The organism is Exiguobacterium sp. HSB13 (genome assembly GCF_056764755.1).
This window is the reverse complement of sequence record NZ_JBUZOM010000004.1, coordinates 1-57,671: the sequence shown is the minus strand read 5'-3', so window position 1 is coordinate 57,671 and position 57,671 is coordinate 1. Positions and strand designations below refer to the sequence as shown.

General features: G+C 49.2%; 51 protein-coding genes, 1 rRNA gene and 2 riboswitches (1 of these 54 running past the window's edge). Of the genes, 6 read left to right on the top strand and 46 right to left on the bottom strand.

Features of this window, described 5'->3' with window-relative positions:
• A protein-coding gene (locus ACZGCQ_RS15115; protein WP_023467130.1) for a hypothetical protein crosses the window boundary here: on the top strand, positions 1–128 show its 3' portion. Its footprint begins 58 nt before the window's first position; the window shows 128 of its 186 coding nt (coding positions 59–186); its start codon lies beyond the left edge, outside the window; the stop codon is at positions 126–128.
• 144 nt (positions 129–272) lie between these two features.
• Here the strand turns inward: ACZGCQ_RS15115 and ACZGCQ_RS15110 are convergent, their stop codons facing one another.
• The gene (locus tag ACZGCQ_RS15110) at positions 273–1,856 is read right to left on the bottom strand and encodes an ABC transporter permease/substrate-binding protein (protein WP_029340779.1); all 1,584 of its coding nucleotides are present in this window, start codon (positions 1,854–1,856) and stop codon (positions 273–275) included.
• Positions 1,853–2,980 carry an ABC transporter ATP-binding protein gene (locus tag ACZGCQ_RS15105; RefSeq protein ID WP_029340778.1) on the bottom strand — a complete coding sequence of 376 codons (1,128 nt, stop codon included), beginning with the start codon at positions 2,978–2,980 and terminating at the stop codon, positions 1,853–1,855. The genes ACZGCQ_RS15110 and ACZGCQ_RS15105 overlap by 4 nt, the downstream gene beginning before the upstream one ends.
• A gap of 193 nt (positions 2,981–3,173) precedes the next feature.
• Here ACZGCQ_RS15105 and ACZGCQ_RS15100 point away from each other — a divergent pair, with 193 nt between their 5' ends.
• Positions 3,174–4,169 (top strand): LysM peptidoglycan-binding domain-containing protein, encoded by a 996-nt coding sequence (locus tag ACZGCQ_RS15100; protein WP_481266749.1) that lies wholly within the window; start codon positions 3,174–3,176, stop codon positions 4,167–4,169.
• 123 nt (positions 4,170–4,292) lie between these two features.
• On the opposite strand, the gene lysA is transcribed toward ACZGCQ_RS15100, so the two are convergent.
• The 12 genes from lysA to ACZGCQ_RS15040 form a co-directional block, all read right to left on the bottom strand.
• A complete protein-coding gene (gene lysA, locus ACZGCQ_RS15095; RefSeq protein ID WP_481266748.1) occupies positions 4,293–5,609 on the bottom strand; it encodes a diaminopimelate decarboxylase in 1,317 nt (438 codons plus the stop codon).
• 13 nt (positions 5,610–5,622) lie between these two features.
• Positions 5,623–6,681 carry an alanine racemase gene (alr, locus tag ACZGCQ_RS15090; RefSeq protein WP_481266747.1) on the bottom strand — a complete coding sequence of 353 codons (1,059 nt, stop codon included), beginning with the start codon at positions 6,679–6,681 and terminating at the stop codon, positions 5,623–5,625.
• On the bottom strand, positions 6,678–7,610 hold the full coding sequence (locus tag ACZGCQ_RS15085) for a branched-chain amino acid transaminase (RefSeq protein ID WP_029340775.1): 933 nt from the start codon (positions 7,608–7,610) through the stop codon (positions 6,678–6,680). Before ACZGCQ_RS15085 ends, alr begins: the two co-directional genes overlap by 4 nt.
• 25 nt (positions 7,611–7,635) lie before the next feature.
• Complete coding sequence (gene dapD / locus ACZGCQ_RS15080) at positions 7,636–8,343, bottom strand: 2,3,4,5-tetrahydropyridine-2,6-dicarboxylate N-acetyltransferase (RefSeq protein WP_029340774.1); 708 nt, start codon at positions 8,341–8,343, stop codon at positions 7,636–7,638.
• On the bottom strand, positions 8,330–9,076 hold the full coding sequence (gene dapB, locus ACZGCQ_RS15075; RefSeq protein ID WP_481266746.1) for a 4-hydroxy-tetrahydrodipicolinate reductase: 747 nt from the start codon (positions 9,074–9,076) through the stop codon (positions 8,330–8,332). The genes dapD and dapB overlap by 14 nt, the downstream gene beginning before the upstream one ends.
• Positions 9,073–9,954: a 4-hydroxy-tetrahydrodipicolinate synthase gene (gene dapA / locus ACZGCQ_RS15070; RefSeq protein ID WP_214729136.1), complete on the bottom strand. Its 882-nt coding sequence runs from the start codon at positions 9,952–9,954 to the stop codon at positions 9,073–9,075. The genes dapB and dapA overlap by 4 nt, the downstream gene beginning before the upstream one ends.
• An 18-nt stretch (positions 9,955–9,972) precedes the next feature.
• Positions 9,973–10,965, bottom strand: coding sequence for an aspartate-semialdehyde dehydrogenase (locus ACZGCQ_RS15065; protein WP_481266745.1), 993 nt, complete (start codon positions 10,963–10,965; stop codon positions 9,973–9,975).
• 13 nt (positions 10,966–10,978) lie between these two features.
• Entirely contained in the window at positions 10,979–12,178 is a 1,200-nt protein-coding gene (locus ACZGCQ_RS15060; RefSeq protein WP_023467116.1) for an aspartate kinase, read from the bottom strand.
• Positions 12,179–12,290: 112 nt separating this feature from the next.
• A riboswitch (Lysine riboswitch) is annotated at positions 12,291–12,468 on the bottom strand.
• 70 nt (positions 12,469–12,538) lie between these two features.
• Positions 12,539–13,909, bottom strand: coding sequence for an argininosuccinate lyase (argH, locus tag ACZGCQ_RS15055; protein WP_481266744.1), 1,371 nt, complete (start codon positions 13,907–13,909; stop codon positions 12,539–12,541).
• Complete coding sequence (locus ACZGCQ_RS15050) at positions 13,906–15,111, bottom strand: argininosuccinate synthase (RefSeq protein ID WP_481266743.1); 1,206 nt, start codon at positions 15,109–15,111, stop codon at positions 13,906–13,908. Before ACZGCQ_RS15050 ends, argH begins: the two co-directional genes overlap by 4 nt.
• Before the next feature lie 118 nt (positions 15,112–15,229).
• A complete protein-coding gene (locus ACZGCQ_RS15045) occupies positions 15,230–15,658 on the bottom strand; it encodes a GNAT family N-acetyltransferase (protein WP_047394996.1) in 429 nt (142 codons plus the stop codon).
• Positions 15,655–16,803: an alanyl-tRNA editing protein gene (locus tag ACZGCQ_RS15040; protein ID WP_481266742.1), complete on the bottom strand. Its 1,149-nt coding sequence runs from the start codon at positions 16,801–16,803 to the stop codon at positions 15,655–15,657. The genes ACZGCQ_RS15045 and ACZGCQ_RS15040 overlap by 4 nt, the downstream gene beginning before the upstream one ends.
• Positions 16,804–16,931: 128 nt before the next feature.
• Between ACZGCQ_RS15040 and phnF the strand changes: the two genes are divergently transcribed.
• Positions 16,932–17,666, top strand: a complete 735-nt coding sequence (phnF, locus tag ACZGCQ_RS15035) for a phosphonate metabolism transcriptional regulator PhnF (protein WP_029340766.1) — start codon at positions 16,932–16,934, stop codon at positions 17,664–17,666.
• 56 nt (positions 17,667–17,722) lie between these two features.
• Here the strand turns inward: phnF and ACZGCQ_RS15030 are convergent, their stop codons facing one another.
• The 5 genes from ACZGCQ_RS15030 to ACZGCQ_RS15010 all read right to left on the bottom strand — a co-directional run bounded on the left by ACZGCQ_RS15030 (position 17,723) and on the right by ACZGCQ_RS15010 (position 25,145).
• Positions 17,723–18,835 carry an LCP family protein gene (locus ACZGCQ_RS15030; RefSeq protein WP_262415785.1) on the bottom strand — a complete coding sequence of 371 codons (1,113 nt, stop codon included), beginning with the start codon at positions 18,833–18,835 and terminating at the stop codon, positions 17,723–17,725.
• Between the two features lie 299 nt (positions 18,836–19,134).
• Entirely contained in the window at positions 19,135–19,896 is a 762-nt protein-coding gene (gene nagB / locus ACZGCQ_RS15025) for a glucosamine-6-phosphate deaminase (protein WP_481266741.1), read from the bottom strand.
• Positions 19,893–21,050 carry an N-acetylglucosamine-6-phosphate deacetylase gene (gene nagA / locus ACZGCQ_RS15020; RefSeq protein WP_481266740.1) on the bottom strand — a complete coding sequence of 386 codons (1,158 nt, stop codon included), beginning with the start codon at positions 21,048–21,050 and terminating at the stop codon, positions 19,893–19,895. The genes nagB and nagA overlap by 4 nt, the downstream gene beginning before the upstream one ends.
• Before the next feature lie 184 nt (positions 21,051–21,234).
• Positions 21,235–23,793 carry a bifunctional lysylphosphatidylglycerol flippase/synthetase MprF gene (gene mprF, locus ACZGCQ_RS15015; RefSeq protein ID WP_481266739.1) on the bottom strand — a complete coding sequence of 853 codons (2,559 nt, stop codon included), beginning with the start codon at positions 23,791–23,793 and terminating at the stop codon, positions 21,235–21,237.
• Positions 23,790–25,145 (bottom strand): MATE family efflux transporter, encoded by a 1,356-nt coding sequence (locus ACZGCQ_RS15010; protein WP_058265717.1) that lies wholly within the window; start codon positions 25,143–25,145, stop codon positions 23,790–23,792. Before ACZGCQ_RS15010 ends, mprF begins: the two co-directional genes overlap by 4 nt.
• A 92-nt stretch (positions 25,146–25,237) precedes the next feature.
• On the opposite strand from ACZGCQ_RS15010, the gene ACZGCQ_RS15005 reads away from it, so the two are divergent.
• Complete coding sequence (locus tag ACZGCQ_RS15005) at positions 25,238–26,026, top strand: CHAD domain-containing protein (RefSeq protein ID WP_481266738.1); 789 nt, start codon at positions 25,238–25,240, stop codon at positions 26,024–26,026.
• Here the strand turns inward: ACZGCQ_RS15005 and glsA are convergent.
• From glsA to ACZGCQ_RS14990, 3 genes are all read right to left on the bottom strand, one after another.
• A complete protein-coding gene (glsA, locus tag ACZGCQ_RS15000; RefSeq protein WP_023467099.1) occupies positions 26,017–26,949 on the bottom strand; it encodes a glutaminase A in 933 nt (310 codons plus the stop codon). The two genes, ACZGCQ_RS15005 and glsA, sit on opposite strands and share 10 nt — an antisense overlap.
• A 129-nt stretch (positions 26,950–27,078) precedes the next feature.
• Positions 27,079–29,655 carry an ATP-dependent chaperone ClpB gene (clpB, locus tag ACZGCQ_RS14995; protein WP_481266737.1) on the bottom strand — a complete coding sequence of 859 codons (2,577 nt, stop codon included), beginning with the start codon at positions 29,653–29,655 and terminating at the stop codon, positions 27,079–27,081.
• Positions 29,656–29,661: 6 nt separating this feature from the next.
• A complete protein-coding gene (locus tag ACZGCQ_RS14990) occupies positions 29,662–30,519 on the bottom strand; it encodes a DnaJ C-terminal domain-containing protein (protein ID WP_481266736.1) in 858 nt (285 codons plus the stop codon).
• Between the two features lie 195 nt (positions 30,520–30,714).
• Here ACZGCQ_RS14990 and ACZGCQ_RS14985 point away from each other — a divergent pair, with 195 nt between their 5' ends.
• Entirely contained in the window at positions 30,715–30,909 is a 195-nt protein-coding gene (locus ACZGCQ_RS14985) for a YwbE family protein (protein ID WP_023467094.1), read from the top strand.
• Between the two features lie 55 nt (positions 30,910–30,964).
• Here ACZGCQ_RS14985 and ACZGCQ_RS14980 read toward each other — a convergent pair whose 3' ends face one another.
• The 3 genes from ACZGCQ_RS14980 to ACZGCQ_RS14970 form a co-directional block, all read right to left on the bottom strand.
• The gene (locus tag ACZGCQ_RS14980) at positions 30,965–32,140 is read right to left on the bottom strand and encodes a M20 metallopeptidase family protein (RefSeq protein ID WP_481266735.1); all 1,176 of its coding nucleotides are present in this window, start codon (positions 32,138–32,140) and stop codon (positions 30,965–30,967) included.
• 13 nt (positions 32,141–32,153) lie between these two features.
• Positions 32,154–33,008 (bottom strand): MurR/RpiR family transcriptional regulator, encoded by an 855-nt coding sequence (locus ACZGCQ_RS14975; RefSeq protein ID WP_029340757.1) that lies wholly within the window; start codon positions 33,006–33,008, stop codon positions 32,154–32,156.
• A gap of 271 nt (positions 33,009–33,279) precedes the next feature.
• Positions 33,280–34,458: a CamS family sex pheromone protein gene (locus ACZGCQ_RS14970; protein ID WP_047394974.1), complete on the bottom strand. Its 1,179-nt coding sequence runs from the start codon at positions 34,456–34,458 to the stop codon at positions 33,280–33,282.
• A gap of 134 nt (positions 34,459–34,592) precedes the next feature.
• Between ACZGCQ_RS14970 and ACZGCQ_RS14965 the strand changes: the two genes are divergently transcribed.
• The gene (locus ACZGCQ_RS14965; RefSeq protein ID WP_023467085.1) at positions 34,593–35,174 is read left to right on the top strand and encodes a class D sortase; all 582 of its coding nucleotides are present in this window, start codon (positions 34,593–34,595) and stop codon (positions 35,172–35,174) included.
• Between the two features lie 72 nt (positions 35,175–35,246).
• Here ACZGCQ_RS14965 and ligA read toward each other — a convergent pair whose 3' ends face one another.
• The 21 genes from ligA to rrf all read right to left on the bottom strand — a co-directional run bounded on the left by ligA (position 35,247) and on the right by rrf (position 57,661).
• On the bottom strand, positions 35,247–37,241 hold the full coding sequence (gene ligA, locus ACZGCQ_RS14960; RefSeq protein WP_481266734.1) for an NAD-dependent DNA ligase LigA: 1,995 nt from the start codon (positions 37,239–37,241) through the stop codon (positions 35,247–35,249).
• A gap of 14 nt (positions 37,242–37,255) precedes the next feature.
• Positions 37,256–39,481 carry a DNA helicase PcrA gene (gene pcrA / locus ACZGCQ_RS14955; protein WP_035412308.1) on the bottom strand — a complete coding sequence of 742 codons (2,226 nt, stop codon included), beginning with the start codon at positions 39,479–39,481 and terminating at the stop codon, positions 37,256–37,258.
• A 45-nt stretch (positions 39,482–39,526) separates the two neighbouring features.
• Positions 39,527–40,222, bottom strand: coding sequence for a heptaprenylglyceryl phosphate synthase (gene pcrB / locus ACZGCQ_RS14950; protein ID WP_481266733.1), 696 nt, complete (start codon positions 40,220–40,222; stop codon positions 39,527–39,529).
• A 62-nt stretch (positions 40,223–40,284) separates the two neighbouring features.
• Positions 40,285–40,509: a hypothetical protein gene (locus tag ACZGCQ_RS14945; RefSeq protein ID WP_029340751.1), complete on the bottom strand. Its 225-nt coding sequence runs from the start codon at positions 40,507–40,509 to the stop codon at positions 40,285–40,287.
• A 12-nt stretch (positions 40,510–40,521) separates the two neighbouring features.
• On the bottom strand, positions 40,522–41,901 hold the full coding sequence (locus ACZGCQ_RS14940) for a TrkH family potassium uptake protein (protein WP_029340750.1): 1,380 nt from the start codon (positions 41,899–41,901) through the stop codon (positions 40,522–40,524).
• Between the two features lie 37 nt (positions 41,902–41,938).
• Complete coding sequence (locus tag ACZGCQ_RS14935) at positions 41,939–42,253, bottom strand: YerC/YecD family TrpR-related protein (RefSeq protein WP_238238767.1); 315 nt, start codon at positions 42,251–42,253, stop codon at positions 41,939–41,941.
• 68 nt (positions 42,254–42,321) lie between these two features.
• Complete coding sequence (locus tag ACZGCQ_RS14930; protein ID WP_481266732.1) at positions 42,322–44,061, bottom strand: adenine deaminase C-terminal domain-containing protein; 1,740 nt, start codon at positions 44,059–44,061, stop codon at positions 42,322–42,324.
• A gap of 210 nt (positions 44,062–44,271) precedes the next feature.
• Positions 44,272–45,534 (bottom strand): phosphoribosylamine--glycine ligase, encoded by a 1,263-nt coding sequence (purD, locus tag ACZGCQ_RS14925; protein ID WP_481266731.1) that lies wholly within the window; start codon positions 45,532–45,534, stop codon positions 44,272–44,274.
• Between the two features lie 15 nt (positions 45,535–45,549).
• Complete coding sequence (purH, locus tag ACZGCQ_RS14920; RefSeq protein ID WP_481266730.1) at positions 45,550–47,070, bottom strand: bifunctional phosphoribosylaminoimidazolecarboxamide formyltransferase/IMP cyclohydrolase; 1,521 nt, start codon at positions 47,068–47,070, stop codon at positions 45,550–45,552.
• Complete coding sequence (gene purN, locus ACZGCQ_RS14915; protein WP_087682073.1) at positions 47,067–47,642, bottom strand: phosphoribosylglycinamide formyltransferase; 576 nt, start codon at positions 47,640–47,642, stop codon at positions 47,067–47,069. Before purN ends, purH begins: the two co-directional genes overlap by 4 nt.
• A complete protein-coding gene (gene purM, locus ACZGCQ_RS14910) occupies positions 47,639–48,673 on the bottom strand; it encodes a phosphoribosylformylglycinamidine cyclo-ligase (protein ID WP_481266729.1) in 1,035 nt (344 codons plus the stop codon). The genes purN and purM overlap by 4 nt, the downstream gene beginning before the upstream one ends.
• A gap of 16 nt (positions 48,674–48,689) precedes the next feature.
• Positions 48,690–50,099, bottom strand: coding sequence for an amidophosphoribosyltransferase (gene purF, locus ACZGCQ_RS14905; protein ID WP_481266728.1), 1,410 nt, complete (start codon positions 50,097–50,099; stop codon positions 48,690–48,692).
• On the bottom strand, positions 50,075–52,294 hold the full coding sequence (gene purL / locus ACZGCQ_RS14900) for a phosphoribosylformylglycinamidine synthase subunit PurL (protein WP_481266727.1): 2,220 nt from the start codon (positions 52,292–52,294) through the stop codon (positions 50,075–50,077). The genes purF and purL overlap by 25 nt, the downstream gene beginning before the upstream one ends.
• Positions 52,275–52,958, bottom strand: a complete 684-nt coding sequence (purQ, locus tag ACZGCQ_RS14895; protein ID WP_050678983.1) for a phosphoribosylformylglycinamidine synthase subunit PurQ — start codon at positions 52,956–52,958, stop codon at positions 52,275–52,277. Before purQ ends, purL begins: the two co-directional genes overlap by 20 nt.
• A complete protein-coding gene (purS, locus tag ACZGCQ_RS14890; protein WP_023467069.1) occupies positions 52,955–53,203 on the bottom strand; it encodes a phosphoribosylformylglycinamidine synthase subunit PurS in 249 nt (82 codons plus the stop codon). Before purS ends, purQ begins: the two co-directional genes overlap by 4 nt.
• Entirely contained in the window at positions 53,200–53,907 is a 708-nt protein-coding gene (gene purC, locus ACZGCQ_RS14885) for a phosphoribosylaminoimidazolesuccinocarboxamide synthase (protein WP_481266726.1), read from the bottom strand. Before purC ends, purS begins: the two co-directional genes overlap by 4 nt.
• A gap of 59 nt (positions 53,908–53,966) precedes the next feature.
• Complete coding sequence (purB, locus tag ACZGCQ_RS14880) at positions 53,967–55,262, bottom strand: adenylosuccinate lyase (protein WP_029340741.1); 1,296 nt, start codon at positions 55,260–55,262, stop codon at positions 53,967–53,969.
• Complete coding sequence (purK, locus tag ACZGCQ_RS14875) at positions 55,259–56,362, bottom strand: 5-(carboxyamino)imidazole ribonucleotide synthase (RefSeq protein ID WP_481266725.1); 1,104 nt, start codon at positions 56,360–56,362, stop codon at positions 55,259–55,261. The genes purB and purK overlap by 4 nt, the downstream gene beginning before the upstream one ends.
• A complete protein-coding gene (gene purE / locus ACZGCQ_RS14870) occupies positions 56,359–56,850 on the bottom strand; it encodes a 5-(carboxyamino)imidazole ribonucleotide mutase (protein ID WP_481266724.1) in 492 nt (163 codons plus the stop codon). The genes purK and purE overlap by 4 nt, the downstream gene beginning before the upstream one ends.
• Positions 56,851–56,939: 89 nt before the next feature.
• Positions 56,940–57,041, bottom strand: a riboswitch (purine riboswitch).
• Positions 57,042–57,248: 207 nt separating this feature from the next.
• Positions 57,249–57,446 carry an NETI motif-containing protein gene (locus ACZGCQ_RS14865; RefSeq protein ID WP_029340738.1) on the bottom strand — a complete coding sequence of 66 codons (198 nt, stop codon included), beginning with the start codon at positions 57,444–57,446 and terminating at the stop codon, positions 57,249–57,251.
• A 99-nt stretch (positions 57,447–57,545) separates the two neighbouring features.
• Positions 57,546–57,661, bottom strand: a 5S ribosomal RNA gene (rrf, locus tag ACZGCQ_RS14860).
• Positions 57,662–57,671: the final 10 nt, after the last annotated feature.

Genomic DNA, 57,671 nt, shown 5'->3' with positions numbered 1-57,671 from the left:
CAAGTTACGGTTTGCCGACGTTACCCGAATCGGAAACGGATTGGTTGACAGTCGAGATTCAAACACGTATCGTTAAGGATGCCGAGCACCGCCTTGGAACATTAAACCGAGAGGAAGAACGTGTATGATTCAGCAACGCACTGTTCGCGCTTGGCTCGCTAGTCGCATCAAAAAATAATTTAATCACTTGATTACGTATTTTCCAAAACGATATAGCGCGTCAGCGCGCATAAAAAAGAGCCGAAGCGGATTCCCGCCTCGGCTCTACCTGTTTATTTGGAGATCAATCCTTCTTCAATCAAGAAATCACGCGCGACTTTTTCAGGACGCTGTTTCTCAACATCTGCTTTGTAGTTCAATTCTTGCATCTTTTCATCCGTGATTTTATCCTTCAATGTGTTGAGGACTTTTTTCAGTTCTGGATGTTCTTCGAGTGTTTCTTGACGAACAAGCGGTACTGCATAGTATGGTGGGAAGAATTTCTTATCGTCCTCTAGTACCGTCAAATCGAATTTTTGTAACAAACCGTCTGTCGAGAAGCTGTCGATGACGTTCGTCCGACCATTTGTCAGCGCTGTATAACGGAGTCCTCCATCGACGGGTTGTACATCTTGGAATTTCATGTCCGGATACTTTTTCTTCAAACCAAGATAACCATCTTCCCGGTTTGCGAATTCGATTGTTGATCCGAGAATCAAACGATCACTGACTTTTGACATATCGGATACCGTCTTCAAGTCATATTTTTCGATATCTTCTTTCGTCATGGCAAGCGCATACGTATTGTTGAAACCGATTGGATCAAGGACATCGACTTGACTTTTCTCAGGAATCATCTTCCCGACTTTGGCATAAACTGTTTCTGGATCCGTCTCGACGTCTTGCTTGAGCACGTCGATCAACAAAGTACCTGTGTACTCGACATACGCGTCGATTTCCCCTTTTTCAAGCGCCCCGTAAGCGACTTTCGTTCCACCGAGGTTCAATTGACGTTCGACTTCTAAATCTGTCTTATCTTCGATTAAATCCGCTAACATATTTCCGAGAATCAATTGTTCCGTAAAGTTCTTCGATCCGATGACGATCTTATCTTCCTTGAGGAAAGAGTAAGCGACCGTTCCACCGATTAATAAGAAGACGATACTTGCGATTGCAATCTTACGTCCGGCTGGCATCGCCTTACGACGCTTCCGCGCCTTATTCTTGATTCGACCATCTGCAAGTGGAATCCCGTTCGGCGCTACCGAATATTCAATCCGACTAACGACGAAGTCGATGACAAGGGCTAAAATCCCGGCTGGAATTGCTCCGGCGAGAATCTGGTTATTATCAACCGTTTGAATACCCGAGAAGACGAGGTAACCAAGACCGCCGGCACCGATGAACGCTGAAATCGTCATTAAACCAACGGCTGTAACAGCAGAAATCCGAATTCCTGCCATCATGATTGGTAAGGCAAGTGGAATCTGAACCTTACTGAGGATTTGCCGATCTGTTAAACCAATTCCTTTGGCTGCTTCGAGCGTATCCCCTGGAATACTCGACAGACCTGTGTAGGTATTTTTAACGATTGGCAAGAGTGAATAGAGTACGACCATGATGATCGCTGGAGTCGATCCGATACCAATGAACGGAATCAAGAAACCGAGTAAAGCAAGACTCGGAACGGCTTGAACGACACTTGTCAGCGCAAGGACCGGCTTCGCGAATTTTTGATAACGGGTGATCAGAATCCCGATTGGAATCCCGAGAACGACAGCGATGACGACGGCAAAGACTGTCAACTGCAAGTGCTCAAGTAACAAGTCACCAATCTGATCGGTATTATTTTTTACATAATCAAAGAATCCGTTCATTGGACTTCCTCCTCATGAATGAATTGCTCACTCAAGACGGAAAGTAAGCTACTACGTGTGATCAATCCTCTGAGTTTTCCAGTTGCATCCGTTACTGGTAGATAACCAGTCTCTTCCTGATTCATGACTTCAAGGACATCGAGCAATGAATCATGTTCATTAACGGCGATGATTTCGCCCTCCATCACTTCTTCGATCCGTTGACTCTTATCCGGGATCGTCTGGATGTTCTTCAACTTAATCAGCCCTTGTAAGACGCGATCACGATCGGTAATCAACAGACTGTCGACTTTGCGTCCACGCATGATTTCAATTCCCTGCAGCAACGTCCGTTTGCCACTGATTGAAACCGGGTCCTCAATCATGATATCTTCTGCCTTAATAAATTCTGGACTACTCCAGATTTTATTTTTTCCGATGAACGATTCGACATATTCATCTTTTGGGTGACGCAAGATTTCTTCTGGAGTATCGAACTGAACGATTTCCCCATCACGCATGATACATATCCGATCCGCTAACTTGATCGCTTCATCCATATCATGGGTGACGAAAACAATCGTCTTTTTCACTTCTTCTTGCAAGTTAAAGAGCTCTTCCTGTAGATCGTTACGAGTAACGGGATCAAGTGCACTGAACGGCTCATCCATCAAGATGACATCAGGATCATTCATCAGAGCACGCGCGAAACCGACACGCTGTTGTTGTCCACCACTGAGTTCGCTCGGATAACGATCGATGAATTGTTTTGGATCAAGCCCGACCATCGTCAACAGTTGTTCTGTCCGTTGATCCATCTCATCGTGGTTCTTGCCCTCAAGCCCAGCAATCAATTGAATGTTTTCCCGGACCGTCATGTGAGGGAACAAGCCGGTTTGTTGGATGACATATCCCATATGACGTCTTAATTCAATCGTATCCGTCTTCATGATGTCCTTCCCATTGACTAAAATCGTTCCTGAAGAAGGTTCGATCAATCGATTGATCATCTTTAGTGACGTCGTTTTTCCACAACCACTTGGTCCGATGAAGACAACGAGTTCACCCTTTTGAATCTCGAGCGATAAGCCTTTTAAGACGACATTGTCCTTAAACTGCTTACCGACGTTTTTGAATTCGATCATTCCTTCTCACTCCTTTTTACTATTTCCATATATTATGGTTTCCCAAAAAGATTACGGTTTAAACAAATTTCCTGTAATTTAGTTTTATTTCTTTGCAGAACGGGAATTTCTTAGTTCTTTTTTTAAAATAAAGGGAATATCTTAATAAAGAGTATTGATAAAGCATATTTTTGATGAAGGAGGTCCTCTAGCGATGAACATCAAGAAACCCACCATCATGATGATCGGACTGCTTCTCCTGACTCCACTTTCGATCCCCTCACAGGTCGATGCAGCGAGCTCTACGTTTGTTACGAAAGGGACGACGACACAAAAAGTCGTCGCATTGACGTTTGATGACGGTTCAGACGGAACGAATATTGCTAAAATCTTGAGTATCTTAAAAAGTAATCAAGTGAAAGCGACTTTCTTTTTGACAGGCAGTGGCGCAACCAACCATCCCCAATCGATCAAAAACATCGCGACCGCTTCTCCGACACACCAAATCGGCAATCATTCGTATTCGCATTCGGATTTTACGACACTAACAGCGAGCCAAATGACGAGTGAGTTATCCCGGACGGAGTCGCTCATCCGGTCCTTGACTGGAAAAACGACGAAACCGATTTTCCGGGCGCCTTTTGGTGCGAGTAATAGTAACGTATTGAGTGCCGTTGGTGCGGCAGGTTATACGAAAACAATTCAATGGAATATTGACACGACGGATTGGAAAGGCATCTCTTCAACCGCCATCTTGGATCGTGTATTACCAAAAGTCGTTCCAGGGTCAATCATCCTCATGCACACTGGGGCTGGTGCGAAAGGAACACCAACCGCCTTGCCGACGATAATTTCGAAACTCAAAGCCAAAGGCTATTCGTTCGTCACGATTTCCGAACTCCTCCGCTCACCGACTCCAACGGGTACGACGTATACCGTCAAAGCCGGCGATACACTCTATTCGATTGCCCGTAAATACAACATCTCGGTCTCTGCCCTCGCGAGTGCGAATAACATCACGAATTGGAATCTGTTGAATGTCGGTCAAGTCTTGAAAATTCCAACAACGACGTATACCGTCAAAGCCGGTGATACACTTTACTCGATTGCGACACGTTATGGTGTCACCGTCACAGCATTGATGCAGGCAAATAACATTACGAATCCGAACCTCCTGCTCGTTGGACAAGTCTTAAAAATCCCAAACTGAATATGCTGATCGCAACAAAAAAACGATCCCTCCCTATTCAAGAGAAGAATCGCCATATATCACATGCATGAAACCGGCGCGATAGCGTCGGTTTTTTTGTCCTCTCGTTTGACCCCGTACCTCTTACGACTCTGAGCGGACACCGTTGATTCCAAGATCGCACTGAATTAAATCCGCATACGTTTGTCGACGGACGACTTCGCGGGATTCCCCGTCCCGGACGAAGACAAGTGCCGGACGTAAGAACTGGTTATAGTTGCTTGCCATCGAGAAGTTGTATGCCCCCGTTCCAAACACAGCAAGTGTATCGCCACTGTTCGGTTCAACCAACTGTGCTTTTTCAGCGACGAGATCCCCTGATTCACAAGCTGCTCCAACGACCGTCACTTCGGTCGTTTCGCCACTCATCCGGTTAGCGATGACCGTTTCATACACAGCGCCGTAGAGTGCCGGACGAATGTTATCCGTCATTCCGCCATCGACCGAAAGATAGGTGCGGACGCCTTCGATTTCTTTGATTGCGCCAACCGTATACAGTGTCGTGCCTGCATTCGCGACGACCCAGCGTCCTGGTTCGATCCCGATTCGTGGACGTTCGATACCAAGTCGCTCCGTTTCCGTCTCGATCACGTCCATGACGCGTGCGATCGTCCCTTCAAAATCAAGCGGTTGATCGTCCTGTGTATAGGCAATACCGAACCCACCGCCCACGTTGACTTCGCTGACTGTGAAGCCATGGTGCGCACGAATCGTTTCGACAAAGCCCATCATCGTCCGAGCCGTCTGTTCGAACAGTGATGGATCTTGAATTTGCGAACCGACATGACAATGGATGCCAAGTAACGACAGATGTTCCGATGCTAAAATCGCTTCGATCGCATCCAAGTAATCTGACGCATGTGTCGAGAAACCGAATTTCGTATCGACACCACCCGTCTGGATTTTCGCATGCGCTCCCCCGATGACTTGTGGGACGATCCGAATCAAGACATGAACCGTTCGACCAGCTCGCGCCGCGATCGCTTCGAGCTGTGCGATTTCGGCAAAGTGATCGATAACGATTCGTCCGACACCTTCCTCGACGGCATACTGAAGATCAGCCGTCGATTTATTCGAACCATGGAAGTAGATTCGTTCTGCTGGAACGCCCGATTGACGGGCGATGAAGAGCTCTCCACCCGTAACGACATCAATTCCGAGACCATGACGCACGACTTGTTCGTATACGGCACTGACCGTTAGTGCTTTAGAAGCGAAGGAAGCATACGTGTTCGGATACTTATCAAGGAAGTGTTCCCGGACGGTCGCCAATCGATCCGTCAGCTCCCGCTCTGCCATCACGTACAACGGTGTTCCGTACTGTGCTGCAAGATCGGTCGCTGCGACACCATCGATGTGCAACGTGTTGTTTTCTTCTGTCAGGTATTGACTTCCATACATAATAAGTTCCTCCTTATAGATACTGATGCGTCAAACGCCACGACCGGGCGCACATCTGCTCTGAATTGTTCGCTGCTCCTGTCCGGGTAATGTCGTCAATTTCAACGCCATCCCCGTATAACACGACCTCGTCTCCGACCTCAACCGTCCTATCGACAGCAACGAACGTATGACTCATGAATAATTTATTGATGACCGGATAAGGTTTTTCTTTAATATGAACAGGTAAAGCGGCACGCCCACGGACGACACCGTCACCATAGCCGACGGGTAAAATGGCGATTCGCATCGGTTCTGTACTCGTAAAGTTCGTACCATATCCCACATGCTCACCTGGTCCGATTTCGCGAATTTCGACGACCTCTGTCGTCATCCGGAGTGAAGGCACGAGCCAGTCCATCTTCTCGATCGGCGAATAACCGAACAAGAAAATTCCAGGGCGGACATAATTACAAAACGCGAGACGCGGATCGTGTTTGACGATCGTCGCACTGTTTTCCGAATGGATATACGTAAACGTATGGCGCTTTCGTAACACATCGGCAATGGCGACGAAACGTTCGACTTGTCCATCGTGATCCGCATCCGGTTCATCGGCAAGCGGAAAGTGTGTATATAAACCTGTTAAATCAAGCGAATCTGCTTGCGCAAGCGCAAGGACAGCTTCCGCCTCTTGAAGCGAACTGACACCAAAACGGTTCATCCCGACGTTGATCTTCAAATGTAACTCGACTCCCTGCAGCTGTTTACTGTGTAGGGCGAGCCATTCTAGCGATGAGACACCGAGTGCGATTCCGAAACGTCGTGCTGTTTCAAAATCCTCCGTCGGATTCATCACCAGTACATAACTGTCTGGAAAATTCGTTTTGATTTCAATGGCTTCATACAACTCAGCGACAGCAAAGTGATGCACATCAGATGCCATCAGCGTCTCGACCATCTCGAGCATACCTAAGTTATATGCATTGTTCTTGACCACGGCAAAAATACGTTTACATGACCGAGCGAAGACCGATGCGACATTTTGTCGCACCGCCTTCCGATCGATCGTGACGAGTGTACGCGTCGTCATTCTGCGACAGCTGGTGTCACGTACGTCAACCAATCCGCGTATTGCGGCAATTGACCTGTGACGGCTTGACGGTAAAGACCGAGCAACTCATCTGCGACGTTCCGTGTTCCGCCGTTGATTGAGATGTGATCGATTTCACCGACACTCGTGATTTCAGCAGCTGTTCCTGTTAAGAAGATCTCATCTGCGACATACAACTCATCGCGTCCGATGTGACGTTCAACAACAGGATAGCCTTGATCTTGTGCCAAACGGATGATGACTTGGCGTGTGATACCGTCGAGTACTGAACAATCAAGTGACGGTGTATGAATCGTTCCGTTTTTAAGAAGGAAGAGGTTCGCAACACTCGCTTCACTAACGTTTCCGTTCATGTCGAGCGCGATTGCTTCGTCAAATCCATCACGGATCGCTTCACCTTTTAAGAGTTGTGAGTTCATATAGTTCGCAGCCGCTTTCGCTTGCATCGGCATCATCGTCGATGAGACGCGGCGGTATGACGCGACTTTGGCACGGATGCCGGCACCTTTATCGAAGTATTCCCCAAGCTCCCAGCAAGAGATCCCGACATGAACCGTCGTATCTTTCGCCATCAATGCTTGCCATGGCGTACCGAGGAACACGAATGGACGGATATAACAAGATTCGAATCCGTTTTTCGCAACTAGATCAATCGTCGCCTGGACGAGTTCATCAACCGTATACGGAATCGTGACGTGGTAATACGCACAACTGCGGAAGAGACGTTCGATATGTTCCTTCAATTGGAAAATCGCCGGTCCGTCAGGTGTCGCGTACGCACGAATTCCTTCAAAGAATCCACTACCATAGTGAATCGCATGTGACATGACGCTCGTGTTCGCATCTTTCGGATCATGAAAGACTCCATCTAACCAAATTGCTTCTCCATACTGTGTATCCACTGCCATGTGTTTTCCTCCTCTTCGACGTCAATCAGAGTGAACGTAAATCATCCACCAATTGCGTCTTCTCTTCTGTTTTCGCATCTTTCTGTTTAATGACACGTGCAGGTGTTCCGGCAACGACGCTTCCAGCAGGTACGTCTTCTGTGACGACACTACCAGCAGCGACGACGGCATCTTTACCAACTTTGACGCCTTCGAGGATGACTGCATTCGCACCGATCAAGACACCGTCTTCAATGATGACAGGTGTTTTTGAAGGTGGTTCGAGGACACCCGCGACCACTGCACCTGCGCCGACATGAACGTTTTTCCCGATCGTCCCACGTGCACCGACGACAGCGTTCATATCAATCATTGTACCATCTCCGATTGATGCACCGATATTGATGATGGCACCCATCATGACGACCGCGTTATCACCGATGACAACATGATCACGAATCCATGAACCTGGTTCGATGCGCGCATTCAAGTGACGTGTATCAAGCATTGGTACCGCACTGTTGCGACGGTCATACTCCACGTGAACATCTGTGATGCGATCTGAATACTTTTCTAAGAAAGTAGCCGCAAGTCCTGCATCCGCGAAGAAAATCTTTGATTCATCTGATCCGAACGCTGTAGCGCCTTCGATCGTCAAGCCCGCCAAATCGCCGTTGACGTAAAGTTTTACCGGTGTTTGTTTTTTAGCATCTTTAATGAATTTAGCAATTTCGTAAGCATCAGTGAGTAACATGTGAATCCTCCTGTGTGTAGAGCGTCTCTAATGTATAGAGTCCCGCTGTTTTTTGAATGAGTGCTTCAGCTGCTTTAATCGCACCAGAAGCAAATACTTTTTTCGATAACGCCGTATGTTTGATTTCAATCAGTTCATCGACACCGGCGAATAAGACTTCGTGTTCACCGAAGATCGTTCCACCGCGCATCGCGTGCATCCCGATCTCGTTCGTCTCTCGCTTTTGCCGCGTCTGTGATCGGTCATACACCGGTGTCACGTCACGTGCCGTCTGAATCGTTTGCAATAACAACTCAGCCGTTCCGCTTGGAGCATCGACTTTTTGGTTGTGATGTTTCTCGAGCAATTCGATGTCATACGCCCCTGCTAGTGGCACAAGTGTCTTCAGCAGTTGCTGCACCATCGCGATGCCGTACGACATATTGTACGACTGGAAGATTGGAATTTCTTTCGCAGCGTCCTTGATCGATGTCAGTTCCACTTCTGAAAAACCAGTCGTTGCAATGACGAGTGGTGTTTTTGTCGCTAACCCGTATGCGAGCAGATCTGGTAGCAAACTCGGATGCGAGAAGTCGATGATCGCATCGACCGTCTCTGACATCTCCGTTAGCTCCGCATATGAAGCGATCGTATCGGATGACTTCGTCCGGTCAACAATCGCCACGACACTTTGTGGTGCGAGTTCGACGACGTATTGTCCTGTCGCCCCATAACCGTGTAACGCGAGTTTCATCGAACCACTCCTTTGTAAGCCCGCATCGTTTCGAGTAAGTGGGCGTGTCCCGCTTCCGATTGACGGACGAGCGGCAAGCGTGGCGCACCGACAGCAAAGCCGAGTTCTTCAAGCGATGCTTTGACTGGGATTGGATTGACGTCACTGAACAAAGCACCGATGACCGGTAACAAGTCTGCCTGAATCCGGCGAGCCGTGACGAGATCTTGCCCTAGTAACGCCTCAGCAAGTGCTTGTGTCTCTGCTGGGTACGGGTTAGAGAGAACTGAAATAACACCCTGTGCGCCCCATGCCATGTACGGAAGGATTTGATCATCATTTCCACAGAAGACCGCGAAGTCTTCCGGAATCGCCGCCATCAGTTCACCCATAAAGCTGACATCTCCACTCGCTTCCTTAAAGGCTTGGATGCGTGGATGACGTGCTAACGTCACTGCTGTTTCGACTGCGATCGCAACGCCTGTCCGCGACGGAACGTTATACAACATGATCGGCAACTCTGTTGCATCAGCGACCGCCGTGAAGTGTGCGACGAGACCAGCTTGTGATGTTTTATTGTAGTACGGTGTGACGAGCATCGCTGCGTCCGCACCGAGACGTTCTGCGAGTAATGTTTTCTCGATCGTCGCTGCGGTGTTATTCGAACCTGTTCCAGCAATGACGGGTACTCGTCCTGCCGTGACCTGAACGGCAGTCGTCAGGAGTTGTTCGAATTCATTATTCGTTAGTGTCGATCCTTCTCCTGTCGTCCCTCCGACGACAAGTGCCTGAATCCCTGCTGCGAGTTGTTGCTCGATTAAGCGTTCGAATACGTGTAAATCCAACTCGCCTGCTTCATTAAATGGTGTGACGAGTGCTGTACCTGCTCCTTTGAACATGAAGAACTCCTCCTTTTTTTATGAATGAATCGACTGTTCGATCGCTTGGCGTGCAACTTGCACGGCGTTTGACGCGGCACCTTTTCGGATGTTGTCAGCTACACACCAAAGATGGAACGTGTTTGCGAGACTATCATCTTGTCGAATTCGTCCGACGTAGACATCGTCCGTCCCACTCGCGTCGAGTGGCATCGGATAGCGCGTATTCGCGACATCATCGACGAGGACGACGCCGGGTGCCCCATCTAACGCTTCACGGATTGCTGTAACCGTCGTCGGTTGTGTAAACGTGACGTTGATTGCAACCGAGTGAGAGTTCGTGACCGGAACTCGGACACATGTCGCACTGACGGGTAATGCTGGAAGATTGAAGATTTTCCGTGTTTCGTCAATCATCTTCTGCTCTTCTTTCGTATAACCGTTCTCAAGGAATACATCGATATGCGGCAAGATGTTATCGTGAATCGGATGCGGGTAATTGACGGGTTCTTCTCCGCGTGTCCCACGTGCCAAATCCTCGATTCCTTTTTGACCAGAACCGGATACGGCCTGGTACGTCGTGTAGTTGATCCGTTCGAATCCGAGTGACTGGAGCGGCGCTAAAGCGACGACGGATTGAATCGTCGAACAGTTCGGATTTGCGATTAAGCGATCCGTTGCTTGAATCGCTTGCGGATTGACTTCTGGCACGACGAGTGGAATCGTCTCCTGCATCCGGAAGGCACTTGAATTATCAACGACGAGCGTTCCGTTTTCAGCTAGTAACGGGGCATATTGCTCACTGATCGTTCCGCCCGCTGCGAACAACGCGACATCGATTCCGTCTTCCGTGATGTTTGGTGTCAGTGCTTGGATCGTGATGTCTTCTCCCTTGAACTGTACCGTGTTCCCTGCTGAACGAGCAGAAGCGTAAGCGGACAGGCGGCTGACCGGGAAATCCAGTTCTGCAAGTACTTGTAACATTTTTTGACCGACGGCGCCGGTTGCTCCAATGACGGCTACATGATACATGCTGTTTTCCTCCTTATAATTCGAACGCGTTGGCAATCGCTGCAACCGTCCGTTCAATGTCTGCTTGTGCAATCGTGTACGAGATGCTGATTTCTGATGTCGTGACTTGATAGAACGGGATGTTCTCCGCTCGGAAGATTGCGAACAACTTCGAGGCAACACCCGTCGCATCCCGCATCCCGATTCCGACGACAGATAACTTCGCGTGCTGATTGTGGCGATCGACCTTGACTGTCGTGAAACGATCCATGATGTCTTTCAATGCTTCATCGAGGAACTCTTCCTCATCGAGTGGACATGAGAACGATAAGAAGATGTCACTGTCGAACGTCGTTTGACTGATCATGTCGATGTTGACGTGGCGGTTCGATAAGAGTTCGAAGATATCGGCTACTGCTGCGTTCGTTTGCGGTACGTGTTTGATTGATACCGTCAAGACGTTCTTCGTGACACTGACACTCGTGACCGCTTTTTGTTCCATTGTTTCCGTCGCTTCCATGATCCATGTTCCCCTTTTCGATTCAAGTGTTTTCCCGACGAAGATGTGTACGCCGTATTTTTTTCCTAGTTCAACACTCCGCATTTCCATGACCTTCGACCCGAGGGCGCTCATCTCCATCATCTCATCATATGAGATGTGCGGAATCGGTTGAGCAGCAGCATGGATTCGTGGATCAGCTGTATAGACACCGTCGACATCCGTGTAGATTTCACACCGTTTATCAAGGACTGCCGCAAGCGCAACAGCCGTCGTATCCGATCCACCACGTCCGAGCGTCGTGACATCACCGAGTTCGTTGACCCCTTGGAATCCGGCGACGATGACGACATCGTACGTTTCAAGTTTTTGCCGTAACAGATTTCCATCAATCTGTTTGATCTTACTTTTCGTATGCAATCCCATCGTACTGATTCCCGCTTGTGCGCCTGTTTGCGATAACGCTTTGACGCCGAGTGAGTTGAGAGCGATGCTGAGTAATGAAATCGTCTGTTCTTCTCCGATGGCAAGCAGACGATCGAGTTCTCGGCGCTCGGGGCGATCCGTGATGGCTTGCGCCTGAGCGATCAAAGAATCTGTCATCTTGCCCATCGCTGAAACGACGACGACAAGTTTTTCACCTTCGGCTGCGCGACTCTTCAAATAATTCGCAATAGACTGAATCTGTTCGACAGTCGCAACCGAGCTTCCACCAAATTTAAGTACAGTTGTCACAATCCTATCTCCTTTGTCCCGATACAGAAAAAAACGACGGGCCGGTAGGAGCGTTCCTACGGCCCGTCGTTATCACGATCGGACAAACGAAGACAAAGTCATTCGTTCTTTTACGTAAGATAGCGCTCCGAAACATCGGTTTCGGCAGTACAACGGATCTTAACCGTTGTACCAGCAAATGAGAAGAAGCATCTTCTCGTTCACTTCGGCGGACTTCCCCTTTCACATCATTCGGCATGCTTGCCTTCAAGAATGATGCTACTCATGTCATCCGCGCCTCTATCTGTCGGTTGTTAGTTACAGTTATAGCAGACATCTTTTGTTAAATCCAGTCATTTGACTGATTTTTTTCAAAATCCGTCAATTCGCAAGATGCTGTTTCGCGAGTTCAAGTTGCTCCGACACGGCAGCAAACCCTGTACCGCCGTAGCTTGTCCGGCGTGCCACTGCTTGAACCGGATCGAGGAGCGGATAGACGTCTTCCGTGATGTCAGGATGGAACATTTGATACGTCTCAAGGTTCAAATCCTTCAGGAAACAACCGTTCTGCACACAGTAAAGGACGGCTTTGCCGACGATTTCATGTGCTTCCCGGAATGGTATGCCTTTCGTCACAAGGTAGTCTGCGAGTTCCGTTGCGTTCGAGAAGTCTTGCATTGTCGCCTTCTTGAGCGCTTCGGTCTTAAACGTCGCAGATTCAATCATTCCGGTGAAGATTTGAACGGATTGGAGAACGGTATCGGCTGTATCGAAGACCCCTTCCTTATCCTCTTGCATGTCTTTATTGTAAGCGAGTGGTAATGCCTTCATCGTCGTCAAGAAGCCCATCAGGTTGCCGTAGACGCGCCCCGTTTTCCCACGAATCAATTCAGCGAAATCAGGATTTTTCTTCTGTGGCATCATGCTCGATCCTGTCGAGAAAGCATCCGACAACTCGATGAAGCTGAATTCCTGCGATGCCCAGATGATGATTTCTTCACAAAAACGCGAGAGATGCATCATGACGGTCGAAGCGATCCCGAGGTATTCGATGACAAAGTCACGGTCCGAGACAGCGTCTAGACTGTTCGGATAGACCGACTCAAAACCGAGCAACTCGGCAGACCGGAAACGATCAATCGGGAACGTCGTCCCCGCGAGCGCCCCTGCCCCGAGCGGTGATTTCCGGATCCGCTTTTGATTATCCGTCAACCGTTCGACATCGCGTTCGAACATCCAGAAATAAGCGAGCAAATGATGCGCAAGCGAGATCGGTTGTGCTCGTTGCAAATGCGTATACCCTGGCATGACCGTCTCGATATGTTGCTCCGCTTGTTCCGTGATGACCGATTGGAGCTCGCGTAATGCCGTCGTCAACGCTGCGACATGTTGCTCCATCCATAGATGTAAATCGGTTGCGACTTGGTCGTTTCGACTCCGTGCCGTATGCAGTTTTCCTGCGACCGGACCGATCTGTTCCGTCAACAAACGCTCAAGGTTCATATGAATGTCCTCGTCCGCTAACGTGTAGGAATGGTCTGCTAACGTCGTTTCCAGTTGCTTCAGTCCTTGCTCGATTTGTGTCCACTCGTCTTGAGCGAGGATCCCTTGTTCAAATAGCATCTGCGCGTGTGCGAGACTGCCTTTTAAATCAACGCTCGCTAATTTTTGATCGAACGTGATCGATGCTCCGAAGGCTTCCGCTTGAGCGGAAGCACTTTCCGTAAAACGTCCACCCCAGAGTTTGGTCATTTCGTTACACCCGCCTGACGATGTACGCTCGCATGCGTCGAAACGGCAAGTCCGTGTAATTTGATGAAGCCTTTTGCTGCTTCATGATCGAACGCGTCTTCTTTCGTGTACGTCGCAAGTTTCTCATCGTAGAGTGAGACAGCGGACTGACGACCTGTCACGGTTGCGTTTCCTTTGAACAGTTTAACGCGAACTTCTCCTGTGACGTCCTGTTGTGTTGCCGTCAAGAAAGCTTTCAAGCCTCTCGTTAATGGTGCGTGGAAGAGACCGTTGTAGATCGTTTCTGCATATTGTTTACTGAGTAGTGGTTTGAAATGCGCGACGTCCTTCGTCAACGTAATCGTCTCGAGTGCAGCGTGCGCTTTGAGTAAAACCGTTGCTCCTGGGCACTCATAGACTTCCCGCGATTTGATACCGACGAGACGGTTCTCGACGTGGTCGATCCGTCCGACCCCATGTGCACCAGCGATGATGTTCAGTTCCGTGATCAGTTTCGCCAGTGGATATGTCGTTCCGTTGATCGAGACCGGAACACCTGCTTCAAAGCCAATGATGACTTCTTCTGCCTGATCCGGAGCGTCTTCTGGCGCTACTGTCAACGCGTAAGCGTCTTGCGGTGGCTCTGTCCAAGGGTTTTCTAGGACGCCACACTCGTTACTCCGTCCCCAGAGGTTCATGTCGATTGAGTATGGGCTATCGAGGTTGATCGGAATCGGCACATTGTTTTCTTTCGCATAGGCGATTTCTTCTTCCCGTGACCATTTCCACTCCCGAACCGGTGCAATGACTTCGAGTGACGGATCAAGCGCTGCGACAGAAACCTCAAACCGGACTTGGTCGTTCCCTTTTCCGGTACATCCGTGCGCGACAGCCGTTGCACCGTGTTGATGCGCGACTTCGACGAGCTTTTCTGCGATCAACGGACGTGAAAGCGCTGAAATCAATGGATAGGCATTTTCGTAATGAGCGCCATATTGAAGTGCTGGCAAGACGAAGTCTTGTGCGAATTCTTCTTTAACATCGAGGACGATCGATTCGATCGCACCGACGAGGAGTGCTTTTTCTTTAATGACGGATAAATCTTTTCCTTCTCCGACATCCATGCATAAGGCAATGACGTCATAGTCCTTGCTCAACCATTTGATGGCTACCGATGTATCAAGTCCCCCAGAGTACGCTAAGATCAATTTTTGTTTCGACATGTATAATTCCCTCCTGGTTTTAAATTCATCTGTATGTATAAAAATTCATTATGAATTATATATATACATAGAAAACAAAAAAAAGAAACCCTTTTTGCAGGATTTCTTTCAAAATGACTTACATTTTCTTTTCCATCGTCCGGTGCGGGATGCCCGCATCGTCGAATTCATCGGAGACGATCGTATATCCAAGTCCTTGATAAAACGGGATGGCTTGAACTTGTGCACCGAGTGTCAGCAGTTGTTTCCCTTCACGCCGCGCGACTCGCTCCATCGCCTGCATCAGCTCGCCACCGTATCCTTTTCCTCGCGCTGTTGCTAGCGTCGCCACACGTTCAACTTTCATCCGTTGGTCGTCATATGGACGTGTGCGCCCTGTTGCGACCGGGCGATTCTGCTCATCGAGAACAAGCAGATGAATCGCTGTCTCATCATGTGTATCGTATTCAAGATGACGTGGTACGCCTTGCTCCTCGACGAAGACACGCTCCCGGATCATCCGGACGGCTTGATGTTGTTCTGCTGTACGTACTTGAATGACTGTCATGACTGATATTCCTCCCGTAATCGATCGACATATGCCATCGCATCATCCCGATTCGTAAATTGTGCCTGTGCCTGAACCGCACTTCCTCCGCCTCGCCCATTGAATGCTTGGACATGTGCTTTAGCGAATTTCCCGAGATGGGGTTCACCTGGACTACTCATCAGCAGCTTGTTCGTTGTCGCATTCCAAACGACGCCGACGCGCCCTGCTTCTTGAATCGCTTTAGCGAGTTGCTCGGAAACCTTGATCTCTTCCTCCAGATGTTCAAATACAAGAATGCCTTCTTGTTGTTCCAAAGCGTGAGCGAGTGTGAATGTTGCGAGTTGTCCCTGAACGTGTTCGACTTGTTTCGTTAAGCGCTTCTGCTCTTCTTGTAACGTTTGGACGGCTTCTAGGATTTGAACTGGTTTGACTGATAAAGCTTGCGCCGCTTCCCGTAAGGCTCGTCGTTCTGCCTGAACGAGTTGGTATGCCCGTTCCTTCGCGACATAGGACAGACGAATGTTTCCACGAATCCGCTCGACTCCGGTAAAGAGAATCGACTCGAGCTGTGCCGTCGAATCAAGATGCGTCCCACCACAGGCACTATAATCGAGTGTGCCGATTTGAACGACACGAATTCGTCCTTCGACTTGTGGTGTTTTTCGTAATGGTAAGCGTAGCGCTTCCACCTCGTCATATTCGGTTGCCGTAATCGGTAATCCTTGTTCAATCACCTGCCGTAATCGTCGATCCAACTGTTCTTGTTGCATAGTTGTCCATTCAGGTGTCTCGATATCAAGCGTCGAGACCTCACTTCCCGTCCGAAAACTGAGTGTCTTGATATTTGATTCATCTTGTAGGATCGCAGAGATGACATGTTGTGCCGTATGTTGCGCCGCATGATCGATCCGGACTGCGTCATCTACGATACCGGTGACATCACCTGTGAGCGGCGTCGCCAGTTGGTGCCAGACGACACCGTCTTCGATTTGAACGTCAAGGACCGGTTGGTCGTTCAATGTTCCACGATCCGCTGGCTGTCCACCGCTCTCCGGATAGAAATAACTTTTCTCTAAAGCAACCCAATAGCCGTCTACTTGTTTTGTCGTGCGAATGGATGTCTGAAAGGTTCGGACATCGGATTCTATTTGTTCGGGGCGCATGCCTCGACCACCTTTCTCTGTCAGTTTCACTCTGTATTATGCCATATTTCATCCAGAATCGTTTGTCGGCTTGCCTTTTTCCTAGTACACTAGACGAAAGACTACCGATCGCGAAGGGACGAAATGCCGTGATTCAGCATATCAATAAAAATTCACCACTCCCCATCTACTATCAAATCGAAGCTGCCTTAAAACAACAAATTGAAAGCGGTGTTCTTCAACCTGGCGATTTGATCCCGTCCGAGCGCGAATTTGCGGAAGCGCATCAAATCAGCCGAATGACGGTCCGCCAAGCCATTTCAAACTTGGTCAACGCCGGTTACTTGATTCGTCAAAAAGGACGAGGAACATTCGTCGCGAATAAAAAAATCGTCATGCAACTGTCTGGCTTGACGAGTTTCTCGGAAGAGATGGAACATCTTGGGCTAGAACCGACGAGTGCGCTTCTCTCCTATCAAATCATCGACGCGTCGATGACGATCGCAAACAAGCTTCGGATTCGCGAAGGCGCATCCGTATATGAATTGAAACGTTTACGAATCGCAGATGAGCAAGCGCTTGCTCTTGAAACGGTCTACATCCCGGAACAACTCCTACCTGGACTCGATCAAGACGTTGCGACCGCATCGCTCTATGCATTTGCAGAAGCGAGCGGATTAAATCTTGGACGTGCGAGTCAAACGTTCGAATCACGTCTTGCAACGAAGGAAGAGGCGGGCCATCTTGGTCTATCGACCGCTTCGCCTGTCTTATCTGTCGAGCAACTGACGTACCTGACAACAGAGCAACCGTTTGAATACGTCATCTCCGCTTACCGCGGCGACCGCTATACCTTCACCGTTGAAATGGAACGCCAACGCTAAAAATCCCCTTGTATCGTCGTACAGTGACGATGATACAAGGGGATTTTTAGTGTGTCTTACTGTGCAGGGACGGCTTCTGTCTCTGTCACTGGTTCTTCTGTCGTACTTTGTGCCGGGTCTGTCTCTTCCTTGATCGGTTCGACTTCTTGACCTTGCATCGCTTTTGCTAAATTACTTTTCACTTGCTCCAATTGATTCGGATCGAGATGATATTCCCATTTCCCGCTAATACCGATGTAGCCTTCTCCAGCGAGTTGGTACTCCGTCGTATTACGTAACGCTGCCGTGAAATCTGCTAAGCGTGTATAATCGTTCGGACCTAAGTTCGTTTCGACGTTATCACCGACAGCATCCAAAATATCACGGTATGCACTGAGGGAACGGAAACTTGCCGCTTCTTTGGCGACCGCTTGAATGACTTGCATCTGTTTTTGACCGCGTCCGATATCACCGAGCGGATCATCATGACGGTTCCGGACGTAAGCAAGTGCTTGCTCTCCTGTTAAATGTTGCATCCCTTTATCAACAGTGACAGTACCGGCTTTACGTTTTGAATCTTGCTCTTTGAACGCATATCGTACATCGATGTCGACGCCGTCCAATGCATCGATCAATTGAACGAATCCTTGGAAATTAACTTTAACGACATGGTCGATTTGAATACCGAGCAGGTTTTCTGTCGTTTCACGCGCTAATTTAATCCCATTATAGGAATTCGATTTATCCATCGAACCGAAGTAATGGGCATGGGTGATTTTATCTTGCTCAACACCTGTCTTACCATAAGGTACATCGTATTTCGAATAATCGATGTTCACGAGTGAATCACGCGGAATACTCGTCAACACTAATTGTTCCGTTTTTTTATTTAAGATTCCGACGATCATGACATCTGATCGTGCCGGTTCATTTCGTTCTTTACTTTTTTTCGTTTCATCCGTTCCAAGAATCAAGAACGATTCAGACGGGACATCATCATATTTAGAGCTCACCTTCGAGCCGGGAATGTTAATCTGCGTCTTTGCCAATGTTTCTTGCGTTTTAATAAAAACAGCTCCAGCATATCCAGAACCGATGATTGTGACAAGCAGGACGAGTGCAGCGATGACTTTCATGAACATCTTGCCAGCACTTGGCTGTTTCTTTCGTGCGGATCGCGTTTCCATCATGTAAACCCTCATTTTCATGTAAATTTTCCGTAAAGTTCGCTAATCTCCATTATCCGGACATTTAATGAAATGTCAATTTACGTTTCGATTAAAGAAATCGTATAGAATCGTTGCACTGAAAAAATTATGGACCCTTAGTGCGCTGTATCATGAGATTGAATGATCTTGGTATATGTCCTGTTGATGCCTTTCTATCAAAATAAAAAATCGCTTGAGACTAGGCTCAACAGAATCAAAAAAAGGAATAGAGTCAATCCAATGATTGTCTCTATCCCTTTTAATTCATCGCTCTTCCATCGTCATACTTTCATGAAATTCAGATATGCCGCTCGTCCTGTACGTTTAGCGTCATCTGACAATAAAGATGCCGCTTCTTCGTCCAAGATTACCATGACATCAGCATGACGCTTGAGTACAGTTGCTGGACAATCCGTTGTTGCGACACCTTCCATCATATCGCGAACCGCTTCTGCCTTTCGTGCACTAGAAGCAACGAGAAGGATCTTCTTCGCTTCCATGATCGTACCGATCCCCATCGTGATTGCCTTCGTCGGTACTTCTTCTAATCGATCAAAGAAACGTTGGTTCGCTTCTCGTGTCGACTCTGTCAATTCCGTTACGTGTGTCTTAGCGTCGAATGGTGTACCCGGTTCGTTGAAGGCGATGTGTCCATTTGCTCCAATTCCGAGTAATTGAATGTCGATGCCTCGATTGCGGACGAGCGCTTCATATCGTTCACTTTCGCGCACGGGATCTTCTGTGTTTCCGATTGGAACGAATGATTCCTTAAATGCGACATCTTTGAATAGATGCTCTTGCATGAACGTATGATAACTTTGTGGATGCTCTGGGCTGAGACCGACATATTCGTCGAGGTTAACCGTTGTCACATGTCGACAATCGAGCGAATCCTTCCGCCATTCTTCATAAACGCCGACCGGTGAACTTCCCGTTGCCAGTCCTACCGTCAAACCTTCCGGGTGACGCTTAATTTCCTGTTTCAAAAATTGATAGGCCACCTGTGCTAATTCTTCTCCCTTTTCTACGATCATCCATTTCATGAGGTAGACTCCTTTCCGTTCGTGATCCGGTGTCGCGTACCACGATGAATCGTTTCTTGAATAAATAATCCCTCGTCGAGCAAGACGATATCTGCATCTTTACCGACCGCGAGGCTTCCCTTTTGAGCCAATTGAAGCTCTTTGGCCGCATTGACCGATGTCATGCGGACCGCTTCTTCGAGCGAACAACCTGTATAGGCAATGATGTTTCGTAAAGCAGCGTCCATTGTCAGGACACTTCCAGCTAAGCTACCGTTTTCAAGACGTGCCGCACCGTCTCGAACGAATACAGCCTGACCACCTAACTCATATTCACCGTCTGCTAATCCTTTCGCTCGCATCGCATCCGTAATGACGATCAGTCGATCTGCGCCTTTCATTCGATAGGAAAAATCCACCATCTCCGGCGCACTGTGAATCCCATCCGGAATGATCTCCGCATAGACGTCTGGTGTCAGGAGGCAATACCCGACTGTGCCAGGTTCCCGGTGATGAAGTGCTCGCATTTGATTGTAAAGGTGGGTACCATGCGTGACGTGACCGGCTTGGTTTTGGGCATACGTCGCGTCTGTATGTCCGGCTGACGGAATCGCACCCGTCAAGCGCACCGCTTCTTCGAACGCCCGTGCTCCCGGGCGTTCCGGAGCGTATGTGACGAGCTTGATCGTGTTCCCTGCTGCTTTTTGCCATTTCAAGAACTGCTCGACATCCGGTTCGACGATATGTTCGTGAGGCTGTGCACCCGCATAATCTGGATTGATAAATGGTCCTTCAAGATGAACACCGATGATCGTCGTATCGTCTTGTGCTATGACTTCTCGAACCGTCTCAAGCGCGCGTGTGATATTTCCCCAGTCCTGAGTAATGGTCGTCGCTAAAAATGATGTCACACCTTCTTGTAACATCTGTCGGCTGAAATGACGCAGGCTATCGGCATCTCCATCCATGACATCGACATCATACCCTCCATGAATATGCACATCGATCATTCCTGGAATGAGTGATTGATGCTGCGCATCGATCGTCTCTTCTCCTGCGATTTCCTCGAATTCCGACATGGGTCCAATCGCCTCGATTGTTCGGTCAAAACGAATGAAGCCGTCTTCAATCGTCTGCTCTCCCGTGTAAATCCGGGCATTGGTGATCACTGTCATCTAGCATCTTCCTTTCTCTATCCGTTCCATGACTTGCTTCCGTATTTAGTATAACGCGATTAATTCTAGTTGTATAGACCTTTGTACATTTCATCATAAAATATAAAAGGACGATCTCACTTGTCTTTAGACAAGTGGTCGCCCTTTGTATACCCGTCGATTGCCGACTTCATGCGTCAGTCGATCATGGTAATAAAATTCGGTCTTTTTTTCGGGAAATCAGACGCGTGGCTTTTAGAATCGCCATTGGTAACGATTGACGCTTCCGGTAAGCCAGGTATCGTCCTTCCCATTTTGGATCATACTTTTCTTTATATCGTCGTAGACCGGTGAAACTATACATGTAGCGAATATTATTGAAGACATCCGCTGCCACACGCTCTTGCCAGAAGGACGTCTCGTCTTCTCCGACGGACGAAAGCGGAGCCATTCCCATGTTGAACGTGTGGTAGCCTTCATCTTTCGCATACTCGAATAGTCGGATGAACATCGCATCCATGATTCCATTCGGTCCATCTGGTCGAAAACGCATCAAGTCAATCGATAGGACCCCTTCTTGGTAAGCAGGCATGAATGTCATGAACCCGATCAATCGTCCTTCCGCTTCACGCATGATGCCGATCGGTGCCCGGTTTAAATAAGGTTCGTGGAAGTAACCGAGCGAGAAACCTTTCTCGGACTTACCCCCTAACCATTCGTCGGAGACCTCTTGTAGTTCTGCTAAAAGTGTTCCTGAAATAGGTGGCTCGACTACTTCGAACGTCATGCCCTCTCGTTCAAAGCGATTTTTAATCGACCGCAGTCCAGCTCGCTTTTTTCCTGATACGGTGAAAGATGGAATATCAACGATCGCTTCTTCTCCGAGTTTAAAGAAGTTGAAGCCAAAATCATGATAGAGAGACATGTTTTGTGCTTGAATTTGATAGATGTTCGGAATATATCCAAGATCTTCGACGCGACGTAAGAAAGACGCGATGACTTGTGAATGTTCCTTTGGATCTCCACTCGGGTCGCCAAGGACCATGATCCGATTACCGGTCTGACTGAACTGGATGAATGAACGTCCCGTTTCAGAGAAGAAGAAACGTTTATCACCTAGAAACGCGAGATGGCTCAAATAATTCCCACCCTGCTCACGCAACACCGACTCGATCTTTTCAGCATCGAATCGCTCACCAAGTACCGGTTGATTGAATGTGTTGAATAAGCGGATGAAGACGAGAACATATACGAGTGTAAAGATAGAGGCACTCGCTGCAAACATGAAAATTTCGTGTGCTGGATACACTTTTGTTCCATCTGCTGATCCGAGTGTATAGAAGGCGTATCCAAAAAAGACGAATCCTCCAATGTACAATAGACCAGCGAAGGCAACCCGGATGAACCGTGTCGTCGTAATGAGTGTTCGTTCTCGGTGAAATGCTTTTCGCGACATCAGTAGCAAGACGAGGACGATGATGACGGCAAGGAAGGAAATCAAGTTAAAACCACGAAGTGCCATTCCAATCAAAGCGAAAAAAGATGCCCCGTACATCATATATAACGACCGTTTTGTACGACGATACAGTGCTGTTGATAAGAGGACGAACAATAAGCCGCCCATCAAGAAGAAACTATTCGCGAGTAACAGCGCTTCGTGTGGTAATTTAGATTCCAAATATTCATACTGCGTCGAGACAGGTGGTAAAATCGCCAGTCCCCAAATCGTGATCCCAGCAACGAGTGTGATCAACGCGAGCGTGAAATGACGAATTTTACTGAGGAATCGCAGTTGTAAGCGCCAAATGACGCCCCCGACCTCCATCGATGGACCAACAATCGGTTTGTCTTCGATCATCTTGACGACCGGACCGCTGAACTCCCGAGCTGAGAAAATGACACCGATCAGGAACGGAATCAAGTAGTAGACAAGACGGTAGATCAATAATCCTGTCAAAACGATGCCTTCCTCGACACCGGCACGCTGCATGCCGATCAAAAACACTAAGTCAAACGAACCAAATCCACCCGGTACCATCGAGATCAAACCGGCTGTCGCAGCGATGATGAAAACACCGATGACTTTTGAGAAACTGACATCCGTTCCGAGCGCCGCCAAAATCAGATAGACGACAACGCCAGCACTGAACCATTCTGCGAGTGAGACGAGTGAATATAACGCAATCGATTTCGGATGGATGCTGCTATTGCCTCGTCGAAACGAGAACAGCAGATAGAGTGGGAAGAAGAATGCGACACCAATGATGACGGGCCACAACCATTTTTTTAAATCGAGCACTTCAAACGCCGGAAAAACGTGTAGAAGCGATAAGGCAGATAAGATGGACAATCCACTGATCAACGTCGGTGCCATCCAGCCAATCGCCTTCAACAAACGACCGCCTTCAACGAATGGTCGATAAAGAGCGGATCGGATCGCCATCCCAGCGAGACCACCGAATCCGATGATGCCGTTAAAGGAGTTCGCAATCCAGGATGCTCGGAAAATCAGTCCGATCGGTGCTTTCGCCTCCAATGAACGTAATAAGAAGAAGTCATAAAAGAACATCGTCGAGACCGCCGCAAGACCTGCGAGAATCAACAGGATGAATTGCCAAGATGGGACTTGACGAATCGCTTGAATCGACTCTTGTAGCGACAAACTACGCAATTCGTTTTGTCCTTGATAAAAAATGAATCCAATCAAGACGATCGGCAAGATGATCTTCGCAATCGTCATGATGCGTTGTTTTGAGAATTTCAAGCTGCCAGCCTCCTTGATTTACGGATTAAATGCATAAGACGAACAAGCAGTAACGTTGCTCCGACCGCAAGACCAATGATTAATCCCCACCAGTACCCATCTGGTCCGAGCGTCGTATAGCGTTCGAGATAAAAACCTAATGGTAGTCCAATGACCCAGTAGGCAGCAATCGTCAACAAGAAGGTGACATTGACATCCTTGAATCCACGTAATGCACCTTGCGTCGGTGCAGCAACAGCATCCGACAGTTGAAAGAAAATCGCTAAAATCATAAAGTGTGCGGCAGCTTCGATGACTTGAGGATCACGACTATACAAAGCGGCAAGTTCTTCATTCTTTAAGTACAACAAGATTCCGGAGAACAAAGAGACGGCAACACACATCGTCAATCCAATGACGACGTACTGGACAGCGTCCTTGATTCGTTTGGCACCGACCTCAAAACCGACTGTGATCGTCAAAGCGGACGCAGCAGATAATGGGATCATATAGACGAACGAAGCGAAGTTAATAGCCGCTTGGTAGGCACCGATGATGACATCGCCGTATGCTCCGAGCAGCAACGTGACTGCCGAGAAAATACTGACTTCAGAAAAAATCGCGAGACCGATCGGGGCACCGAGTAGAATCAATTCCTTGATTCGCTTCATATCTGGACGGTAAAAGCGCCGCAGAATTCCGAGGCGTTGAAATAATTCTCCTTTAAAGACGACAGCGATGATCGCTAGACAAAGAATCCAGTAGGTGATGGCAGTCGCAACTCCTGCGCCTACTCCACCAAGTTCCGGAAAACCGAAGCTTCCGAAGATGAATAGATAATTGAAAAGAACGTTAATGGGTAAAGAGATTAATAGTAAGACCATCGTGATGTTTGATTTGCCTAATGAATCGACGAGTGTTCGTAAGACGAAGAAAACGAACATCGGTACGATCCCAAGTGCTAACATCACGAGATAATTTCGCGCAACTTCACGCGCTTCAGCCGATAACTCCATCCGTTCGAGAATCGGATTGACAGCGATAAGTCCGATGACTACTGTCAAACCGATGATCACGACAGCGACGTACAACGCCTGCATGACGATTCGTTTGACTTCCCGCTCGCGTTTCGCTCCCATCGCTTGGGAAACGAGCGGTGCGACGGCAAGTAGAATACCGGTCAGTCCTGTGTAAACGGGTGCCCAGAGACTTGCTCCGACACCGACTCCTGCTAAATCAGCAGAGCCGTATCGACCGGCCATGACCGTATCGAAAAAACTAATTAAGTAAAACGCGACTTGCGTTACGAGGATGGGAAAGAAAATTTTCATGAATTGCTTCATCTTTCCTGAGAACGTAACTGTTTCTAACATGTTTCCACCACATTTCAGGAGGAGTCCTCCTTAATTTTAAAACCTAGCACTCTTGAACTCTTACGAAAATAATCCGAGGAGGGATTCATCTCATGAACCATCGAGATACTGAAAAGCTGACTTTCGAACTGCTTGAGATATGGTCTACCTTCAATCATTATGCCAAAGAGGCTCAAACGTTTGAAAATCCGGAAGATGTCCATCAAGCGCGGATTCGGTTACGGAAACTGATCACATTCGCCCGATTGGTCGATTTAACGGAGGAACCCGTTTATTTGATTTGGAAGCGACTGATGCATGCTTTCGGCGAAGTCCGTGACCTCGACGTACAACTGGAAGCAACCTCAAACAAAACAGAAATCGATCAGTTGTTCGCAAACCATGTCGCTCTGCAACTTCAAGGGAAACGTTCGACTTTAATCGAGACGATGCACCTCTTGATCTCAAATGAACTGGATCGATCCGTTCGTCGCTTTTTAGCCGGTCCGATGACAAAGCGCCTCAAGCGGATGTCAGAAAAAGAGCTGATTCACGCCGCCGAGAAACGCTATGAAAAAAAACGTGAACAATTTGAAAAAGTGCAACGAAAGGATGGAACGAAGCGTGTCGAACGGATGCATGAATTACGGCTTGCTACAAAAGCATACCGTTATACGGTCGAGTACCTTCGTCCCTACACGCATCAACCGAAGTCTTCTGTTGATCGCCTAAAGACAACCCAGACACGACTCGGACACATCAATGATACGTATCAGCGATTAGAAAGATGGCGCTCTTTCGAGGTTCCATCTGCTTATCAAGAAGAGCGTTTACGTCAGATCAAGCGTTTAGAGGACGAACTACGTTCTGCGCTTGATCAGATTGAAATCGCTCATGGATGACGTTGAACGAGTAATTCCAGCATCTTTGTTCCGGCAATCGAATTCCCTTTTGCGTCAAGCGATGGTCCAAAGACACCGATTCCGAGATCAGCCATATCGAAATCACTTCGACCACAAGCAACGACTGCACCGGAAACACCACTTTTTCCTGGTAACCCGACTTGGACAGAAAATTCTCCAGATGCATCGTACATGCCACACGTCGTCATGATCGCTCGAATGATTCGTGCGTTCCGACGTGAAATGACTTGGCGTCCTGATGGTGTTTTTCCAGATGTACTCAAAATTTTTCCCATCATGGCAAGTCCTTTACAGTTCGTCAAAATCGCACACTGCTTCGTGTAGACGTCGATGATCTCTTCGACATTTCCTTCGATGACACCGTGATAGCGCATGAAGTACAACAATGCACGGTTTAAATCCGTCGTTTCGAATTCTGATTCAGCAACATCTGCGTCATATTTTACCATTTCTACTTCAATATCCAATAGTTTTGCGATGAATTGACGCAATTGAAGTAATTTATCGGCAGCATCTGTTCCCGGTAACATGCTCGTCACGGCTAGTGCTCCTGCATTGATCATTGGATTAAGCGGTTTTGTTGGAATCGTCTCTTCAAGTTTTGCGATCGAATTGAACGCATCGCCCGTCGGTTCCATCCCGACTTTTGAAAAGACATAGTCTTCTCCGAATGTCTCGAGGACGAATGCGAGCGTGATGATCTTCGATACACTCTGTAGTGTAAACATCGTATCCGCATCACCTGCCGAAACGAACGTCCCGTCGGCATTACAGACGGCGATTCCGAGTTGTGTCGGATCAACCTTCGCAAGTTCTGGGATGTAACTGGCGACTTGTCCAAGCACCGTATACGGACGGCATTCTTCAATCAACTCCTCGAGTTGGGCTTGTGTAACATTCATGGCGTTCCCTCTTTCTCTTTTTTTTTCTAGCTTATCACGCATCTAACGGATACGGATATGGTTCTTCCGTAAACGCTAAAAGGAGTCGACTCGTTTCAGCCGAGTCGACTCCTTTTTCTAGCATCTGCTTCATCCGTGGACGACGAGTTCACCGTCTTCTACGTCAATCGAAATCCGAGCACCATCTTGAATCGCCCCACTGATTAAGGCACGGGCAAGTTTCGTCTCAATCGTTCGTTGCATATAACGATTGATTGGACGGGCGCCGTATTGTGGTTCAAATGCTTCTTCGAAAATCAACGTCTTCGCAGCATCCGTGACATCAATCGTAATGCCACGTCCAGATAAACGTGAGCTCATTTTCTCGACCGCTTTGTCAATGATTCGTTCGATTTCCGTCCGGTGGAGTGGATGGAATAAAATCGTATCATCAATCCGATTCAAGAACTCCGGTCGGAAGTGACGTTTCAGTTCTTGGCGAACGGCTTCCTCTTCCGCTGCATCGATGACACCATCTTTGGCGGCTTCAAGCAAGATCGGGGCCCCGATGTTTGACGTCATGATGACGATCGTGTTCTTGAAGTCGACGACCCGTCCTTGTGAATCCGTTAAACGACCATCGTCGAGCAACTGAAGCAAGATATTAAAGACGTCCCCGTGGGCTTTTTCAATCTCATCGAACAACAGCACCGAATATGGGCTTCGTCGGACGGCTTCCGTCAATTGACCACCTTCTTCGTAGCCAACATATCCCGGAGGTGCACCGACGAGACGGGAGACGTTGTGTTTTTCCATATACTCGGACATGTCGATGCGGACGATATGATCTTCACTATCGAACATCGCTGCCGCTAAAGCTTTTGCGAGTTCTGTCTTCCCGACCCCTGTCGGACCGAGGAACAAGAACGAGCCGATTGGGCGATTCGGATCCTTGATGCCCGCGCGCGCTCGAATGACAGCGTCCGCGACGAGACGAACCGCTTCATCTTGACCAAAGACACGCTCATGAAGCGTATCTTCAAGATAAAGTAATTTTTCGCGTTCGCCTTGCGCAAGACGCGTCACCGGAATGCCGGTCCATTTCGAAACGATGTCGGATATCTCTTCTTCCGTCACCGCTTCTCGAACGAGTTCGTGTGAGACGTGTTCAGACGACTCTTCCGCGACTTTCAGCCGTGCCTCAAGATCCGGAATTTGACCGTACTTGATTTCCGATGCTCGGTTCAAGTCATAGCGCCCTTCCGCTTCTTGTAACGCCAGTTTCGCTTTCTCAAGATCCGCACGTAACTGCTGGACACTTTGCGAACTCTCTTTTTCCCGTTCCCATCGCGTCCGCAACGCACTCTCGTCTTCTCGGACAGAGCTGAGCTCTTGCTGTAAGACGGCAAGTCGTTTCCGAGATGCTTCATCCGTTTCTTTCTTTAATGCCGCTTCCTCGATTTCGAGCTGCATGACCCGACGAACGAGTGAATCGAGTTCAGCTGGCATCGACTCCATATCGGTCCGAATCATTGCACATGCTTCATCAACGAGATCGATCGCCTTATCCGGCATGAACCGATCCGTAATATACCGATCGGATAACATCGCCGCCGCAACGAGCGCATTATCATGAATCCGTACACCGTGGTGAATCTCGAATCGTTCTTTTAATCCACGCAGAATGGAAATCGTATCCTCGACATCCGGTTCCGCGACGAGGACTTGTTGGAAGCGACGTTCGAGCGCCGGGTCCTTTTCGATATACTTCCGGTACTCATCAAGCGTCGTCGCACCGATACAGTGCAATTCTCCTCGCGCAAGCATCGGCTTGAGCATGTTTCCGGCATCCATTGCGCCGTCTGTCTTCCCGGCACCGACAATCGTATGCAACTCATCGATGAATAAGAGAATCTGACCTTCGGCTTCCTTGACTTCATTCAAGACCGCCTGCAGGCGCTCTTCGAACTCACCCCGATATTTCGCACCAGCGACGAGCGCACTCATATCTAAACTGAACAACTGCTTGTTCTTCAGACTCTCTGGTACATCCCCACGGACGATCCGTTGCGCGAGTCCTTCAACGATTGCCGTTTTCCCGACGCCGGGTTCTCCGATCAAGACGGGATTATTTTTTGTCTTCCGACTCAAAATCCGGATGACACGTCGAATCTCATCATCACGACCGATGACCGGGTCCGTTTTCCCAGACCGGAAATCCGCTACAAGATCACGTCCATATTTTTTTAGTACATCGAACGTCTCTTCAGGATTTTTCGTCGTGACCTTCCGATTGCCTCGCATACTGACGATTGCTTCCCGGAGTGTCTCTTCCGTAATGCCTTGACGACGTAAATATTGAGCTGCTGGACTTGATTGTTTGATCAATGCCAACAATAAGTGTTCGACGGAGACGTAGTCATCCTGCATGAGACGCGCTTCCGTCTCTGCTTCCGTTAATACGTTCAGCAACGAGCCACCGATCCGAGGCGTCGTCGCCTGTGACAAGGCCGGAAGTTTACTAATTGCCTCGTCAATCGCTCCATTCAATGTCTCAATCCGTTGATTCAGCTTTTCAAAAATGACCCGTGCAATTCCCTCTTCTTGCGCAAGTAAGGCAAGTAACAAATGCCACTCTGTGATTTCACTATGACGACGTTGTTTCGCGATCGCTTGGGCAGAGACGATTCCCTCGTGTGCCCGATCCGTTAAACGTTCAAAATCCATCCTTGATCACTCCTTCACTGCAAGTTGACGTTCCCACTCTTCATAAAAGGCACGGTCCATCTCAGGTAACTTGACTTCAAGTTGGACAAGTAACGCTCCCCGATGGCCATTCGCTTGACTGAGACCACGATTCGGAATCCGAAGTCGTGCTCCTGGTTTCGTGCCCGGTTTGACTTTCAGTTTGATTCGTTTCCCTTCAAGCGTATCCGCGACGACTTCGCCTCCGAGCACAAGCGTCGTCGGATGAACACGGACGGTGGAGATGACGTCCTGGTCGACGCGTCGGAACTGATCATCATCCTTCAAGTGAATCGTCACGTAAACATCTCCCGCGACACCTTGTCGGTTACGCATCGAACTTTTTCCACGCAAGCGGACTTTTTTACCGTCATAGACGTCTTTCGGAAGCGTCAGCTGGATTGACCCCGTCGCAAGACGCACCGTGACTTTTTCGTTCGTACTGAGGTGTCCGAGCGGTACCGTCAATTCAAGCTCTTCATCGGTCGACGTCTCTTCTTGACTAAAGAACGAACCGAACATATCTTCAAATCCGAACGATTGTCCAGGTCGTGTCCGTCCACCACCTCCGAACTGTCGGAACAGATCTTCGTAATCTCCAGCGCCACCAGCTCCAGCACCTGCCATCTGATCGAAGTTACTGCCATATCGATCGTACTTCGCTCGTTTTTCCTCATCCCCAAGCACATCGAACGCTTCTTGGATATCCTTGAAACGCTGGTCCGCACTCGCCTCTTTATTGACGTCTGGGTGATACTGCTTCGCCAATTTGCGGTACGCGCGCTTAATATCTTGATTCGATGCATCCTTCGTGACACCGAGTGTTTGATAGTAGTCTTTTGCCATTCGAATTCACTTCCTTTTCCTATACTTCATTACCTTAATTATAAAAGTCGTCTTCTAATTGGTCAAATATAGTCAAACTTTTTTCTGACATTCTGTTCTCTTTTCACTTTACGTCCTTGCGACAAACAAGTTTCACTGACTGAACCATGTTATACTGATAGCCAAACAGGAAATGAACGATTGGAGGATTTACAGATGGATGGTAAAACACGTAAAAATATTACGCCTGGTCTAAAAGTCAGCATCGTGCTGAAGCAAGATCAACGAACTGGTAAACGAACAGAAGGAATCGTTAAAGACCTTCTCACGAAATCGCCGCAACATCCGCACGGGATCAAAGTGCGTTTAGAAGACGGACAAGTCGGTCGTGTTCAAGAAATTTTAGGTTAAGAAGACAACAATCGCTCGCCCTGATTCCTTTTCGGAGTCACGACGAGCGATTTTTTTATGCTTCAATAGCTTGTTCTAAATACCGCCACGTTGCTTCAACTAGAATACGTGCTGCATCGAGCATCGCCGGCTCCTTAAAATCAAACTGCGGATGATGATGCGGTGGATACGAAGCATCTCCCGCTCCTGTAAAGAAGAACGCGCCAGGTACGTGTTGCAGATAATAAGCAAAATCCTCGCCACCCATCGTCGGTTCAATCTCATATACATGCTCGTCTCCTAGAACTTCTCGTGCGACAGATTCAATCAATGCGGTGGGTGCAGCATGGTTGATGACAGCCGGATAGCCTTTTTCGTATGTAAAGTGATACGTTGCTCCGACTGCTTCACAGATTCCTTTGATCGTTCGCTCCATCCGCTCGATGATATCGTCCGCTGTCGCTTCATCAAACGTCCGGACCGTTCCTGTCAACGTCGCTTGATCCGCGATGACATTAAACGTATTCCCCGCATGTAATGTTCCGACAGTCACGACTGCCGGATCCAGTGGATTGAGTTGACGACTGACGATTGATTGTAATTCCTTAACGATCGTTGCCCCGAGTAAGACAGCATCAATCGTCTCATGTGGTTTCGCACCGTGTCCGCCTTTTCCATATAAGGTCAGCTCGAACTTATCAGCCGCTGCCATGATCGGACCGGTCCGAACACCGACATGTCCTAAATCGATCGTTGACCAAAGATGCGTTCCGAAGATGACATCGACCCCTTCGAGACAACCGTCCGCAATCATATCGCGTGCACCGCCCGGAACGACTTCTTCCGCATGTTGATGAATCAAGACGACGTTCCCCGGTAACGATTCCCGTTGCTGCATGAGCGTCTCTGCGACGGCCAGCAACGTCGCCGTGTGACCATCGTGGCCGCATGCATGCATCACACCCGGAACTGTCGACCGATACGCGACCTCTTTGGCGTCAGCAATCGGCAAGGCATCAAAGTCGGCGCGTAACGCGACGGTCTTCCCCGGTTTTCCTCCACGAATATACCCGACGACACCACGTCCGCCGACTCCGGTCCTGACTTCGATTCCAAGCGCTTTTAAATGTTGCGCGATGTAACGCGGGGTCTCGACTTCGTGAAACGACAACTCTGGATGTTGATGTAAATAGCGACGGCGCTCGACCATTTCTGGATACAACGCGTCTAGTCCGGCAGTTCGTTCTGACATATATGTATCCCCCTTATTTCTTTTGATGCAGTGTCTTAACGCTTTCTCGTGTGTATTGGAGACGTTCGAGTGTGTCTTCATAATGTCCCGCAGCATACGATAAGAATAAGACATCGATCGCAAATAGTTGGGCGAGACGCGAACTGAGTGCCGCACTACGAAGCGGCGCTTCCGGTGCGCGTGATGTCCAAAGCGCGATATCTGCGAGTTGGCTGATTCGGTTGTCCCCGAAACGTGTCAGACTGATGACCTTTAGTCCTTGGATTTTCGCCAAACGGATCAACTCGACGACTTCTTCCGTTTCTCCGCTGTAGGAAATCGCAAAGAAGACATCTTCTGGGCGTGCGTTCGCTAAGATCGTCGCAAGTAAGTGCTGGTCCGTTTCTTGAATCGCCAGTTTCCCGACACGCGTCCATTTTTGAGCAGCGTCTTCAGCTACGACATGTGATGCTCCAATCCCGTAAAAATAAATCGCGCGTGCTTGATCAATCACATCAATCGCATCCGCAATCCGTTCATCATTCAATTGCTTCGCAGTATCCTGTAACGCTTGAATGCTGTTACTAAGGGTTTTTTCAATCAAGTCGACGGGACGTTCATCTTTTTCGATATCGTGATACCCTTTTAAATCCGTCCGTGCTGTATCGGCAGAAATGCGCATTCGCAACTCCGGGTATCCTTTTAGTCCAAGCGCGCGACAGAAGCGGACGACTGCAGCGGCACTTGTATCTGATTCCTCTGCAAGTTGGTGGATCGTCATCCGCGCAATTTGGTTCATATGCGTCAAGACATAGTCTGCGACTTTTCGTGAGGACGATGGTAGTTCCTCTCGAACTGCACCGATTTGTGAATAGATACCGCCTTTCATCTACATCTCTCCTTTATCCTCTTCTTCTTAAAAGAACTAACGATTCATGACTTACCGCGTCGTTCCTGTGTGTAGAACTGTTCTTCTTTCATTATGCTCTCTCCTACTGGCTTTCGTAAATCTAAAAAATGGGAAAGTGAAACAAAATACCATTCTTCTTCCATACCCTTCCTTTCTTATTCATATGCTTCTCTCTTCCAGCGTCCGTTGTACAAAAAAAGCGACATTCCGTCCATTGGAGGAATGTCGCTTCATAAAGTGAATGGAGAAATCAGCGAATCTTGACAATCGGTTTCTTTGTATCTGGATCGAGGAACAGCATCGCTTCTGTATCCCCATTCAAGTTCGTCACAGTGATCGTCGTTGGAATGTTTCGATTATACTCCCAACGATTCTCAAGCAGGTACGTCACGTACTGAACGAATGCGACGAGTTCTGCTTTTCCGTAAAATTGAACAGGAATCTTCATCTCAAGCTTTTTCAGTTCATCTTCTTGATAGAAGCCTTCCCCCATCATACCGGTGTAATTCGGGAAGTAGTCTTCTAGACGGTCTTTGAATAAATCGAACTTCGCTGCATCATCCCGCACGTCATTCGTTGCGCGTGCTGACGGGTAGTAGTAATAGCGCTCATTGTAGTTTTTCCAGTCGTTCGCACTGATTTGATTCCCGCGACCGATGAAGGCAGACGAGAGATAGTGACCGGAAACCGGAGACCCTTCTTTTTCCTGGAGATAGAGGGCGACGTGAATCGGTGTTGTCTTCATCCCTTGTGTCTTACGCATCTTCTTGACTAAATCATTCGCCATCCGCTTTCCTTCAGCAACGACTTTCTTTTCATCAAGTTTAACGGTATAGGTAGGTCCATAGTTTTCATCTTGGAACACATACTCACTATTTAAGACAAGCGCAATCGACGTCCCACCGAGTTCGAGTTTCTTATCTTCTTCAAGCATGTAGTCTTGCTCTAAGATATGCGATAGAATCATAGGTGACTTTTGGTTTTTTTCTTTATACGACTTACCAGACGTATAGGCTGGGTTCAGACCTTCAGGATCGCTGACGCCATCGCCTGCTTTTCCTTTTCGCAACAACCATTTTGCGATTTGGTCGGCTTCGAGTAACTGACCTTCTTGGTAATAGTATTTTTCCGGATCAAAAAACTGTGTCGAGTGACGCATTAAACCCGTCTCGATTTCATCGAGCTCAAGACGTGAACTGACACGTTTTTGTGTCATTCCACGTGCGACGCTTGGACGAAATGGCAAGACCGTCCGGTAGTACGAATCTGTCGTATCAATGGCTGGACTGACGACGGCCTGGACTTCCTTACCTTGTTCACTTTCAGTAATGACTTCTTTTGTATCGCTACTTGGCGAAAGGTCGAACGAACAAGCACCTAAAAATAACGTGCTCGATAACGTCAACGCTACTGCTGTTTTATAGTTCATCTCTATTTGCACCCCATGTTTTTAAATCGTTCTCTTTATCATAACAGAATCGTTTTCCATCGGGGAAGGACAAGTTTTTCCCTGATTTTCAAAAAAGATGATGCGCCTTAGCGTATCCGAAAGGACTTTTTCTCATGACACGTCGTAAATTCATCGGTCTGCTTTTTTTACTGGCAGGCATCGCCCTTATTGCTTGGCCCTTCATCAGTGACTATCAGCGTGAACAAGAGGCAGCCAATTTAAAAGAACAATGGACAAAAAGTCTAAAGACCGTCGATGCAAAAGAGACGAAACAACCGCTCGCAAAATCAGGTGTTGGACTGCTCTCGATTCCAAGCATTGATTTCGAGCAAGTCATCTTAGAAGGCTCGACGACAGCAGTCCTCGACCGAAGTATCGGTCATATTCCAGAAACCGGATCACCCGGGAAAGGCAATTATGCGCTCGCCGGACACCGCAGTTTCACGGAAGGGCTTCACTTCAATCGTCTACCTGACGTCAAAAAAGGTGATACCGTCGTCGTCACAACAAAAACGCATCGGTATACGTACCGCATCACATCCAGTCGTCTTGTCACACCGACGACATTGTCCGTCCTCGACCAATCTGTCGCTTCTCCAACCATCACATTAATCACATGTGATCCTCCGGAAACGGCAACGAATCGTCTCATCAAACAAGGTACTTTGATTCGGAGCGAGACGATTGCTTCGTGAGAAAGATGAACATGAATAAAGGAAGGCGGAATTCCGCCTTCCTTTTTATTTGATCGTTCTCATTTATTCTTCTCACGCTTCGTGTTTATCTAGTTCTTCTAACAGACGCGCTTCATCCCAAATTTCGATACCAAGCGATTCCGCTTTCGTCAGTTTAGAGCCCGCCTTTTCCCCTGCGACAAGTACGTCCGTCTTTTTACTGACGCTTCCTGTCACATCGGCACCAAGTGCTTCGAGTCGTTTACCGGCCTCTGACCGTTTTAAACTCTCGAGCGTTCCCGTCAAGACAATCGTTTTGCCCCCGAGTGGTGCATTCGTCTGATCAACCCGTTCACCAAGGAAACGTTGATTGACGCCAAGTTGTTCCAAATCACGAATCAATGCCTGTGCTTCCGGATGTTCGAAGTACTTCACGATTGAATCTGCGATTTTCCCACCGATGCCGTCAATCGCGACGATTTCGTCGTAGCTCGCTGCTGCAATCCCCGCTAACGAATCAAAACGTTCCGCTAGAAGATACGCCGCTTTTTGACCGACGAGTCGGATTCCGAGACCAAACAAGAGACGCTCGACCGAGTTCTGTTTCGAAGCTTCGATTGCCGCAAGTAATTTATCGACGGACGTCTCACCCATTCGATCAAACGTCAATAATTCCTCACGATCGAGTCGATATAAATCGGCAATCGTCCGGATTGCTTCATGATCATACAATTGACGGACGACTTTTTCACCAAGACCGTCGATGTTCATCGCCTGACGCGAAACGAAGTGAATGATACCTTCCATCAATTGCGCTGGACATTCCGGACTGACACAGCGGATGTCGACTTCACCTTCGAGACGGACAAGTTCCGATTGACATGCCGGACAATGCGTTGGGAAGACGATCGGTGTCTCTTCCCCTGTCCGTTCTGCTGTAACGACTTGTACGACTGCCGGGATGACATCGCCTGCTTTTTTAATGATGACCGAGTCCTGAAGGCGGATATCTTTTTCAGCGATGAAGTCGGCGTTGTGTAGTGTCGCATACGTCACCGTCGATCCTGCGACGACGACCGGTGCAAAACGGGCGCGAGGTGTGACTTTCCCGGTCCGACCGACACTGAAATCAACGTCTTCAACCGTTGTCATGACTTCTTCCGCCGCAAACTTATAGGCTGTCGCGAAGCGGGGACTTTTTGCTGTGAAGCCGAGCTCTTCCTGATCATCATACCGATCGACTTTCAAGACGATTCCGTCGATCTCATATGGCAGGCTCGCGCGTGCTTCCGTCCAATGTGCGATGTAGGCAAGAATCTCTTCCACCGTCTCACACGTCTGCATATGTTGATTGGTCGGTAACCCAAGTGAAGCGAGTTGTGCCATTGCTTCGCTATGTGAACGGGCCGTCAACGTATTGACGCCAACGCCATACACGAATAACGACAGATTGCGCGACGCTGTGATCGACGAATCCAGCTGACGCAGACTACCTGCTGCAGCGTTACGCGGATTCGCGAACAACGTCTCTTCTCGGCTAGCCCGGTCTTCATTCAAGCGTTCGAACGATTGTTTCGGCATGTAAGCCTCACCGCGGACTTCGACCGTCTCTTCTGCCTGCAGACGAAGCGGTAACGCTTTGATTGTCCGTAGATTCTGCGTGATGTTTTCGCCGACTGTTCCATCGCCACGCGTTGCCCCACGAACGAATCGGCCGTCTTCGTATTTCAGCGAAATCGCAAGTCCATCGAATTTCAGTTCGGCGACATACGTCGTCGAACGTCCGAGCGACCGCTCAATCCGAGCAACCCATTCGCGAATTTCTGTCTCATCAAAGACGTTTCCGAGCGACAGCATCGGTAAATCATGCGTCACCTTCTCGAACGCTTCGAGCGGTGCCGCGCCGACGCGTTGCGTTGGCGAATCCGGTGTGATCAGTTCTGGATGCTCTGTTTCTAACTCCGTCAGTTCACGAAGCAATTGATCGTACGTCGCATCCGGTACCGTTGGTTGATCCAGTACGTAGTATTCGTAGCTGTATCGGTTTAATGTTTGACGAATCTCATCTATACGCTGGCTTGCGTCCATCTGTGGACCTCCCGTCATACCTTTTTAATCGGTGCAAATTTCGCGAGCAGTCGTTTGATTCCGACTGCTGGGAATGCGATATCGATTTCAAGATTATCTCCTTCACCACGAGTCTGGACGACTGTACCGAGTCCCCATTTCCCGTGCTCTGCCTTATCTCCGACCGACCAACCAAGCGTTTCCGCACCTGACGTCTTCATCGCTGTTGGTTTGCTGATTGAGCGACCGATGACGGCTTTGCCTTGCGGGACAGGGCGGTCTTCCCATGGGAGTGGCTTCGCTTTTTTACCGGTCCGCTCAATGACGACTTCCGGCAGCTCCGCTAGGAACCGTGATTCTTGGTTGGCATTTGTCCGACCATAAAGCGAGCGCATCCGCGCATGTGACAAGTAAAGGCGTTTCTCAGCACGTGTGATCCCGACATACGCGAGACGACGTTCTTCCTCCATCTCGTCTTCATCTTGAAGCGAGCGGCTATGTGGGAACAAGCCTTCCTCCATCCCGATTAGGAAGACGACAGGGAACTCGAGTCCTTTTGCCGAGTGAAGCGTCATCAACGTGACTTGTTCTTCCGGATCCGTCTCGTCGAGTGAATCAACATCGGCGACGAGTGTCAAATCGGTCAAGAAGGCGATGATCGTCCGATCTTCCGGATCGGCTTTTGCCGTCTCCTTCTCGAAGTTTTGCGCAACGGTGATGAACTCGTTAATGTTCTCGAGACGACTCTGCGCTTCAAGTGTCTTATCTTCCTTCAGTACTTGGCGGTAGCCTGATTTCTCGAGCACTTCTTCGACTAGTTCCGAAAGGCTGATGAATTCTTGCATTTGGCTGAGTCCGAGAATCATCGTCCGGAAATCCGTCAACTTCGCTGCCGTCTTTGGTGCGATACTCGACAATTCGATATCGCGAATCGCTTCCATCAATGACACGCCTTGTAAGTCGGCGAAATCACGCAGCTTATCAATCGTCGTTGCGCCGATGCCACGTTTTGGTTCGTTGACGATCCGCGCGAAGGACAGGTCTTCATCCGGATTCGAAATCAAACGGAGATAAGCAAGTACGTCCTTGATCTCTTTACGATCGTAGAACTTCGTACCGCCGATCATTTTGTAAGGAACGTTCGACTTAAGAAGCGTTTCCTCGATCGCACGCGATTGTGCGTTCGTCCGGTACAGAATCGCGATATCGCTCAGTTTCATCCCGTAACGAAGCGAGTTCCGAATCTCTTGGACGATATAAAAGGCTTCTTCCCGCTCATTCTCTGCCGTATGGACGATCAGCTTCTCGCCTTCATCATTATCCGTCCAAAGTTTCTTGTCTTTGCGTGTCGAGTTGTTTTGGATGACATGGTTAGCCGCTTCCAAGATTCGTTTCGAAGAACGGTAGTTTTGCTCGAGTAAGATGACAGCTGCATTCGGATAGTCCTCTTCGAACGAGAGGATGTTCGCGATGTCAGCACCACGCCAGCGATAGATCGACTGATCCGAGTCCCCGACGACACAGAGATTCTGATGTCCCGATGCTAACAGGTTGACGAGATCATACTGGGCTTTGTTCGTATCTTGATACTCATCGACATGAATGTAACGGAATTTCTTTTGATAGTAGGCAAGGACATCCGGACTCTTCTTGAACAATTCCGTCGTTTTTCCGATCAAATCATCAAAGTCGAGCGCGTTGTTCCGGCGTAAGACCGCTTCATATCCTTTATAGATTTCAGCAACTGTCTTCTCATACGGGCTCGTCACGATCGAAGCGTAAAATTCAGCACTGCGTAATTCATTTTTCTGTGACGAGATGATCGTCAGCATCGAACGTGGATCCCATTTTTTCGGATCCAAGTTTTGTTCCTTCAAGACGAGCTTGATCGCCGATTGCTGATCACTTGAATCAAGAATCGTGAAGTTGCGGTCGTACCCAAGCTGATCGATGTCACGACGTAACATCCGGACACACATCGAGTGGAAGGTCGAGACCCAAATATCGTTCGCGACGCCACCGACCAACCGACCAATCCGGTCCCGCATTTCCCGCGCTGCCTTGTTCGTGAACGTAATCGCGAGGATGTTCCACGGTGCGACTTGTTTAGCCGCCATCAAATAAGCGACCCGGTGTGTCAGGACGCGTGTCTTCCCGGAACCGGCTCCTGCCATGATCAGCAGTGGACCTTCCGTATGCTTGACTGCTCTTGCTTGCTCAGGGTTTAGTCCACTGACGAGCTGTTCACTCAAATTAAACATATCAATAGCCTCATTTCTTATATTCCGAACTTTTGTTCCTATATTTTATCGTGTCGCTGCGACGGTCGCAAGCGCTGCTTTTAAATCCTCATAAATGACGTTCCCGACGACGATCGTATCCGCATACTGCAACATCTCACGCGCTCGCTCTTCGGAGTCGATTCCTCCACCGTAAAATAGGCGTGCCTGCTTCAAGACATCGCGAACGGCTGCGACTCGTTCCGGTTCCCCGTAAACGCCGCTGTATTCGAGATACACGACCGGTAGATGGAAGACGCTATCCGCTAACTGCGCATAAGCGACGGTCTCATCTAATGTTAGCGGTTTTGCTTGTGTCACATGCGCGACCTTCGCATCAGGATTCAGGACGATATACCCTTCCCCGACAAGATCAGCATGCGCCAGCATATGACCGACTTGTTCTAACGCCTCGACTTGTTTTTCGACGACGTACTCTAACGTCCCGGCATTTAGGACCGTCGGTGTCAAATACGTATCAAATCCCATCGTTGCGGCTTCGAGTTCAGAAATCTCGAGTGCTACTGCGACTGGATACCGGCGCAAACGCATCAAGAGATCAAGCGTCGCATCGAGTGTGATGTCATCCGTTCCACCGACAAGAATCGCATCCGTTCCGGACGTCGCAATCGCCTGCAGGCTAGCATCATCGATTGGTTTTGCTGGATCTAGTTTAAAGACATGTCGCCATTCATTAAAAGGTAATAACACGGTTCGTCCCATCCTCTCTTTCTCATTCCACATTCAGTATAAAACAAAAAACCATCTCGCGCAGGGCGAGATGGTTAGACGCGTGTCCGTCGTTTCGTCAAGAGTGACGCCAGTAACAACGCAAAAACGGCATATACCGGCACGAACGCCCACGGTTCTGCTAAAAAGAAGCCGAGTACCGGGACGTCCAGTAACGGTGAATCCGGTGAACAGAGTGCTCGACCATTGACGAGCGCCAAAAACGGTAAGACAGGCACAGCAAAGATATAGGCGAAGTTGATCCAAAAGGCACGTTTCATAAAAGAGCCTCCTTATCCGATGATGACGGATTCCTTCGGATAGTTGTAGTTACGTTTCGGTTGGTTCGCTTTCAGGAGAAGAACGAACGAGATGACACCGATTCGACCGATGAACATCAGCACAGACAACGTCCATTTTCCGATATCCGATAATTGATCCGTGATGCCGAGCGATAGACCGGTCGTTCCGAACGCTGAACAAGCTTCAAAAAACAGCACGAGGAACGGTGCGTCTTCGACAAGTAACAAGACGATTAATCCGACCATCGTCACACCAGTTGAGACGACAATGACGACGAATGCTTTCCAGATGTCCGACTGACCGATCTCACGACCAAAGATTTTAATCCCGTATTCGCCTCGGATGAAGGCGATGACACTCAAGACGGCGACAGCGAACGTCGTCGTTCGAATCCCCCCACCAACGGAAGACGGTGACGCTCCGATGAACATCAAGAGCGACAAGACGAAAATCGATGCCTGCGAGAAGGACGTGATGTCGACCGTCGTCAATCCCCCGTTTCGGGTCGTGACGGATTGGAACAAGGCGTCGACAAGCTTCTCATCGATCGGTAGACCTTTAAAGGATTGGTTCCATTCAAATAGCAGCAATGCTACCGTTCCGAATAGGACGAGAATGAAGAACGTTGACGCTGTCAATTTCGTAAAGAGTGAAAAATGATACGGTTGACGTGTCGCTTGACGTGTCGCCCGGTACGAGATGTAGCGCCGGACTTCGACGAGTACCGGAAACCCAATTGCACCAAGTGTCAGTAACAAGATTTGCATGAAGACGACGAACAAATCACCGCGAAACGGTAGTAACGATTCACCCGTGATATCAAAACCAGCGTTCGTCGTCGCACTGACCGATCCGAACAGTCCTTGGAGCATCGCTTCACCGAGTGTCGGAAAATACTTCGTATAGTACAGCCCAAGAATCAATGCCCCAATCAATTCAATCGAAACGATGATCAAGATGACTTCGCGAATGTATTTGACGACCCCTTGCATCGTCGTCTGGTTCTGATCTCGGACGACGAGTTGACGTTCCCGAAAGCCGATTCGTTTTCCGAGAATGACCCACATCGCGATATGAAGCGACATCAAACCAATTCCGCTGACTTGCACTAAAATCATGATCATGAAGTAGCCGAATGTCGTGAAGGTTTCTGAGACCGAGACCGTCGTCAAACCTGTGACACTGACACAACTAACCGCCATGAAGACGAGGTCCGTGAAGTCCCAGTTGTAGTCTCCCTTGGTCGACCACGGCAGACCGAGCATGATGATTCCGATGATGACTGCAACGAAGTAGATGATGACGAGCGACTGGATGGGCGTCAGCCTTCGAATGAAATGCTGAATTTTATGTTGTAACGCAAAATCCAATGTGACACGCCCCCCTTCATAGAAGTAGCGGATAACATTAGTTATCCGCTACTTCTTGCTCTACAAGACCTAAACGGGCGAGTGCTAAGTCATAACCGCCCGAACCGTAGTTCAAGCAACGTTTGACACGCGAGATCGTTGCTGTTGAAGCACCGGTCGCCTTTTCGATTTTGTGATACGTATTGCCTTCACGTAATTGACGTGCGACTTCAAGACGTTGGGCGAGCGCCTGGATTTCGTTGACGGTCGCTAAGTCTTCGAACAACGTATAACAATCTTCTAATGAATCCATCTTCATGATGGCTGTAAATAACTGATCCAATTCTTTTCCACGCAATTTATCGAGTTGCATCTTGTGACTCCCTTTCCCATTCAATTGCTCTTTAATAGTTTAAAGCGCGACGTTTTAAAATTCAAGCGTCATCGCAAAATCGCTGGGAAAAGGACTTTTTTCCGAAGGACTTCGTATATTCCCTGCGGTGTGATCCGCACATATGGCAAGTGAGTCGACGCTAGGAATAGCAACGTATAGACAGGATCTTCAAACGCATAACCGCGTTCGAACAAGGCTTCCCGTAGAGCAGTTTCCTGAACGATCAAATCTTCGAGTGGCAAGTCGGACGTCTGCCCCATCAAGGTCAACGGAACTTCAGCGATGACTTCACCATTCTCGACGAGAACGATTCCGCCCCCGAACGCTTTCATTCGATCAAACGCGACTTGCATGTCTCGTTTCGATTTACCGATCATCAAAATATCACCGCTGATCGAGTACGAACTGACGAGACCTCCGACTTGTGTCGCAAAGTTTTTCAGAACGGTATTCAGTCGCCACTTCCCTTCCCGGTCGAGTAGCATCAGGAAGGATTCATCACATCCTGCCGGTAGCACAGGTACACTTGTATCGTGTTCGACTTGATAGAGTTTCATGATGACGGAATTGACCATCTCAAGACCAACCGGCATGCTAAACGAAAAATCCTGTTCCGTTAAGGAAACCTGGACTTCCGAGCGTGGCATGAGCGCATAGACTGCATCAAGCGCTTCTGCCGGGTAACATGGGATGTCTGCTTGACGGACCCATGTGCCGCGCGCAAGTACAGCGACAGGTGTCGGGGCATCTTTTGCCTCAAGGAAATTAAGATGCGCGATTCGTCCTGGTGCGATACTCCCAAGTAGATGATCGAGATTAAAGTGACGCGCTGCATTGTACGATGCAATCCGGTACGCTTCTTCGACCGGAATGCCCGCCTCAAGCATCAATCGGATCGTCTCATCCATCATGCCCGCTTTATAGAAGGACGGCGTTGAACCATCCGTCGTCACGAGCACCTTATCGAACTGCGTCAACCCTGCTTCGACGAGACATTTAAAGATATCCGGTAGATCCGGACGAATCGATGAATAACGAATCGTCGTCGTGTAGCCGAGTTCAAGACGTGTCATCGCCTCTTCGACCGTCATCGCTTCGTGATCACTCGTCACGCCGTACAGCGCCATCTTCGTCAACGTCTTCGCTGAAGCCCCAGGAAAATGACCTTCGATTGGTTTTCCGAGTTTGATCGCATCCTGCATCCAGTGAAGCAGTTCATCATCCCCTTGCGAGAGACGTGGCCATCCCGTCAACTCTCCCGCTTGGATGACTTGTGGATGCTTGAGCCACGCTTGAATCCGGCGATTATCGATCGAGATACTGTCGGCATCAAGCTCGGTTTGTGCGTCGAGTCGTGCCCACCAGTACATTGAGGTCGGTAAGTCTGCTAGCGCCTCGACCTGAGCAAACGCTTGCTCCGTCGGCTCTAATAATAACAACATGTTGTCGTTTACGAGCGTCGTTGTTCCCCGCTCTGCTGCGAATTTTGCAAGACTCGCTGGATTGTAAAGTTGGAACGGATGGGCATGGGGTTCAATGTAACCGGGTACGATATATTGACCTGTCGCATCATGATACGCATCGGCTTGTTCCGGCATCTCTGGACCGACATAGACGATTCGGTCGCCACTGATCCAGATGTTCGCCGTCCGCCATGCTTTGACACCATGATTCAGGTAAGTGGCATTCTGTATGACAAGTGTCGGTGCAAGCTTTCCGCTGATGACCGCTTGGTGTGTTCGTACTTCAGATTTCGTCCAAGGGGATCTTCCACAATTTTTTTTCACGAAAGCTCGACCTCCTTTGTTTTATTGAAAACGCTTTCTTATAGTTCTTATACTAAAATGTTGCTAAGTAAGTTTCAAGAAGTTTTGCCCCGTTCCGGATTCATTTGGTCAAAATAACACAAATTCGCCATGGAAGACAAATCTTTTCGTGCACTTCGCCAAGAAACAAAAAACCAGACGCGACTCTATCGAGCACGTCTGGTTCAGATATCATGATTCATGCGAGGCACGAAAGGCTTTTTGAGCGATATCAGTTCGGTAAAAGAATGGCTGGTCCGTCACGTCTGGTAAGTTCGCATAGACCTGTTCGACAGCCTGCTCGATCGTCTCGGCACGGCTGACACATACGAGGACACGTCCACCGGCTGAGATAAGTTGATCGTCTCGTTCTGCCGTGCCGGCATGAAAGACGAGAAGACCGTCCCCAATCTGATCAAGTGGAATCGCTTGTCCCGTTTTTGGTGCTTCCGGATATCCTTCTGCTGCGACGACGACACCGACAGCTGCTTGATCCGTCCAAACGACTTCTGGTATCTGTCCGTCTATCAGCGGCATGATGACATCAAGCAACGGTGTCTCTAAGCGCGGAAGAATGACTTCTGTTTCCGGATCACCGAACCGAGCATTGAACTCGATGACGAACGGTCCTTGTTTCGTCAGCATCAGACCGGCATAGAGGAAACCGGTGAACGGAATTCCTTCGCTTGCCATCTGATCGACGAGCGGCTGAATGATGCGATCAACAGCTTCTGTCGTCAGCGCTGCTTCGTCCCACTGAGGAAGCGGAGAATACGCACCCATGCCTCCTGTGTTCGGACCTAGGTCACCGTCAAATGCCCGTTTATGATCTTGCGACAATACCATTGGGATGACGGTCTCTTCGTGCACGAATGCCATCAATGAACACTCTTCCCCGACCAGGCATTCTTCGATGACAACGCGGCTTTGTTGACCGTATTCCCCGGCAAACGTATCTTGGATTGCAACAAGCGCCTGGTCCACGGTTTCTGCGACCGTGACTCCTTTTCCGGCAGCAAGTCCATCGGCTTTGATGACGATCGGTGCACCCGCTTTGCGAACATACGCCTCTGCGTCTGCTGCTGAAGTAAAGACGGCATGAGCAGCGGTCGGAATACCGGCACGCTCCATTAATTCTTTCGCGAACTGTTTACTTCCTTCGATCGCTGCCGCTTCCCGTGTTGGTCCGAAGATCTGCAATCCCGCTGCCTGAAAGGCGTTAACGACTCCGAGAACAAGTGGTCCTTCTGGTCCGACGATCGTCCAATCGATCTGTTCGTCTTGTGCGAACGACACGAGTTCATCGATAGCATCTTCGGCGATCGGAACACATGTGGCTTGTGTCATCCCGGCATTCCCAGGCGCAGCATACACTGTCTCGATCCGTTCATCCTGTGCCAGCTTCCAGACGAGCGCGTGTTCACGCCCTCCTTTACCAATCACCAATACCTTCATTCAAATCGCCTCCGCTTAGTGTTTGAAATGTCGAACGTTCGTAAAGACCATCGTAATGTCATGTTTGTTACACGCATCGATCGACTCTTGGTCGCGAATCGAGCCGCCTGGTTGAATGATTGCCGTAATGCCAGCTGCTGCTGCCGCTTCGACCGTATCACCCATTGGGAAGAAGGCATCGGAAGCAAGTGACGCACCAACTGCTTTTTCTCCGGCTTGTGTAATCGCGATGTTCGCTGAACCAACACGGTTCATCTGTCCTGCACCAACACCGACCGTCACTTCGTCCTTCGCGAGAACGATCGCGTTCGACTTGACGTGTTTGACGGCACGCCATGCGAGTTTCAAGTCTTCCCATTCCGCTGCTGTCGGCTTGCGGTCTGTCACGACGCGTGCTGCCGCATCATCAAGCGTCTCATCGTCACTGTCTTGCACGAGCATGCCGCCAGCGACTGCCGTATAACGGATTGCTTGGACACGTTTGACGTCGAGTTCAAGTAGACGGATGTTCTTTTTCGCTGACAACAAGGCGAATGCTTCTTCCGTGAAGGATGGAGCGATGATGATTTCAAGGAAGATGCCGCTTAACTGTTCTGCTGTCTCTAAATCGACTTCACGGTTCAAGGCGACGATGCCACCGAAGATCGACACTGGATCGGCTGCATGAGCGCGGCGGAATGCCTCTCCGATTGTTGGACCGACGGCAACACCACATGGGTTCATGTGTTTGACAACGACGGCTGCTGCTTCGCGGAATTCGTCGAGAATTTCGAGTGCAGCGTTCGCATCTTGAATGTTGTTATACGACAACTCTTTACCATGCAACTGTTTCGCTGAAGCGAGAGAAGCTCCACGGTAAATCGGTGTTTTATAGAAGGCTGCTTCTTGGTGTGGATTTTCTCCATAACGGAGATCCTGGACTTTTTCAAGCGTGATCGTCAACTGATCCGGGAACTTCTCACCTGTTTGCGTCAAGAAATAATCCGCGATCAACGCATCGTACGCCGCTGTATGACGGAAGGCTTTCGCCGCAAGACGTTGACGTGTCTCAAACGTCGTACCGCCTTCACGAATCTCGGCAACGACCGTTTCGTAATCAGCTGGGTCGACGACGACCGTGACAGCTGCGTGGTTTTTCGCCGCTGAACGCAACATGCTTGGTCCACCGATATCGATGTTCTCGATCGCATCGGCATAGGCGACGTCTTCTTGTAAGACCGTCTGCTTGAACGGATACAGATTGACGACGACGAAATCAATCGGTTGAATCTGTTGCGCAGCCATCTGCTCACGATGGGATTCAAGATCACGACGACCAAGTAATCCACCATGAACCATTGGATGGAGCGTTTTGACACGCCCATCGAGCATTTCTGGGAATTGTGTGACTTCACTGATACCAATGACCGGAAGCCCGGCTTCCTCTAATGCTTGATGTGTTCCGCCTGTCGAGACGAGCTCGATACCTGCTTCATGGAACGCTCGTCCTAATTCGACGATTCCTGTTTTATCCGACACACTAATTAACGCTCTCATACGTTTGCCTCCTCTTTCATCCACTCTTCGATGACTTGCGGATACAGTCTATGTTCGACGCGCTGAATCGCTTGTTGCAATGTTTCACGCGTCATCTCTTCTGTAATCCGAACGGCTTCTTGAGCCATGATCGGTCCTGTGTCCATGCCTTCATCGACTATATGAATTGTAACACCTGTGATTTTAACTCCGCCACGAAATGCTTGTCCGATCGCATCTTTTCCCGGGAACGCCGGAAGCAGCGACGGGTGGATGTTGACGATTCGTCCTGCGTATCGTCCGAGCAACTCTTCCCCGATCAATCGCATGTAGCCGGCGAGAATGATCCGTTCGACGCCTTTCGCTTCAAGACGGGCAATGATCTCCCGCTCAAAACTCGGTTTATCCGGATAGTCCTTCGCCCGAAAGACGAAGACGTCACATCCGCGTCGTTTCGCCCGTTCAATGACCATCGCGTCCGGTTGATCGCAGACGATCAGTTCGATCGAGGCATGTAACGTTCCTGCCTCGATTGCTTCAAAAAGTGCTTCGACATTACTACCGCTTCCTGATGCAAAACAGGCGATTTTCATGCGTCGACTCCTTGAATCCGGACACCTTCTTGATCGGTCACCTGACCAATCACGTACGCTGTCTCATTTTCACGAGCGAGACGTGCTGTCACCTCCGCGACATCTTCCGGTTTGACGATCAACATGAAACCGATGCCCATGTTAAAGACGTTGTACATATCATGTCGTGGCAGGTCACCCGCTTGCTCGAGCCAGTCGAAGACTGGTAACGTCGGCCACTTTTTCGGATCGAACGATGCGCCGAGACCTTCTGGCAAGACGCGTGGTACGTTCTCGTAGAATCCACCACCTGTAATATGGACCATCGCTTGAATCTTTTCCGTCTCAAGGGCTGCTTTGACCGCTTCGACGTAGATACGTGTTGGCATGAGGAGCGCATTTCCGAGCGTATGACCGAGCATCATGACTTCATCTTCGTATCGGAGACCACTGTCAGCGACGATTTTACGGACGAGTGAGAACCCGTTCGAATGAACTCCGGACGAAGCGAGACCGAGAATGACATCTCCTGCTGCGACTTTGTCACCTGTGATCAATTTTTGTTTCTCGACGGCACCGACGGCGAACCCGGCGATATCATATTCGCCGTCCGCATACATCCCTGGCATTTCCGCTGTCTCACCGCCGATTAACGTACATCCCGCCTGGACGCAACCTTCTGCGACACCTGCGACGATCCGTTCGATCTTCGCCGGAATCGCCTGACCAAGCGCGATGTAGTCAAGGAAATAAAGTGGTTCCGCGCCTTGGACGATGATATCGTTCACACACATTGCCACACAGTCGATTCCGATCGTATCGTGTTGTTCCAGTGCGAAAGCGAGTTTCAGCTTCGTACCGACACCGTCTGTCCCACTGACAAGGACTGGTTCTTTCAACTGCAATTGGCTGAGGTCGAACATCGCACCAAAGCTACCGAGTCCCGTCAATACTTCTTTGCGCATCGAACGGGCGACGTGTTTTTTCATTCGCGTGACTGACTCATACCCTGCTGTCAGACTCACACCTGCTGCTTCGTAATGTTTGCTCATGTTCTTCCCCCATCTATCAAAGTTTAGCTTCTAACTCGAGCGAACCGAGCGGTGTCGGATACTCTCCTGTGAAACAAGCGGTACATTGTCCTTTTAACGGTCCATCGAACGGGCGATCGATTGCGTCGACCATGCCCGGTACCGTTAAGAATTCAAGTGAATCCGCACCAATTTCCTGCCGGATTTCTTCCGGCATCAATCGAGCAGAGATCAGTTCTTCCTTCGATGAAGTATCAATCCCGTAATAACATGGATTCGTAATCGGTGGTGCCGTGATGCGGACGTGGACTTCCGTCGCACCCGCTTCCCGTAACAAACCGACGATGCGACGACTCGTCGTTCCCCGGACGATTGAATCATCGACCATGATGACACGTTTTCCTTGTACGACGCCGCGTAGCGCGGACAACTTCATTTTGACCCCACGTTCCCGTAACTCTTGTGACGGCTGGATGAACGTCCGTCCGACATACCGGTTCTTGATCAATCCCATCTCATATGGAATACCACTCGCTTCCGCGTAACCGATCGCTGCCGAGATACTTGAATCCGGCACTCCAGTGACGACGTCTGCTTCGACCGGCGCTTCTTCATACATCTTTTTCCCGAGTGCTTTGCGAGCCGTATGGACGTTGACGCCATCAATGATCGAATCCGGACGTGAGAAGTAGATATATTCCATCGAACACATTGCTCGTTCACGTGGTTCCATGTATTGACGGGACGACATGCCCTGTTCTGTGATTGTCACGAGCTCCCCTGGCTCGATATCACGAATGAACTCCGCGCCGACGATATCAAAGGCACATGTCTCTGACGCGAATACGATGCCGCCGTCCGGTGTCTTCCCGAGTGACAGTGGACGCAGTCCGTGCGGATCAACCGCCACGAATAACGTATCTTCCGTTAAGAAAAGGAAGGCGAACGCCCCGACGAGACGGGCGAGACTATCGGCAATCCGGTCTTCGAGTGTTTCGAGCTTACTGCGTTTGACGAGATGGGCGACGACTTCCGTATCACTCGTCGTCTGAAAGATGGCACCTTCTGCTTCTAACAGGTGCTTCAGTGAATCGGCGTTGACGAGATTTCCGTTATGCGCGAGTGCGAGATCTCCCGTCCGCGATTTGAAGTGAAGCGGTTGGGTGTTCTCAAGCGTGTTTCCCCCTGCTGTCGAATACCGGACATGTCCAATCGCGTGATGTCCGTTAAGATTCGTCAGTGTTTCTTCAGAAAAGACTTCCGTTACGAGTCCTTGCCCGCGGTGCGGGAAGAGGTCGTCACCGTCACTCGTGACGATGCCTGCCCCTTCCTGTCCCCGGTGTTGCAAGCTATGCAAGCCGTAATAAGCGAGTTGCGCTGCATTCGGTTGTCCGAAGATCCCGAAGACGCCACACTCCTCATTTAGTCCTTTGATGTCATATAACACGCGATTGCTCCTTCCCAGTCTCCCTGTAAGGTCGAACGGTCTGCTTCAATTCGTGTGTCTGCCGTTTCGATGACGAGAAGCTCATCGTTCGTGACGACACCGATTGCTTGAGCACCGGTCCGTTGTTCGAATGCTGCGACGTACGCTTGTGGCACAGTGACGATGAAGCGTGATTGCGATTCGCTGAACAGGTGTAAGGTTGGTCCGCCGAACTGAACCGTCAATCCGAGGTTCGTCCCAAACGTCATCTCAGCGAGAGCGATGGCGAGACCGCCTTCTGACACATCATGCATCGCATTGACTTCACCTGCTTGTACTGCCTGCTGTAACAATTGTAAGCGTGCGTGTTCGACGGCTAAATCAATCTGTGGTGCGCGACCGAATGATTTACCGAATTGCATATATTGAAGCTCACTACCACCAAACTCGGCTGTCGTTTCGCCTAACAGATAAATCTGGTCACCTGCTTGTTTGACGTGTTGCGTTGTGATCCATTCAGTTTGCTCGTGTAAGCCAACCATTCCGACGACTGGTGTCGGGTGAACCGCTTGACCGGCTGATTCGTTGTAGAGTGAGACATTCCCACCGATGACAGGTGTCTCGAGGACACGACATGCTTCTGCCATACCGGCCGTTGCTTGTTGCAATTGCCAGAAGCCTTCTGGTTTATCCGGATTTCCGAAGTTCAGGCAATCCGTGATGGCGAGTGGTGTCGCCCCGCTCGCGACGATATTACGAGCTGCTTCCGCCACCGCGATCTGTCCACCGACATATGGATCCAAGTAGACGAAACGGCTGTTGCAGTCGGTCGTCATCGCGAGCGCTTTGTTCGTGCCGCGGACACGGATGACGGCTGCGTCTGACCCTGGTGCGACGACAGTCGACGTCTGGACCATATGATCGTACTGATCGTAGACCCAACGTTTTGAAGCAATCGTCGGCTGACGAAGTAGTGCCCGCCATGTCTCAACAACGTCTTCGACGACTGGAAGTGTCTCTTCCATCGCTTGGAATTCTTCATAATACGCAGGGACACGCGATGGTTTTTCGTAGACTGGTGCTTCTTCTGCTAACGCATCAACCGGAACTTCCGCCACGATATCTCCGTGATGGATCAACCGTAAGACCTTCTCTTCAATGACTTCTCCGACGTGAACGGCATGGAGTCCCCATTTGCTGACGATCGCTTCGATCTCTGCTTCGCGACCACGCTTGACAACGAGTAACATCCGCTCTTGTGATTCCGAGAGCATCATTTCGTAAGCCGTCATCCCAGTCTCCCGTTGCGGGACGTCATCGAGGTGCATCTCGATGCCCATACCTGCTTTCGAAGCCATCTCTGCTGAAGAAGATGTCAGTCCGGCAGCACCCATGTCCTGCATTCCGACGAGCGCTGGATGACCAACGATCTCAAGACACGCTTCAATCAATAGCTTCTCCATGAACGGATCACCGACTTGAACAGCCGGACGTTTTGCTTCTGTATCCTCTCCGAGATCCTCCGAGGCAAACGTCGCACCATGGATTCCGTCGCGCCCAGTAGCTGCACCGACATACATGACTGAGTTTCCGACACCTTTTGCCTGACCTTTTTGAATATCGGCATGGTTGATCAAACCGATACACATCGCGTTGACGAGTGGATTGCCTTCATACGAACGATCAAATCCAATCTCTCCACCAATCGTCGGGATCCCGACACAGTTGCCGTAACCCGCGATTCCGGCGACGACTTGTTCGAACAGTTGATTGACACGTGGTGTACCGAGATGACCGAAACGAAGCGAGTTCATGAGTGCGACCGGTCGTGCGCCCATCGAGAAGATGTCACGAATGATTCCGCCGACGCCTGTCGCAGCCCCTTGGTACGGTTCAACAGCGGATGGATGGTTGTGGCTTTCAATCTTAAAGACGACTGCCTGCTCATCGCCGATATCAACGACACCCGCTCCTTCCCCTGGTCCTTGCAAGACACGTGGTCCAGTCGTCGGGAATTGACGAAGGACGGGTTTAGATGTCTTGTATGAACAATGCTCAGACCACATGACTGAGAACAATCCCGTTTCCGTGTAGTTCGGTTGGCGTCCGAGTAAATCGACGACCATCTGGTACTCTGTATCACTTAAGCCCATCGTGGCATAGACGCGTTGCTCTTGAATCAATTCTGGTGTTGGTTCAGACTGTTGTTTTAGCATGGTGTGCCCCCTGTTTGACGAGTGAAGTAAAGAGTTTCAATCCATCTGTTCCGCCGGTCAAGAGTTCGACCGCTCGTTCTGGGTGTGGCATCATCCCGAGAACGTTGCCGGCTTTGTTCGTGATTCCGGCGATATCACCGCGTGAGCCGTTCGGGTTATCGACATACGTGAAGGCGATTTGCCCGTTCGTTTGGAGCATCGCGTAAGTCGCATCGTCGCAATAGTAGTTTCCTTCGCCGTGCGCGATCGGAATCGAGATCGTCTCGCCTGGCAGATAATCCGATGTAAAACGTGTCTTCGTATTTTCAACCTTCAGTTCAACCGTCCGGCACATGAACTTCAAGCCGTTGTTTCGATGCAAGACACCTGGTAAGAGTCCCGCTTCGACAAGGATCTGGAATCCATTACACACTCCGAGGACCGTTTTCCCTTCTGCTGCGAAGCGTTTGACTTCTTCCATGATTGGTGAGAAGCGCGCGATTGCGCCGCAACGGAGGTAATCTCCGTAAGAGAAGCCGCCTGGTAATAGGACGCCATCGTAGCCTTCAAGTGATGTTTCGGTATGAAAGACATATTCAGCTTCTTCTCCGAGCGCATCCTTGACCGCATGGTACATATCTAAATCACAGTTCGATCCCGGAAAGACGATGACCGCGAACTTCATGCTGGCGTCACCTCTTCGATCGTAATCTGGTAATCTTCCATCACCGTGTTGACGAGTAATTTTTGACACATCTCATGAATCATCGCTTCTGTCGTTTCCGTCTCAACGAGCAGTTCAATCTGTTTTCCGATTCGAACACTTTCGACACCCGTAAAACCAAGCTGTTGCAATCCGCCTTTTACAGCAACTCCTTGTGGATCTAAAATGCTTTCCCGTAATGCGATCGATACGATGACTTTTTTCATTGTGTGTTTCCCCCTAGGCGATTGAATAGTGTTTGGTAAGTCTCTGTCAGTGAACCGATATTGCGGCGGAAGACATCTTTATCGAGATGCTCTCCGGTCGCTTGATCCCACAGGCGGCATGTATCAGGTGAAATCTCATCAGCCAGTAGAATCGTTCCGTCGGCCATCTTGCCGTACTCCAGTTTAAAATCAATCAACGTGATCCCGTTTTGACGGAAGTAAGGTTGTAATACTTCGTTTACGCGAAGCGCTTCAGCAGATAACTGTTTCAACTCTTCAGAAGTCGAAATCTTCAGTAAATTGATGTGTGACGAGGTGACGAGTGGATCGCCTAACGTATCATCTTTATAGTAGAACTCAACGATTGGTGTTTCGAGCACCATACCTTCTTCGATACCGAGCCGTTTACTCAAGCTCCCCGCGACGACGTTTCGGACGACGACTTCGAGTGGGATGATGGTGACACGACGTACGAGCTGTTCGCGCTCCGAGACACGCTCAATAAAATGTGTCGGAATGCCCGCTTGTTCGAGGATTTCAAAGAAATGACTCGTCAATCGGTTGTTCAATTCGCCTTTTCCAGCAAAGGTTTCTTTTTTCTCGCCGTTGAATGCCGTGGCCTCGTCTTTATAGACGATCCGGAGCACATCCTGCTCCTGCGTCGTGTACAATCGTTTTGCTTTTCCTTCATAAAGTGGTTGCATCGCTTTCGTCCCCCATGATCCTAAGATGTAGACGGGGCAAGTGCCCCGTCTCAGGTTGATTAGTTCAAGCCACACCGTTCAAAGATTTCATCGACGCGACTCGTATGGTACGTCGGATCGAAACACGCATCGAGCTCTTCTTCTGTGAAAAGCTGTTGAATCTCTTCTTCTTGCCACAACAAGTCACGGAACATGATTTGTTCTTCCCACGCCTGCATCGCACGCGGTTGAACGAAATCATAGGCGGCTTCACGCGACCAGCCTTTTTCGATTAAAGCGAGTAAGACATGTCCAGAGAAAATGACACCAAACGTCCGGTCCATGTTCCGCTTCATGTTGTCCGGGAAGACCGTCAAGTTCTTCACGATGTTTCCGAAACGGTTCAACATGTAGTTAAGCAATCCTGTTGCGTCCGGAAGAATGATACGTTCTGCCGAAGAATGCGAGATATCCCGTTCGTGCCAGAGTGAGACGTTCTCGTACGCTGTCACCATGTGTCCACGGATGACTCGGGCAAGACCTGTCATGTTCTCTGAACCGATTGGATTTCGCTTATGCGGCATCGCCGATGATCCTTTTTGACCTTTAGCGAAGAATTCTTCGACTTCACGTGTTTCCGTCTTTTGCAGACCCCGAATTTCTGTTGCCATCTTTTCGATTGATGTTGCAATCAGAGCAAGTGTCGACATGTAGTGTGCATGACGATCACGTTGTAACGTTTGCGTTGAGACCGGAGCCGGTTTTGTTCCTAACTTTTCGCAGACATACTTTTCAATAAATGGATCGATGTTTGCGAATGTTCCGACGGCACCTGACATCTTGCCGTATTCGACCGTCTCACGTGCTGCTTCAAAACGTACTTTGTTTCGTTTCATCTCTTCATACCAAAGCGCTAGTTTCAGACCGAACGTCGTCGGTTCTGCATGTACGCCATGCGTTCGTCCCATCATGACCGTATATTTATGTTCGTTCGCTTTGACTTTTAAGATGTCGATGAATCGATCGAGATCCGCAGCAAGAATGTCGTTTGCTTGCTTCAACAGATACGAGAGTGCTGTATCGACGACGTCCGTTGACGTGAGTCCGTAATGCACCCACTTGCGTTCTTCTCCGAGTGTTTCAGAGACGGCACGCGTGAAGGCGATGACATCATGACGTGTCTCTTGCTCGATCTCAAGGATGCGGTTGACATCAAATGAGGCATTGTCCCAAAGCAACTGGACGTCCTCTTTCGGGATGACCCCTAGTTCACTCCATGCTTCACACGCAAGAATCTCGACTTTTAACCAAGCCTCGAATTTGTTTTGTTCGGTCCAGATCGCTTTCATCTCAGGACGTGTATACCGTTCGATCATTGAACTGTCTCCTTCCATATCGACAGGCGTTCGACTTCTGCCAAAGCATCGTCGACGGTGTCCGCAAGAATGTTTAAATGGCCCATCTTGCGCCCTGTCTTGGCTTCTGCTTTTCCATATAAGTGAACTTTCGTCCGAGCGTCTAATCTCGGTAGTTCCTCGTATAATGCTGTGACATGCTGACCCAGGATGTTCGCCATGACGACCGGTGTCGTCAGACGGGTATCACCGAGTGGGAGACCACTGATGGCACGGATATGTTGCTCGAATTGGGATGTTTCACAAGCATCGATTGAATAGTGACCCGAATTGTGTGGTCGGGGTGCTAGTTCATTGACGATCAGTCGAGAACCGACGACGAACAACTCGATGGCCAGTGTACCGATCAGACCGACGGCATCCGCGATGGATTCGGCGAGCGCAATCGCTTCTTGTTCGAGTGATTCGGAAATCCGTGCCGGTACGATCGATAGATGTAAAATGTTTTCTCGATGTATGTTCTCACTGACCGGGAAGACGCGTGTCTCTGTTGCGCTTCGAGTGACGATGACGGAAATTTCCTGATCAAACGGTAACCACTGCTCCGCAACATACTCTGTCGGTTCGAATCGTTCGATTGCCGCTTGGAACTGTTCTTCCGTCCGAATGACGGTCTGTCCCTTTCCGTCATATCCGAATCGTGCTGTCTTCAAGACGAATGGTAACCCGAGTCGCTGTTTTGCTTCCTCTAAGTCAGAAGGATGCGTCACCGGATAATACGGAGCGACGGAACGCCCAATGCGTTCAATCATCTCTTTTTCCCGTACCCGATGTTGCGTTTGAAAAAGAAGATCGGTGCCGTGAATCAGTTTCGTTCCGATTGCTTCAGCGACTTCCGTCGAGATGTTCTCGAATTCGTAGGTGACGACATCCGATTCAGCTGCGAGTTGTTTTGCTGCCTCGACATCCGTGAAAGCAGCTTTGATATGTTGATCCGCCACTTGCGCACACGGTGCATTGTCCGTTGGATCGAGTGTCAAAATCTCAAAGCCCATCTCACGCGCCGACAGAGCCATCATTCGACCGAGTTGACCGCCGCCTAGTATCCCAATTCGTTTCATAGCAGGTTCCCTCCAGATGCAATGACGTCTCCTTCTAGTTCGACACGCATATGATCGAGCTTGCGGGCAAGTCGTTCATTTTGAATCGAAAGAATTTGAGCAGCTAGCAATCCGGCGTTTTTTGCGCCCGCTTCTCCGATCGCGACCGTTGCGACCGGTACACCACCTGGCATTTGAACGATCGAGAGCAAGGAATCAATTCCTTGGAGCGCTCTACTCTTCACAGGAACACCGATGACGGGTAATGTCGTTTTAGCAGCGACCATGCCCGGTAGATGAGCAGCACCGCCTGCACCGGCAATGATGACCTTCAGTCCTCGTTCACGTGCTGATTCAGCATAACGAAACATTATATCCGGTGTCCGATGTGCGGAAACGACTTTCTTTTCGTATGGAATCTCAAGTTGCTCCAACACATCACATGTATGTTTCATCGTTTCCCAATCCGATTGACTTCCCATGATGACGCCGACTTCTACATTTCCCATCGCTGTTTCCTCCTTTGTGCATAAAAAAAGCCCAAACCACGGCTAAAAGGGTGGCTTAGGGTATAAAAAGGTACGCCAAAGAAATATCGACGAACATCCATATACCCCATAGTCCAACGATTTAGGGTCGTTGGGTAGAAACTTGCAAGCCATATCCCTGCTATTATACGAGGTGTTTATATTCAATCATCCTGTCACGACTTCATCTTAACAAGTCCATCCCAAGGCGTCAACCAAAGGCGAACAATTTAATTTTCTGAAAATTTATCGTTCGGTTTTAAAAGGTGTTTTTCTGATTTCATTTAGTGTCCATTCGGAGTTTATTTCTTGGGAAGCATCAAATGAAATAAAGTATAAAAAAAGCATCGTCCGAATGAATCGGACGATGCTTGAGGTAGTTATTCGCTCTCTTTCACTTTGCAATCGAAGACGATTTGCTGACGAATTGGATACGGTTCGCCATTCGCGTCTAATCCAAAGATCGGCTCTTCTCGTCGGACCGTCGGGCGGTATCCCATGGCATCGATACGATCCAAACAAGCACCAATCGTCTCGTTCTCTTCGACGGCTACGCGTAGTTTCGTTTTTTTCGCCATATCCCTGTTCAGTCCCTTCATTAAAATAGATGCATGCCTTTCTACAAAAAGACACAAAAAAGCGGCGGCCCTTGAGCGTATGCTCCAGAACCACCGTTTGCCTGGCAACGTCCTATCCTCACAGGGGGAAGCCCCCAACTACTTTCGGCGTTCAAGTGCTTAACTTCCGTGTTCGGCATGGGAACGGGTGTGACCACTTGGCTATCGTCACCAGACGACGGGCTC

What these genes read in the sequence shown, in the direction of transcription:
- argH (WP_481266744.1), bottom strand. Translation starts at nt 13,909, where the DNA reads ATGACCAAACTCTGGGGTGGACGTTTTACGGAAAGTGCTTCCGCTCAA.
- pcrB (WP_481266733.1), bottom strand. Translation starts at nt 40,222, where the DNA reads ATGGGACGAACCGTGTTATTACCTTTTAATGAATGGCGACATGTCTTT.
- ACZGCQ_RS14985 (WP_023467094.1), top strand. Translation starts at nt 30,715, where the DNA reads ATGGATGGTAAAACACGTAAAAATATTACGCCTGGTCTAAAAGTCAGC.
- ACZGCQ_RS15085 (WP_029340775.1), bottom strand. Translation starts at nt 7,610, where the DNA reads ATGGCAGTGGATACACAGTATGGAGAAGCAATTTGGTTAGATGGAGTC.
- purC (WP_481266726.1), bottom strand. Translation starts at nt 53,907, where the DNA reads ATGCAACCACTTTATGAAGGAAAAGCAAAACGATTGTACACGACGCAG.
- glsA (WP_023467099.1), bottom strand. Translation starts at nt 26,949, where the DNA reads ATGAATGTTACACAAGCCCAACTCGAGGAGTTGATTGAAGAATGCCGT.
- lysA (WP_481266748.1), bottom strand. Translation starts at nt 5,609, where the DNA reads ATGTATGGAAGTCAATACCTGACAGAAGAAAACAACACGTTGCACATC.
- ACZGCQ_RS14970 (WP_047394974.1), bottom strand. Translation starts at nt 34,458, where the DNA reads ATGAACTATAAAACAGCAGTAGCGTTGACGTTATCGAGCACGTTATTT.
- purL (WP_481266727.1), bottom strand. Translation starts at nt 52,294, where the DNA reads ATGCTAAAACAACAGTCTGAACCAACACCAGAATTGATTCAAGAGCAA.
- alr (WP_481266747.1), bottom strand. Translation starts at nt 6,681, where the DNA reads ATGACGACGCGTACACTCGTCACGATCGATCGGAAGGCGGTGCGACAA.
- purB (WP_029340741.1), bottom strand. Translation starts at nt 55,262, where the DNA reads ATGATCGAACGGTATACACGTCCTGAGATGAAAGCGATCTGGACCGAA.
- ACZGCQ_RS14975 (WP_029340757.1), bottom strand. Translation starts at nt 33,008, where the DNA reads ATGAAAGGCGGTATCTATTCACAAATCGGTGCAGTTCGAGAGGAACTA.
- purK (WP_481266725.1), bottom strand. Translation starts at nt 56,362, where the DNA reads ATGAAACGAATTGGGATACTAGGCGGCGGTCAACTCGGTCGAATGATG.
- purS (WP_023467069.1), bottom strand. Translation starts at nt 53,203, where the DNA reads ATGAAAAAAGTCATCGTATCGATCGCATTACGGGAAAGCATTTTAGAT.
- ACZGCQ_RS14990 (WP_481266736.1), bottom strand. Translation starts at nt 30,519, where the DNA reads ATGGCAAAAGACTACTATCAAACACTCGGTGTCACGAAGGATGCATCG.
- dapB (WP_481266746.1), bottom strand. Translation starts at nt 9,076, where the DNA reads ATGAAACTCGCGTTACACGGTTATGGGGCGACAGGACAATACGTCGTC.
- ACZGCQ_RS15045 (WP_047394996.1), bottom strand. Translation starts at nt 15,658, where the DNA reads ATGACAGTCATTCAAGTACGTACAGCAGAACAACATCAAGCCGTCCGG.
- purM (WP_481266729.1), bottom strand. Translation starts at nt 48,673, where the DNA reads ATGAGCAAACATTACGAAGCAGCAGGTGTGAGTCTGACAGCAGGGTAT.
- ACZGCQ_RS15065 (WP_481266745.1), bottom strand. Translation starts at nt 10,965, where the DNA reads ATGTATCATGTAGCCGTCATTGGAGCAACCGGCGCCGTCGGTCAAAAA.
- ACZGCQ_RS15005 (WP_481266738.1), top strand. Translation starts at nt 25,238, where the DNA reads ATGAACCATCGAGATACTGAAAAGCTGACTTTCGAACTGCTTGAGATA.
- ACZGCQ_RS15105 (WP_029340778.1), bottom strand. Translation starts at nt 2,980, where the DNA reads ATGATCGAATTCAAAAACGTCGGTAAGCAGTTTAAGGACAATGTCGTC.
- ACZGCQ_RS15100 (WP_481266749.1), top strand. Translation starts at nt 3,174, where the DNA reads ATGAACATCAAGAAACCCACCATCATGATGATCGGACTGCTTCTCCTG.
- ACZGCQ_RS15040 (WP_481266742.1), bottom strand. Translation starts at nt 16,803, where the DNA reads ATGCGCCCCGAACAAATAGAATCCGATGTCCGAACCTTTCAGACATCC.
- ACZGCQ_RS15030 (WP_262415785.1), bottom strand. Translation starts at nt 18,835, where the DNA reads ATGATGGAAACGCGATCCGCACGAAAGAAACAGCCAAGTGCTGGCAAG.
- pcrA (WP_035412308.1), bottom strand. Translation starts at nt 39,481, where the DNA reads ATGTTTAATTTGAGTGAACAGCTCGTCAGTGGACTAAACCCTGAGCAA.
- ACZGCQ_RS14865 (WP_029340738.1), bottom strand. Translation starts at nt 57,446, where the DNA reads ATGGCGAAAAAAACGAAACTACGCGTAGCCGTCGAAGAGAACGAGACG.
- ACZGCQ_RS15110 (WP_029340779.1), bottom strand. Translation starts at nt 1,856, where the DNA reads ATGAACGGATTCTTTGATTATGTAAAAAATAATACCGATCAGATTGGT.
- ligA (WP_481266734.1), bottom strand. Translation starts at nt 37,241, where the DNA reads ATGGACGCAAGCCAGCGTATAGATGAGATTCGTCAAACATTAAACCGA.
- purE (WP_481266724.1), bottom strand. Translation starts at nt 56,850, where the DNA reads ATGGGAAATGTAGAAGTCGGCGTCATCATGGGAAGTCAATCGGATTGG.
- ACZGCQ_RS14980 (WP_481266735.1), bottom strand. Translation starts at nt 32,140, where the DNA reads ATGTCAGAACGAACTGCCGGACTAGACGCGTTGTATCCAGAAATGGTC.
- purQ (WP_050678983.1), bottom strand. Translation starts at nt 52,958, where the DNA reads ATGAAGTTCGCGGTCATCGTCTTTCCGGGATCGAACTGTGATTTAGAT.
- nagA (WP_481266740.1), bottom strand. Translation starts at nt 21,050, where the DNA reads ATGACAGTGATCACCAATGCCCGGATTTACACGGGAGAGCAGACGATT.
- purD (WP_481266731.1), bottom strand. Translation starts at nt 45,534, where the DNA reads ATGAAGGTATTGGTGATTGGTAAAGGAGGGCGTGAACACGCGCTCGTC.
- nagB (WP_481266741.1), bottom strand. Translation starts at nt 19,896, where the DNA reads ATGAAATGGATGATCGTAGAAAAGGGAGAAGAATTAGCACAGGTGGCC.
- ACZGCQ_RS15050 (WP_481266743.1), bottom strand. Translation starts at nt 15,111, where the DNA reads ATGTCGAAACAAAAATTGATCTTAGCGTACTCTGGGGGACTTGATACA.
- ACZGCQ_RS14965 (WP_023467085.1), top strand. Translation starts at nt 34,593, where the DNA reads ATGACACGTCGTAAATTCATCGGTCTGCTTTTTTTACTGGCAGGCATC.
- purN (WP_087682073.1), bottom strand. Translation starts at nt 47,642, where the DNA reads ATGAAAATCGCCTGTTTTGCATCAGGAAGCGGTAGTAATGTCGAAGCA.
- dapA (WP_214729136.1), bottom strand. Translation starts at nt 9,954, where the DNA reads ATGTTCAAAGGAGCAGGTACAGCACTCGTCACACCATTTAATGAAGCA.
- purH (WP_481266730.1), bottom strand. Translation starts at nt 47,070, where the DNA reads ATGAGAGCGTTAATTAGTGTGTCGGATAAAACAGGAATCGTCGAATTA.
- ACZGCQ_RS14945 (WP_029340751.1), bottom strand. Translation starts at nt 40,509, where the DNA reads ATGAAACGTGCCTTTTGGATCAACTTCGCCTATATCTTTGCTGTGCCT.
- ACZGCQ_RS14935 (WP_238238767.1), bottom strand. Translation starts at nt 42,253, where the DNA reads ATGCAACTCGATAAATTGCGTGGAAAAGAATTGGATCAGTTATTTACA.
- clpB (WP_481266737.1), bottom strand. Translation starts at nt 29,655, where the DNA reads ATGGATTTTGAACGTTTAACGGATCGGGCACACGAGGGAATCGTCTCT.
- ACZGCQ_RS15010 (WP_058265717.1), bottom strand. Translation starts at nt 25,145, where the DNA reads ATGTTAGAAACAGTTACGTTCTCAGGAAAGATGAAGCAATTCATGAAA.
- dapD (WP_029340774.1), bottom strand. Translation starts at nt 8,343, where the DNA reads ATGTTACTCACTGATGCTTACGAAATTGCTAAATTCATTAAAGATGCT.